The organism is Variovorax sp. YR266, from assembly GCF_900107295.1.
Lineage (GTDB): Bacteria > Pseudomonadota > Gammaproteobacteria > Burkholderiales > Burkholderiaceae_C > Variovorax.
Genome location: NZ_FNPM01000003.1, coordinates 220,789 through 275,251, shown reverse-complemented (window position 1 = coordinate 275,251; position 54,463 = coordinate 220,789). Strand labels below are relative to the sequence as shown.

At 66.4% G+C, this 54,463-nt stretch carries 53 protein-coding genes and 2 pseudogenes; 24 read left to right on the top strand and 31 right to left on the bottom strand.

The annotated features are described in order from the left end of the window. Nucleotides 1-62: 62 nt before the first annotated feature. The 3 genes from infA to BLW48_RS10450 all read right to left on the bottom strand — a co-directional run bounded on the left by infA (nt 63) and on the right by BLW48_RS10450 (nt 2,304). On the bottom strand, nt 63-335 hold the full coding sequence (gene infA / locus BLW48_RS10460) for a translation initiation factor IF-1 (protein WP_015867950.1): 273 nt from the start codon (nt 333-335) through the stop codon (nt 63-65). Nucleotides 336-393: 58 nt separating this feature from the next. Continuing rightward, nucleotides 394-654 (bottom strand): hypothetical protein, encoded by a 261-nt coding sequence (locus BLW48_RS10455; RefSeq protein ID WP_093055166.1) that lies wholly within the window; start codon nt 652-654, stop codon nt 394-396. A 390-nt stretch (nt 655-1,044) separates the two neighbouring features. Further along, on the bottom strand, nt 1,045-2,304 hold the full coding sequence (locus BLW48_RS10450) for an MFS transporter (protein WP_093174486.1): 1,260 nt from the start codon (nt 2,302-2,304) through the stop codon (nt 1,045-1,047). A gap of 84 nt (nt 2,305-2,388) precedes the next feature. Between BLW48_RS10450 and BLW48_RS10445 the strand changes: the two genes are divergently transcribed. Then, nucleotides 2,389-3,867, top strand: coding sequence for a MocR-like pyridoxine biosynthesis transcription factor PdxR (locus BLW48_RS10445; protein WP_093174484.1), 1,479 nt, complete (start codon nt 2,389-2,391; stop codon nt 3,865-3,867). A 7-nt stretch (nt 3,868-3,874) separates the two neighbouring features. Here BLW48_RS10445 and BLW48_RS10440 read toward each other — a convergent pair whose 3' ends face one another. Beyond that, complete coding sequence (locus tag BLW48_RS10440; protein WP_093055172.1) at nt 3,875-4,351, bottom strand: Lrp/AsnC family transcriptional regulator; 477 nt, start codon at nt 4,349-4,351, stop codon at nt 3,875-3,877. Between the two features lie 116 nt (nt 4,352-4,467). Here BLW48_RS10440 and BLW48_RS10435 point away from each other — a divergent pair, with 116 nt between their 5' ends. Next, complete coding sequence (locus BLW48_RS10435) at nt 4,468-5,766, top strand: aspartate aminotransferase family protein (RefSeq protein ID WP_093174482.1); 1,299 nt, start codon at nt 4,468-4,470, stop codon at nt 5,764-5,766. 9 nt (nt 5,767-5,775) lie between these two features. On the opposite strand, the gene BLW48_RS10430 is transcribed toward BLW48_RS10435, so the two are convergent. Then, nucleotides 5,776-6,831: a sugar phosphate isomerase/epimerase family protein gene (locus BLW48_RS10430; protein WP_093174480.1), complete on the bottom strand. Its 1,056-nt coding sequence runs from the start codon at nt 6,829-6,831 to the stop codon at nt 5,776-5,778. A gap of 140 nt (nt 6,832-6,971) precedes the next feature. Here BLW48_RS10430 and BLW48_RS10425 point away from each other — a divergent pair, with 140 nt between their 5' ends. Then, nucleotides 6,972-7,853: a gamma-glutamyl-gamma-aminobutyrate hydrolase family protein gene (locus BLW48_RS10425; protein ID WP_093055178.1), complete on the top strand. Its 882-nt coding sequence runs from the start codon at nt 6,972-6,974 to the stop codon at nt 7,851-7,853. Between the two features lie 14 nt (nt 7,854-7,867). Here BLW48_RS10425 and BLW48_RS10420 read toward each other — a convergent pair whose 3' ends face one another. After that, on the bottom strand, nt 7,868-8,056 hold the full coding sequence (locus BLW48_RS10420) for a hypothetical protein (RefSeq protein WP_093055180.1): 189 nt from the start codon (nt 8,054-8,056) through the stop codon (nt 7,868-7,870). Nucleotides 8,057-8,101: 45 nt separating this feature from the next. Next, a complete protein-coding gene (locus tag BLW48_RS10415) occupies nt 8,102-9,079 on the bottom strand; it encodes a LysR family transcriptional regulator (RefSeq protein WP_256330748.1) in 978 nt (325 codons plus the stop codon). A gap of 92 nt (nt 9,080-9,171) precedes the next feature. Here BLW48_RS10415 and BLW48_RS10410 point away from each other — a divergent pair, with 92 nt between their 5' ends. Continuing rightward, entirely contained in the window at nt 9,172-10,029 is an 858-nt protein-coding gene (locus tag BLW48_RS10410; RefSeq protein WP_093174908.1) for an oxidoreductase, read from the top strand. A gap of 15 nt (nt 10,030-10,044) precedes the next feature. Here the strand turns inward: BLW48_RS10410 and BLW48_RS10405 are convergent, their stop codons facing one another. Both BLW48_RS10405 and BLW48_RS10400 read right to left on the bottom strand, forming a co-directional pair. Beyond that, nucleotides 10,045-10,917 (bottom strand): N-formylglutamate amidohydrolase, encoded by an 873-nt coding sequence (locus BLW48_RS10405; protein WP_093076317.1) that lies wholly within the window; start codon nt 10,915-10,917, stop codon nt 10,045-10,047. 13 nt (nt 10,918-10,930) lie between these two features. Next, nucleotides 10,931-11,893: a tripartite tricarboxylate transporter substrate binding protein BugE gene (locus BLW48_RS10400; protein WP_093055184.1), complete on the bottom strand. Its 963-nt coding sequence runs from the start codon at nt 11,891-11,893 to the stop codon at nt 10,931-10,933. Between the two features lie 124 nt (nt 11,894-12,017). On the opposite strand from BLW48_RS10400, the gene BLW48_RS10395 reads away from it, so the two are divergent. Beyond that, nucleotides 12,018-12,938: a LysR substrate-binding domain-containing protein gene (locus tag BLW48_RS10395; RefSeq protein ID WP_093055186.1), complete on the top strand. Its 921-nt coding sequence runs from the start codon at nt 12,018-12,020 to the stop codon at nt 12,936-12,938. A gap of 18 nt (nt 12,939-12,956) precedes the next feature. Here the strand turns inward: BLW48_RS10395 and BLW48_RS10390 are convergent, their stop codons facing one another. Together BLW48_RS10390 and BLW48_RS10385 are read right to left on the bottom strand one after the other, a co-directional pair. Continuing rightward, nucleotides 12,957-13,943 carry a tripartite tricarboxylate transporter substrate binding protein gene (locus BLW48_RS10390; protein ID WP_093174478.1) on the bottom strand — a complete coding sequence of 329 codons (987 nt, stop codon included), beginning with the start codon at nt 13,941-13,943 and terminating at the stop codon, nt 12,957-12,959. 3 nt (nt 13,944-13,946) lie between these two features. Beyond that, complete coding sequence (locus tag BLW48_RS10385; RefSeq protein WP_093174476.1) at nt 13,947-16,910, bottom strand: DNA topoisomerase III; 2,964 nt, start codon at nt 16,908-16,910, stop codon at nt 13,947-13,949. Nucleotides 16,911-16,995: 85 nt separating this feature from the next. On the opposite strand from BLW48_RS10385, the gene BLW48_RS10380 reads away from it, so the two are divergent. From BLW48_RS10380 to BLW48_RS10370, 3 genes are read left to right on the top strand one after another with little or no spacing between them, the layout of a single operon-like run. Next, nucleotides 16,996-17,634 (top strand): SET domain-containing protein, encoded by a 639-nt coding sequence (locus BLW48_RS10380; RefSeq protein ID WP_093055192.1) that lies wholly within the window; start codon nt 16,996-16,998, stop codon nt 17,632-17,634. A gap of 2 nt (nt 17,635-17,636) precedes the next feature. Next, nucleotides 17,637-18,452: a biotin--[acetyl-CoA-carboxylase] ligase gene (locus BLW48_RS10375; RefSeq protein WP_093076309.1), complete on the top strand. Its 816-nt coding sequence runs from the start codon at nt 17,637-17,639 to the stop codon at nt 18,450-18,452. A 5-nt stretch (nt 18,453-18,457) separates the two neighbouring features. After that, nucleotides 18,458-18,655 (top strand): sporulation protein, encoded by a 198-nt coding sequence (locus tag BLW48_RS10370; RefSeq protein WP_093055196.1) that lies wholly within the window; start codon nt 18,458-18,460, stop codon nt 18,653-18,655. Between the two features lie 13 nt (nt 18,656-18,668). Here the strand turns inward: BLW48_RS10370 and BLW48_RS10365 are convergent, their stop codons facing one another. The 3 genes from BLW48_RS10365 to BLW48_RS10355 all read right to left on the bottom strand — a co-directional run bounded on the left by BLW48_RS10365 (nt 18,669) and on the right by BLW48_RS10355 (nt 21,387). Further along, a complete protein-coding gene (locus BLW48_RS10365; RefSeq protein ID WP_093055198.1) occupies nt 18,669-20,111 on the bottom strand; it encodes a sensor histidine kinase in 1,443 nt (480 codons plus the stop codon). Between the two features lie 55 nt (nt 20,112-20,166). Then, complete coding sequence (locus tag BLW48_RS10360) at nt 20,167-20,838, bottom strand: response regulator transcription factor (RefSeq protein ID WP_093055200.1); 672 nt, start codon at nt 20,836-20,838, stop codon at nt 20,167-20,169. A gap of 63 nt (nt 20,839-20,901) precedes the next feature. Continuing rightward, complete coding sequence (locus BLW48_RS10355; RefSeq protein ID WP_093055202.1) at nt 20,902-21,387, bottom strand: MarR family winged helix-turn-helix transcriptional regulator; 486 nt, start codon at nt 21,385-21,387, stop codon at nt 20,902-20,904. Between the two features lie 146 nt (nt 21,388-21,533). On the opposite strand from BLW48_RS10355, the gene recA reads away from it, so the two are divergent. Genes recA through BLW48_RS10340 form a run of 3 tightly spaced genes read left to right on the top strand, consistent with a single transcriptional unit; the run spans nt 21,534 to nt 23,553 of the window. Continuing rightward, a complete protein-coding gene (recA, locus tag BLW48_RS10350; RefSeq protein ID WP_093055204.1) occupies nt 21,534-22,640 on the top strand; it encodes a recombinase RecA in 1,107 nt (368 codons plus the stop codon). A 42-nt stretch (nt 22,641-22,682) separates the two neighbouring features. Next, a complete protein-coding gene (recX, locus tag BLW48_RS10345; protein ID WP_093055206.1) occupies nt 22,683-23,141 on the top strand; it encodes a recombination regulator RecX in 459 nt (152 codons plus the stop codon). Beyond that, nucleotides 23,125-23,553, top strand: coding sequence for a polyketide cyclase (locus BLW48_RS10340; protein ID WP_093055208.1), 429 nt, complete (start codon nt 23,125-23,127; stop codon nt 23,551-23,553). The genes recX and BLW48_RS10340 overlap by 17 nt, the downstream gene beginning before the upstream one ends. 9 nt (nt 23,554-23,562) lie before the next feature. Here BLW48_RS10340 and BLW48_RS10335 read toward each other — a convergent pair whose 3' ends face one another. Genes BLW48_RS10335 through BLW48_RS10300 form a run of 8 tightly spaced genes read right to left on the bottom strand, consistent with a single transcriptional unit; the run spans nt 23,563 to nt 29,905 of the window. Next, the gene (locus tag BLW48_RS10335; RefSeq protein ID WP_093174474.1) at nt 23,563-24,672 is read right to left on the bottom strand and encodes a mandelate racemase/muconate lactonizing enzyme family protein; all 1,110 of its coding nucleotides are present in this window, start codon (nt 24,670-24,672) and stop codon (nt 23,563-23,565) included. Between the two features lie 5 nt (nt 24,673-24,677). Beyond that, entirely contained in the window at nt 24,678-25,499 is an 822-nt protein-coding gene (locus BLW48_RS10330; RefSeq protein WP_093174472.1) for a transporter substrate-binding domain-containing protein, read from the bottom strand. 32 nt (nt 25,500-25,531) lie between these two features. Next, nucleotides 25,532-26,260, bottom strand: coding sequence for an amino acid ABC transporter ATP-binding protein (locus BLW48_RS10325; RefSeq protein ID WP_093076300.1), 729 nt, complete (start codon nt 26,258-26,260; stop codon nt 25,532-25,534). Next, nucleotides 26,244-26,900 (bottom strand): amino acid ABC transporter permease, encoded by a 657-nt coding sequence (locus BLW48_RS10320; protein ID WP_371127368.1) that lies wholly within the window; start codon nt 26,898-26,900, stop codon nt 26,244-26,246. The genes BLW48_RS10325 and BLW48_RS10320 overlap by 17 nt, the downstream gene beginning before the upstream one ends. Nucleotides 26,901-26,922: 22 nt before the next feature. Next, the gene (locus BLW48_RS10315) at nt 26,923-27,606 is read right to left on the bottom strand and encodes an amino acid ABC transporter permease (protein ID WP_093174470.1); all 684 of its coding nucleotides are present in this window, start codon (nt 27,604-27,606) and stop codon (nt 26,923-26,925) included. A gap of 49 nt (nt 27,607-27,655) precedes the next feature. Further along, a complete protein-coding gene (locus BLW48_RS10310; protein WP_093174468.1) occupies nt 27,656-28,897 on the bottom strand; it encodes a UxaA family hydrolase in 1,242 nt (413 codons plus the stop codon). A gap of 14 nt (nt 28,898-28,911) precedes the next feature. After that, nucleotides 28,912-29,238 carry a UxaA family hydrolase gene (locus tag BLW48_RS10305; protein ID WP_093055220.1) on the bottom strand — a complete coding sequence of 109 codons (327 nt, stop codon included), beginning with the start codon at nt 29,236-29,238 and terminating at the stop codon, nt 28,912-28,914. A gap of 7 nt (nt 29,239-29,245) precedes the next feature. Then, nucleotides 29,246-29,905, bottom strand: coding sequence for an RraA family protein (locus tag BLW48_RS10300; protein ID WP_093174466.1), 660 nt, complete (start codon nt 29,903-29,905; stop codon nt 29,246-29,248). A gap of 229 nt (nt 29,906-30,134) precedes the next feature. On the opposite strand from BLW48_RS10300, the gene BLW48_RS10295 reads away from it, so the two are divergent. Beyond that, entirely contained in the window at nt 30,135-30,905 is a 771-nt protein-coding gene (locus BLW48_RS10295; RefSeq protein ID WP_093055224.1) for an SDR family oxidoreductase, read from the top strand. A 10-nt stretch (nt 30,906-30,915) separates the two neighbouring features. Next, a complete protein-coding gene (locus BLW48_RS10290; RefSeq protein ID WP_093055225.1) occupies nt 30,916-31,758 on the top strand; it encodes an IclR family transcriptional regulator in 843 nt (280 codons plus the stop codon). Between the two features lie 22 nt (nt 31,759-31,780). On the opposite strand, the gene yiaA is transcribed toward BLW48_RS10290, so the two are convergent. Beyond that, entirely contained in the window at nt 31,781-32,218 is a 438-nt protein-coding gene (yiaA, locus tag BLW48_RS10285) for an inner membrane protein YiaA (RefSeq protein WP_093076293.1), read from the bottom strand. Nucleotides 32,219-32,347: 129 nt separating this feature from the next. Between yiaA and BLW48_RS10280 the strand changes: the two genes are divergently transcribed. Continuing rightward, entirely contained in the window at nt 32,348-33,076 is a 729-nt protein-coding gene (locus BLW48_RS10280; protein WP_093174464.1) for a hypothetical protein, read from the top strand. Between the two features lie 17 nt (nt 33,077-33,093). Here the strand turns inward: BLW48_RS10280 and argC are convergent, their stop codons facing one another. Then, nucleotides 33,094-34,017, bottom strand: a complete 924-nt coding sequence (gene argC, locus BLW48_RS10275; protein ID WP_093055231.1) for an N-acetyl-gamma-glutamyl-phosphate reductase — start codon at nt 34,015-34,017, stop codon at nt 33,094-33,096. A 203-nt stretch (nt 34,018-34,220) separates the two neighbouring features. Between argC and sucC the strand changes: the two genes are divergently transcribed. The 9 genes and pseudogenes from sucC to BLW48_RS10230 all read left to right on the top strand — a co-directional run. Further along, nucleotides 34,221-35,387, top strand: coding sequence for an ADP-forming succinate--CoA ligase subunit beta (sucC, locus tag BLW48_RS10270; RefSeq protein ID WP_042577345.1), 1,167 nt, complete (start codon nt 34,221-34,223; stop codon nt 35,385-35,387). Between the two features lie 10 nt (nt 35,388-35,397). Beyond that, nucleotides 35,398-36,291, top strand: a complete 894-nt coding sequence (sucD, locus tag BLW48_RS10265) for a succinate--CoA ligase subunit alpha (protein ID WP_007828710.1) — start codon at nt 35,398-35,400, stop codon at nt 36,289-36,291. A gap of 104 nt (nt 36,292-36,395) precedes the next feature. Then, on the top strand, nt 36,396-37,079 hold the full coding sequence (locus BLW48_RS10260) for a TerC family protein (protein WP_093055233.1): 684 nt from the start codon (nt 36,396-36,398) through the stop codon (nt 37,077-37,079). Between the two features lie 28 nt (nt 37,080-37,107). After that, a complete protein-coding gene (locus BLW48_RS10255; protein ID WP_093174462.1) occupies nt 37,108-37,917 on the top strand; it encodes a Stp1/IreP family PP2C-type Ser/Thr phosphatase in 810 nt (269 codons plus the stop codon). A 66-nt stretch (nt 37,918-37,983) separates the two neighbouring features. Further along, nucleotides 37,984-38,637 carry an FHA domain-containing protein gene (locus BLW48_RS10250; protein ID WP_093174460.1) on the top strand — a complete coding sequence of 218 codons (654 nt, stop codon included), beginning with the start codon at nt 37,984-37,986 and terminating at the stop codon, nt 38,635-38,637. Between the two features lie 51 nt (nt 38,638-38,688). Continuing rightward, the gene (locus tag BLW48_RS10245) at nt 38,689-40,944 is read left to right on the top strand and encodes a CHASE2 domain-containing protein (protein WP_093174458.1); all 2,256 of its coding nucleotides are present in this window, start codon (nt 38,689-38,691) and stop codon (nt 40,942-40,944) included. Between the two features lie 29 nt (nt 40,945-40,973). Continuing rightward, nucleotides 40,974-41,777 (top strand): 3',5'-cyclic-nucleotide phosphodiesterase, encoded by an 804-nt coding sequence (locus tag BLW48_RS10240; RefSeq protein WP_093174456.1) that lies wholly within the window; start codon nt 40,974-40,976, stop codon nt 41,775-41,777. Between the two features lie 208 nt (nt 41,778-41,985). Continuing rightward, nucleotides 41,986-42,483, top strand: coding sequence for a pilin (locus BLW48_RS36020; RefSeq protein WP_093174454.1), 498 nt, complete (start codon nt 41,986-41,988; stop codon nt 42,481-42,483). Nucleotides 42,484-42,599: 116 nt separating this feature from the next. Beyond that, a pseudogene (locus BLW48_RS10230) lies at nt 42,600-43,839 on the top strand (IS3 family transposase); the annotation flags it as partial. A 1,022-nt stretch (nt 43,840-44,861) separates the two neighbouring features. Here the strand turns inward: BLW48_RS10230 and BLW48_RS10225 are convergent. The 6 genes from BLW48_RS10225 to BLW48_RS10200 are packed head-to-tail and all read right to left on the bottom strand — an operon-like array spanning nt 44,862 to nt 52,434. Continuing rightward, nucleotides 44,862-49,058 carry a PilC/PilY family type IV pilus protein gene (locus tag BLW48_RS10225; protein WP_093174452.1) on the bottom strand — a complete coding sequence of 1,399 codons (4,197 nt, stop codon included), beginning with the start codon at nt 49,056-49,058 and terminating at the stop codon, nt 44,862-44,864. Nucleotides 49,059-49,072: 14 nt separating this feature from the next. Continuing rightward, entirely contained in the window at nt 49,073-49,717 is a 645-nt protein-coding gene (locus BLW48_RS10220; protein ID WP_143047739.1) for a pilus assembly PilX family protein, read from the bottom strand. Beyond that, nucleotides 49,714-50,946 carry a PilW family protein gene (locus BLW48_RS10215; RefSeq protein ID WP_093174905.1) on the bottom strand — a complete coding sequence of 411 codons (1,233 nt, stop codon included), beginning with the start codon at nt 50,944-50,946 and terminating at the stop codon, nt 49,714-49,716. The genes BLW48_RS10220 and BLW48_RS10215 overlap by 4 nt, the downstream gene beginning before the upstream one ends. Then, on the bottom strand, nt 50,943-51,377 hold the full coding sequence (pilV, locus tag BLW48_RS10210; RefSeq protein WP_256330747.1) for a type IV pilus modification protein PilV: 435 nt from the start codon (nt 51,375-51,377) through the stop codon (nt 50,943-50,945). The genes BLW48_RS10215 and pilV overlap by 4 nt, the downstream gene beginning before the upstream one ends. After that, the gene (locus BLW48_RS10205) at nt 51,374-51,973 is read right to left on the bottom strand and encodes a GspH/FimT family pseudopilin (RefSeq protein ID WP_093174446.1); all 600 of its coding nucleotides are present in this window, start codon (nt 51,971-51,973) and stop codon (nt 51,374-51,376) included. The genes pilV and BLW48_RS10205 overlap by 4 nt, the downstream gene beginning before the upstream one ends. Beyond that, nucleotides 51,973-52,434: a type IV pilin protein gene (locus BLW48_RS10200; protein ID WP_093174444.1), complete on the bottom strand. Its 462-nt coding sequence runs from the start codon at nt 52,432-52,434 to the stop codon at nt 51,973-51,975. Before BLW48_RS10200 ends, BLW48_RS10205 begins: the two co-directional genes overlap by 1 nt. 158 nt (nt 52,435-52,592) lie before the next feature. Between BLW48_RS10200 and BLW48_RS10195 the strand changes: the two genes are divergently transcribed. Next, complete coding sequence (locus tag BLW48_RS10195; RefSeq protein ID WP_093174442.1) at nt 52,593-54,281, top strand: PglL family O-oligosaccharyltransferase; 1,689 nt, start codon at nt 52,593-52,595, stop codon at nt 54,279-54,281. An 8-nt stretch (nt 54,282-54,289) separates the two neighbouring features. Here the strand turns inward: BLW48_RS10195 and BLW48_RS10190 are convergent. Then, nucleotides 54,290-54,415, bottom strand: a pseudogene (locus tag BLW48_RS10190) (cyclic pyranopterin monophosphate synthase MoaC); the annotation flags it as partial. Nucleotides 54,416-54,463 lie beyond the last annotated feature (48 nt).

The following is a 54,463-nucleotide window of genomic DNA, read 5'->3' as shown; positions in this document are numbered from 1 at the left end:
AATGACAAAGGCCTTGCCGGCGCCCGTCGCGGGGCGCCGCAAGGCCTTTCGTCAGTCGCGGATCAGCGGCGGGGTGCGTTGTTGTTGCCGGAGTTGGTCGGCGGCGGGCCGCGACGTTCCAGGTGACGGAAGGTGATACGGCCCTTGGTCAGGTCGTAGGGCGAGAGTTCGAGCGACACCTTGTCACCCGCCAGGATGCGGATGTGGTGCTTGCGCATCTTGCCGCCGCTGTAGGCGATCAGCTGATGGCCGTTGTCCAGCGTGACGCGGTAGCGCGAGTCGGGCAGGACTTCGGTCACTGCGCCGTTCATTTCGATCAGTTCTTCCTTGGGCATGTGTGGTTACCTCTGAATCGTTCGATGTGTGTTGGAGATGGAATTGGGCGTAATTGTTTCAGCCCGCGCACGGAAGCGCGAGAGGGGCATTGCGGGGAGCGCGTTCGCGCACCCAGCCGAGGCCCTGGTCGATGGCGTAGCCGACGGCGGCTGCGTGGCTGGCAAAGCGCGGCGTGAAGCGCATCACGCGGTCGTGCATGCCGCTGCCGTGGCCGGAGCGGATCGAGACGGAAGCGGCGTAATTGCCGTCGTCCTGGTGTCGAATGAGCGGGGAAACAAGGTACTTGCCCACCGCGATACTGTGTTGAATGATGTCCATGAAGCCTTGGCACGCCGCGCGGATACAAAGCGCGAAGTGCCTGAAAAATAATTGAAAACGGGCATGGGCCGGCCGGAATGGCGCGGCGGACGCGCTATTCGCTTCAACAGGAACGAAGGCAGTGGTGGCAATCATGGGCGCCCGGTCTGGCGCTCCAACACACTGTGAAAGCCGGCTTGGGAGTGAGAGGCCTGAATAATCCAAGGACAGTGCAGGTCAGCCGGCGGTATTGACGAAATTCTTCGTCGTGGTATCGAAACGAACTCGACATTATAGCTTGCGGGGCATGACAATTGCCGGTCTTAAAAACAACGATCCCATGAAAAAGGCCCCGAAGGGCCGTGACTGGAGAGTTGTTTGCTATCAAAAGTATAGTTATTCAGCGGCCGATCAAGCCGTAGCAGCCGCTGCCAGCGCCGAACCGGCCGTCCGCGCCTTGTGCGCCGCGCGTAACAGCAGCATCAATCCCGCGAACTGGAAGGCCGCCCCCACCCAGCCCACCGCGCTGACGCCGACCAGCTCGATCGCCGCGCCGCCGGACACCGAGCCCGCCGCAATGCCGAGGTAGATCGCCGAGGCATTGAGCGACAGCGTCATCGGTGCGCGCTCCGGTGCCAGCCGGATCAGCCGCACCGCCTGCGCCGGCCCGAAGCCCCAGCCCGCGAAGGCCCACAGCGCCGACAGCCCCACGATCAGCGGCAGCGCCAGGCCGCGCGGCAGCATCTGCGCCGAGAAAGACAGCCCGCCAAGGATCACCACCAGCATCAGCGCGAAGCCCTGCGCCGTGCGGTTGGCGCCGAGGCGGTCGGTGGCCCAGCCACCGGCGGCGGTGCCGATGGCCGCCGCCACGCCGATGGCGAAGAACATCGCGCCCACGGCCTCGGTGCCGAAGCCCAGCGTGGCCGAGAGGAATGGCGCGATGTAGGTATAGAAGCTGAAGCCGCCAGTGGTCCACAGCATGGTGGTCAGCAGCGCCGGCAGCACGCCTGGCACGCGGGCCACTGCAAAGGCCGGTGTGCCCTTCGTGGCGGCGGCTGCGACGACCGGCACCAGCCCCAGTTGGCGCGGCAGTCCGAGCGCGAGACCCCAGGTGGCGAGCGCCGCCACCGCCGCGATCAGCAGGTAGGCCGTGCGCCAGCCGCCCCAGCCCGCGATCCACGCACCCAGCGGCACGCCGAGCGCGACCGCCACCGTGCCGCCGCCGGTCACGATGGCCAGCGCCCGGCCGCGCAGCGCGGGCGACACCATCGCGGCCGCCACGGCGCTCGCGGTCGGCAGGAACACGCCGGCCACCAGCCCCAACGCGACCCGCGCCAGCGCCAGCTGCGCAAAGCCGTGCGCCATCGACGCCGCCAGCGTCAGCGCCGAGAAGGCCGCGAGGCTGGCAATCAGCAGCTGCCGGCGCCCGAAGCGCGCCAGCAGCGCCGCCATCACCGGCGAGCCGATGGCGTAGCTCAGCGCGAACAGCAGCACCAGTTGCCCGGCCCGCGCGGCGCTGATCTGCAGGTCGGCCGCCAGCACCGGCAGCAGCCCCACGACCATGAAGCTTTCGGTGCCGAGGGCGAAGGCGCCCAGCGCGAGCCAGCCCAGGCTCAGCGGCAGGCGTTCGGTTGCCGGTTGCTGTTGCGATGTCGAGAGATCCGTGTTCATGAAGGACTCCGTGGCAAGTGTGTTCAAGGCCTCCAGAATAGGTTTGCAATTGGCTCTTCAAAAGAACCACAATCGGCGAAGTTCATGGAGCCAATTTTCGAACTCGCCATCCGCCTGCCGGGAGCCGGCTCGCGTGATCTGCTGCGCGAGGTGCACCGCCAGCTGCGCAGCGCCATCCTCGACGGCCGGCTGCAGCCCGGCGCACGCCTGCCCGCCACGCGCGCGCTGGCGCTGCGGCTGGGCGTGTCGCGCAACACCATGCTCGCGGCCTACGACCTGCTGCTGAGCGAGGGCTACCTGCTGGCGCGCCCCGGCGCCGGCACCTACGTGGCGGACACGCTGCCGGCATCCCGGCGCGGCCGCAGCACGAAGGCCTCGACGGCCAAGCGCGACCCCCGGCTGGTGCCGCTGAACGTTCCTGGCGCCGACCTCGCCCCCACGCTGCAGCCGCAGCCCGCGCGCGACGACTTCCGCGTCGGCCTGCCCGACGTGAGCGTCTTTCCCTTCGACATCTGGCGCCGCCTGAGCGACCGCGCGCTGCGCCGCGTCGCGCGGCAGACGGCCGACTACGCCGACCCGCAAGGCCAGGGCGCGCTGCGCGAGGCCATCGCGAAGCACGTGTCCTTCACCCGCGCGGTCGGCTGCACCGCCGACGACATCGTGGTCACGGCCGGCGCACAACAGGCCTTCGGGCTGCTCGCGCGCATCCTCGTCGTGCCGGGGCGCACGGTGGTTGCGGTCGAGCAGCTGTTCTATCCCTCGCTGCGCGAAGCCATGCTGGCCGCGGGCGCGAGAGTGATGACGGTGCCGACCGATGGCGAGGGCCTGTGCGTGGACCGCATTCCGCCCGAGGCGCGCGTGGTCTGCGTGACGCCCTCGCACCAGTTCCCCACCGGCGTCGCGATGTCGCCGCAGCGCCGCGCCGCCCTGCTGGCCTTCGCGCGGGCGCGCAACGCTGTCGTCGTCGAGGACGACTACGACAGCGAATTCCGCTTCGCCGGCCGCCCGCTCGATGCACTGCAGACGCTGGACCGCGCCGAGTCGGTCTTCTACATCGGCACCTTTTCCAAGAGCCTGTTTCCCGCCTTGCGCCTTGGCTTCGTGGTGACGCCGCCGTGGGCGCGCGCGGCGCTGGTGCGGGCGCGCGAGCTGGCCGACTGGCACGGCCCGGTGCTCGGCCAGGAGGCGCTCGCCGCCTTCATCGCCGAAGGGCACCTGGCGCGCCACATCCGCAAGATGCGCAAGATCTACGGCGCGCGGCGCACCGTGCTGCTCGATGCGCTGGCACGCCACTGCGCGGGCAGGCTCGAAGCGATTCCTTCAGATGCGGGCCTGCACCTGTCGGCCTGGCTGCACGGCGATACGCGCGACCACACTGTGGTCGAACGCGCGGCCGCGGCCGGCATCACGCTGCCGCCGCTGTCGCGCTATGCGCTCGACCCGAACGCGCCCGGCGCGCCTGACGTACCTGAATTGCAAAAAAATGGCCTCGCCTTCGGCTACGGCCTGGTCGCCGAGCCGCAGATCGACGGCGCCATCCAGCGGCTGGCGCGCCTGCTGTAGCGCAGGCCTACGCCCTGTCCAGCGGCAGCTGCGTCGTGAACTTGGTGGTCGACAGCACGATGTCGCTCGAATAGTTCTCCAGGGCCAGCGCGTCGCCCAGCTGCTCCTGCGCGAAGGCCTGGTAGTCGGGCAGCGAGCGCGCGCAGATCACGAGCACGAAATCGGTCTCGCCGGCCACGCAGTGGCATTGCAGCACCTGCGGCAGCGCGTGCACCTTGCGCTCAAAGGCCCGGAACGCCTCGCGCGTGGTGCTGCGCAGCGAGACGCGCGAGATCACCAGCACCGGAAAGCCGACGCGCGCGGCATCGAGGATCGCGACCTCCTCGCGGATCACGCCCGCGCGCCGCAGCCGCTGCACCCGCTTGAGACAGGCCGAGGGCGAGAGGTTCACACGCTCTGCCAGCGTCTGGTTCTGCAGGCCCGCATCGGCCTGCAGTTCGGCCAGGATGCATTGGTCGATGCGGTCGAGGGTGCCGGTTTTCATGCCGCCAGTGTGGCGCAACCAGGATGCAATCGGCTTCGTTTCAAGGCCCCTACAACGACAGCCGATTTCCCGACCGATGGCTACGCTGGCCGCATCCCCACGACAAGGAGCATTCAATGGGCCAGGACACAGGCTACGACCCCACGGTCGCCCGGCATCTCATTCGCTACGGCATGGGCCTGAGCCCGCACGTCATCGTCAAGGCGCGGGGCGCCACGCTGTGGGACCAGCACGGCCGCGAGATCCTCGACTTCACCTCGGGCCAGATGTGCGCCACCATCGGCCACAACCACCCGCGCATCGTTGCCGCCATGCACAAGGCCTGCGAGGGCGCGCTGCACCTGTACAGCGGCTTCGTCGGGCCGGCCGTGCTCGGGTTGGCCGAGCGGCTGGCCTCGATGCTGCCGCCGCAGCTGTCGAAATCGATCTTCCTCTCGACCGGCGGCGAGGCCAACGAGGCGGCGGCGCGCATGGCGCGCGTGGCCACCGGGCGCTACGAGATCGTGGGCCTGAACGGCGGCTGGCACGGCGTGACCGGCGGCATGGCCGGGCTCACCTTCGCGGGCAGGCAGCACGTCGACTACGGGCCGCGCAAGCCCGGCACGATGTCGATCCCGCCGCCCAACTGCTTTCGCTGCCCCATCAGGCATTGCCGCGATGCCTGCGACAGCACCTGCCTGGACGTCGGCTTCGACATGGTCGATGCACAGTCCAGCGGCTCGCTGGCCGCCTTCATTGCCGAGCCGGTGCAAAGCTCGGGCGGCGTGATCGTGCCGCCAGATGGCTACCTGCCCAAGCTCAAGGCCAAGTGCCAGGAACGCGGCATGCTGCTGATCCTGGACGAGGCCCAGACCGCCTTCGGCCGCATGGGCAGCAACTTCGCTTTCGAGCAGTTCGGCGTGGTGCCCGACATCCTCACGGTATCGAAGACGCTGGGCGGCGGCGTGGCCATCGGCGCGGCGATCACCAGCGAGGCGATCGAGCAGGAGTGCCACGACAAGGGCTTCGTGCACGTCACCTCGCATGTGTCCGACCCGCTGCCGGCCGAGGTTGCGCTGGCCGTGCTCGACGTGCTGGAAGAAGAAAAGCTCAACGCCCGCGCCAACGAGATGGGCCTGCGGCTGCGCCACGGACTGGAGACGCTGCAGGCGCGCCACGAGCTGATCGGCGACGTGCGCGGCCACGGGCTGCTGCAGGGCGTCGAGCTCGTGAAAGACCGCGAAACCCGCGAGCCCGATGCCGAGCGCGGCCGGGCCATCACCGATGCGTGCATGGCGCGCGGCCTCAGCATGAACATCGTGTCGGTCGGCGGCATGGCCGCGGTGTGGCGCATTGCGCCGCCGCTGACCGTGATGCCCGCGGAGATCGATCGCGGCCTGGAGATCCTCGACGACGTGATCCGGTCGGTGAGCTAGCTAGCCGGCTCAGCCGATCCCGAGCATCCGCTTGTTTGCGGCCACGTCGACCCCGCCCGCGGCGAAGTCGTCGAAGGCCCGGTCGGCCACGCGGATGATGTGGTCGGCGATGAACTTCGCGCCTTCGCGCGCGCCGTCTTCGGGGTGCTTGATGCAGCACTCCCACTCCAGCACCGCCCAGCCCGGGAAGTCGTACTGCGCCATCTTCGAGAAGATGGCCTTGAAGTTCACCTGCCCGTCGCCCAGTGAACGGAAGCGCCCTGCCCGGTTGATCCAGCTCTGGAAGCCGCCGTACACGCCCTGCTTGCCGGTCGGGTTGAACTCGGCGTCCTTCACGTGAAAGATCTTGATGCGCTCGTGGTAGTGGTCGATGTAGGCCAGGTAGTCGAGCTGCTGCAGCATGAAGTGGCTCGGGTCGTACAGCAGGCAGGCGCGCGGGTGGTTGTTCACGCGCTCCAAAAACATCTCGTAGCTCACGCCGTCGTGCAGGTCTTCGCCGGGGTGGATCTCGTAGCCCACGTCCACGCCCACGGCGTCAAAGGCGTCGAGGATCGGCCGCCAGCGGCGTGCAAGTTCGTCGAAGGCTTCCTCGATCAGGCCCGGCGGACGCGGCGGCCACGAGTAGAGGTACGGCCAGGCCAGCGCGCCCGAGAAGGTCGCGTGCGCCTTGAGCCCGAGGTTGGCCGAGGCCTTTGCCGCAAAGTGCAGTTGCTCGACGGCCCACTGCTGGCGCCGTACCGGATCGCCGCGCACCTCGGGCGCCGCGAAACCGTCGAAGCCCGCGTCGTAGGCCGGATGCACCGCCACCAGCTGGCCCTGCAGGTGGGTCGAGAGCTCGGTGATCTCCAGGCCGTGCTTTGCCAGCGTGCCCTTCACCTCGTCGCAGTAGGTTTTGCTTTCGGCGGCGCGCTGAAGGTCGAACAGGCGGGCATCCCAGCTCGGGATCTGCACGCCCTTGTAGCCCAGCCCGGCGGCCCAGCCGGCGATGCCGTCGAGCGTGTTGAACGGCGCGGTGTCTCCCGCGAACTGGGCCAGAAAGATGGCGGGGCCCTTGATCGTTTTCATCGGCTTGTCTTCCTTATTCGTTGGGGCAGCGTTGAAAGCATACTTGGCGTGTCGTCCGACCCCGTGCGAGAGGCCAACGAGCCAAAATGGACTTTCCTTTTCGCATCAATCGCCCGGTTCCCACCGACGACAGTCCCGCGATGACACAACCTGTTTCCGCTCGGCTCAAGATCGGCCTGTCCGCCTGCTTCTCGCACGCCGACCCGGCCCGCTCGCTCTTCACCAACAAGACGCTGCAGTACGTCGAGCAATCGATCGCGCATTGGCTCATGTCCGCCGGCGCCATGGTGGTGATGGTGCCCTGCCCCACCGGCGAAACCGCGCGCGGCGACACCAAGCTGTCGCACTACGCCGAATGGCTCGATGGCGTGGTCATGCACGGCGGCGCCGACGTCTGGCCCGGCAGCTACGGCGAGGTGCCGCTGAAGGACGCGTGGATCGGCGACCAGATCCGCGACCTCTACGACCTCGCGCTGGTCGAAGCCTTCGAGCAGGCCGGCAAGCCTATCTTCGGCGTGTGCCGCGGGCTGCAGCTCATCAACGTGGCCTTTGGCGGCACGCTCTACCAGGACATCGAGGCCCAGCACGAGGGCGGCCTGCGCCACCGCGACCCGGTGACCTACGACCAGAACTTCCACGAGATCGAACTGGTTCAAGGTACGCGGCTGTCGAAGCTCTACCCGCAGGTGGAGAAGGCGCGCGTCAACAGCATCCACCACCAGGGCATCAAGGGCCTCGCGCCGGGTTTCGAGATCGAGGCCTGGAGCCTGCCCGACCGCGTGCCCGAGGCCATCCGCCGCCGCCCCGACAAGGGCCGCAGCTACATCGCCGCGACCCAGTGGCACCCCGAATTCCACAAGTACGGCAGCACCGAGACGGTCGACGACACGCCGATCCTGCATGACTTCCTGTGGGCCTGCGCCACCGCGAAGGTCGCGCCGAAGGTGCCGCCGCGCTCCAGCTCCGGCAAGATCCGCGACCGCGCTGCGCGCGTGCTGCGCCAGGCGCTGCTGCGCCGCTAGGCGGCGCGCACTGATCAGCGCGACGACTTGTTCGTCGTGCCGCTGACGCTGGCGTCGATGGTGCCGAACACTGTGACGCCGCTGCCGCCGGTCGCGCCCGATGTATTGGCGCCGCTGCTGGCCGGGGCCGAACCCGTGCCTGCGCAGCCCGACACCAGCGCGCCCATTGCGATCGCGAATACAGCAGCAATGATTGGCTTCACTGGAAACTCCAAGAGATGGTTTGGTTGACGGTTGTTGCCGGCTCACTATAGGCCGCCGGCCCGCTCGCCCTGTAACAACACACCCGGCGCCGACAAGGTTGTTTCGCGCAGCCAGTCGATCAGCGCGCGCAGCTTGGGCGGCACGCGCCTGCGGTCGGGGTAGTACAGCGTCAGGTCGGGCAGCGGCGTGGTCCAGTCGGCCAGCAGCTGCACCAGCCGGCCGTCGGCTACGTGGCGCTCGGTGTAGCTGCTGATCAGGTTGGCGATGCCGATGCCGTCGACCGCAGCGTCGAGCATCACGGCCACGTCGTTCATCACGAGGCGGCCGCTCACCGCGAGCGTCATGGCCTCCCCGTCTTTCTCGAACTCCCACCGCTCCAGCAGGCCCGAGCTCTCGAAGCGAAAGCCGATGCAGTCGTGCGCCAGCAGTTCGCGCGGGTGCACCGGCGTGCCGCGTTCGGCCAGGTAGCGCGGCGCGGCGACGATGCTGTTGGCCAGCGGCCCGCCGACCTTCACCGCCACCATGTCGCGCTCGACCATGCCGCCGAAGCGGATGCCGGCGTCGAAGCCCCGGCCCACGATATCGACCAGCGCGCTGTCGATCGACACCTCCACGTCGATCTGCGGATAGGCCCGCAGGAAGCCCCCGAGCGCCGGCTGCAGCACGAACAGGTAGGCCGCGCGAGGCACCGTGAGCCGCAGCAGGCCCGCGGGCCGCTCGGCGCTGTCGCTCAGCTCGTCGGAGGCCGAGGCCAGCTCCTGCACCGCCGGGCGGATGCGTTCCAGAAAGCGGGCACCGGCTTCGGTGAGATTCACGCTGCGCGTGGTGCGGTTGAACAGCGGCACGCCCATGCGCTTTTCGAGCAGCCGCACCGCCTGGCTCACGGCCGAGGGCGAGACGCCCAGCCGCACCGCCGCGGCCGAAAAGCCGCGTGTTTCGGCCACGGCTACGAAGGTGACGAGTCCGTCTAGCTGGTCCTGGCGCATGGGTGGAATCCGGTTGATCTTGAAGAAAACCTTCAAGGTGCTTCGTCGATTGGGTGGATTATCAAAGCGATGCGGCGCGCGCACAGTCAGGCCATCGGTTCTTCCATCCACCCTTCAAGGACATCGCCATGACGGTTTCTTCTTCTCCCAGGACCTGGTTCATCACCGGCGTCAGCAGCGGCTTCGGCCGCGCGCTGGCGCAGGAGGCGCTGGCCGCCGGCCACCGCGTGGTCGGCACGCTGCGCAACGAGGCCGCGCGCGCCGAGTTCGATGTGCTGCAGCCCGGCCGCTCCTTCGGCTGCCTGCTCGACGTGACGCACGACGCCGAAGTGGCCCGCGTGGTGGCCGAGGTCGAAGCCTCGGTCGGCCCGATCGACGTGCTGGTCAACAACGCCGGCTACGGCCACGAAGGCACTGTCGAGGAATCGTCGCTCGACGAGCTGCGCCAGCAGTTCGAGGTGAACGTGTTCGGCGCGGTGGCCGTCGCCAAGGCGGTGCTGCCCTTCATGCGGGCGCGCCGGCGCGGCCACATCCTCAACATCACGTCGATGGGCGGCATCGTGACCTTTCCGGGGCTGGGCTACTACCACGGCAGCAAGTTCGCGCTCGAGGGCATCTCGGAGACGCTGGGCAAGGAGGTGGCGAGCTTCGGCATCCACGTGACTGCCGTGGAGCCCGGCGGCTTCCGCACCGACTGGGCGGGCCGCTCGATGGTGCGCGCACCGCAGACCATTGCCGACTACGCGCCGGTGATGGGCCCGGTGCGCGAGCGGCGGCTGGCGCGCAGCGGCAAGCAGGACGGCGATCCGGTGAAGGCGGCGCGCGCGATGATCCAGGTCACCGAGGCTGTGAATCCGCCCGCACACTTGCTGCTCGGCCCCGACGCGGTGAAAGTGGTGCGCGAGAAGCTCGGCGCGCTGCAGGAGGAGATCAAGGCGTGGGAGGCGCTGTCGGTGTCGACCGACTTCACGCCCGCCGGCGCCTGATCGAGCTGCAAAGGATCAGCGCGGGTCCGTGGCCAGCAGCATTTCGACCATCGAGCGCAGATGGCCCTGCAGCCGCGCCGCGCCGGCCTCGTCGAGCGCCAGCGTGGCCTCGTCCATGTACAGCTTGCGGTTGATCTCGACCTGGATGCTGTGCCGGTGTTCGGCAGGCTTGCCGTGCCGGCGCACCAGTTCCACGCCCTTGTACGGGTGGTTGTAGTCCACGCTGTAGCCGAAGGCGCGCAGGTGCTCGCAGATCTTCTGCGACAGCGCCGGATCGGCCGTGCTGCCGTCGCGGTCGCCGATCACGAAGTCGGCATGCGCCAGGCCCGGAAAGTCCGTCGCGTGGCTGGCCGCGATGGCCGGCATCGAGTGGCAGTTGATGTGGATGCTGTAGCCGTGACGCGCATGCGCCTCGGCTACAGCCTGCGCCACCGCCGCGTGGTACGGCCGCCAGCAGGTGTCGATGCGCTGGCGCACCTCGTCCACCGGGAGCTGGCGGTCGTAGATAGGCAGGCCTTCGTCGGTGAGCTTCCAGATCAGGCCCTTGCCCAGGCGCACCTTCGACAGCACGCGCGGGTCGGTGGAAACCGGATCGGTCCAGGAGCCGTCGAGCATCGTGGTGTCGATCTCGGTCGTGTCGCGGTTGGCGTCGAGATAGCTGCGCGGAAAGTGCGCCTCGATCCAGGCCGCGCCCATGGCGGGCGCGAAGGCGTAGAGCTTCTCGACGTGCGTGTCCTCGGCGCGGCGCAGGGTGGCCAGGTCGCGCACCGTGCGGAAGTCTTCCGGGTAGACGGTGCCGCTGTGCGGGGAGTCAAGCACCAGCGGGGTATGCCCGGCGACGCTCGTCACCTGGGCGCGGGTTTGGATCAGTTTCAGAACAGGATGCATAGGCAGGTGTCGGTCAGTCCAATCGGATGCGGGCGAATTCGGCCACCTTCTTCATCTTCTCGATCTCACCCGCGATCTGCTTCGTGAACTCGGCAGGCGTGGTGCCCGAGGCATACAGCCCCTGCAGCGCAAGGCGCTCGCGCACCGCGTGGTCCTTCAGCGCAGTGGCCACGGCCTGCTGCATGCGCAGCGCAATCTCCGCCGGCGTGCCGGCGGGTGCGACCATGCCGAACCACGAAGGATCGTTGTTGACCGGATAGCCCAGCTCGCCATACGTCGGCACCTCGGGCAGCACGTCGAGCCGGCCGCTCCAGGACACGGCCAGCGCCTTCAGCTTGCCCGACTTCACATGCGGCAGCGACGAGGCCACCTGGTCGAAGTACACCGGCACCTGGCCCGCGAGCACGTCGTTGATGGCCGGGCCCGCACCGCGGTAGGGGATGTGCACCATCGAGGTTCCGGTGCTGCTCTTGAACAGCTCGCCCCACATGTGGCCGATGGTGCCGTTGCCCGGCGTGGCGTACGACACCTTGCCGGGGTTGGCCTTCAGGTACTTCACCAGCTCCGCGAAGCTGCCGACCGGCAGCACGGACGGGTTGATGACGATCACGCCCGGCGCCTTCACCAGCTCGGTCACGGCGACGAAACCCTTGATTGGGTCGTAGGGCAGCTTCTGGTACACGGCCGGGTTCACGCCGTGGGTGGACAGCGTGGCCACGCCGAAGGTCAGGCCGTCGGGCGTGGCGCGTGCCAGCTCGGCCATGCCGATGGAGCCGCCCGCGCCGGCGCGGTTGTCGATCACCACGGGCTGCTGGAGGATCTTGCCGAGGGGCTCGCCGAGCACGCGCGCCGTGATGTCGGTGGCGCCGCCGGGCGGGAACGGCACGACGAGGCGAATCGGCTTGCCCTGGGCGAAGGATATTCCTGGCACGACGGAAGCAGCGGCCAGGGTGGAAATGAAGTGACGACGTAGCATGGGTTTCTTCCAATGAAACAGAGAGTGATGGAGCGATTCGCTGCATTACCTGAAGCAAAGGATAGACCAGCTAACATTCCGATCTGGAATGTTTTAATGGGCATCCCGCCATGTCACTCCGCCCATGTCACTGCGCCGTCTCAACCCGCCCCTGAACCTGCTGCGCGCCTTCTCGACCGTCGTGCGCTTCGGCGGCGTCTCGCGCGCGGCCGAGGCGCTGCACCTCACGCAGGGCGCGGTCAGCAAGCAGGTGCAGGAGCTCGAACGCTGGATCGGCGCGCCGCTGTTCGAGCGCAGCCGCAAGCGCCTGGCGCTCACGCCGGCCGGCGAGCGCTACGAGAAGGCGGTGCGTGCCACGCTCGCGCAACTGGAGGCGGCCACGCTGGAGCTCATTACCAGCGGCGACGGCGGCGGCGCGCTGCATCTGTCCGCCCTGCCCACCTTCGGCGCCAAGTGGCTGATTCCGCGGCTGCCCGACTTTCAGCGCGCGCATCCGCAGATCACGCTGCATTTCGTGCCCTTCGTGCATGGCTATGACTTCGAGCGGCCCGAGCTCGACTGCGCCATTCTTTTCGGCGACGGCCACTGGCCCGGCGCCCGCTCGCACTACCTCGCCGGACAGGACGTGGCACTGATCGCCCCGCGCGCCGCGCAGGCCGAGGTGGCCATCCGCACGCCGCAGGACGTGGCGCGCTGCACGCTGCTTCGCCACGTGAGCGTGCCGCAGTCGTGGCTGCAGTGGAGCGAGGCGCATGGCGTGCGGGGGCTCGATCCGCTGGCGGGCCCGCAGTTCGACCAGTTCCAGACCATGATCCGTGCAGTGATGGTCGGCATGGGCGTGGCGCTGGTGCCGCGCTGCCTGGTGCAGGACGAAATCGCTTCCGGGCTTGTGGACGAGCCCTTGCCCGGCGGCGGCTACCGCGGCAACGAGGGCTACTGGTTCTGCTACCCGGAAGGGCGCGGCCAGTTGGCCACGCTCGATCATTTCCGCAGCTGGCTGCTCGCGGAGGTGGATCGCGGCAAAGAGGCGCAGGCGCCTGCTTGATGCCTGCTTAATGCCTGCTTACTCGGGCTTCGCGCCCGAGGCCTTCACCGCCGCGCCCCACACCCCGATCTCGCTCGCCACGAAGCGGTCGAACTCGGCCGGCGTCGTGGGTGCGGGCTCGGAGCCGCGCTCGCGGATGAAGCGCGCCATCTGCTCGCTCTTCAGGATGTCCGTCACTTCACGATTGAGCCGCTCGACGATGTCGGCCGGCGTGCCGCGCGGTGCCATCAGGCCGAGCCAGCCCACGGCCTCGAAGTTCTTGGTGCCTGCCACGCCGCTTTCGCGCACGGTGGGCACGTCGGGCAGTTGCGACGAGCGCGTGGCCGAGGTGACGGCCAGCGCCACCGCCCTGCCCGACTTGATGTGCGGCAGCGCGGCCGTCACCGAGTCGACCATCAGCGGCACCTGGTTGCCCAGGAAGTCCGACTGCGCCGGCCCGCTCCCCCGGTACGGAATGTGCGTGATGAACACATGCGCCGCCGACTTGTACATCTCGCCCGACAGATGCTGCGTGCCGCCGATGCCGGCGCTCGCGTAGCTCAGCCGGCCGGGCTCTGCCTTGGCGCGCGCCGTGAGTTCGGCCAGCGTGCGGATGCCGCTCTCGGGCGTTGCAAGAAACACCAGCGGCACCTTCGCGATCAGCGAGATGCCCGTCAGGTCCTTGCGCGGGTCGAAGCCCGGCTTGGCATAGAGCGTCTGGTTCACCGCCATCGCGCTGCCGGCCACCACCAGCGTGTAGCCGTCGGGCTGCGAGCGCACCACGAACTCGGTGCCGATGTTGCTGCCGGCACCGGCCTTGTTGTCGATGATCACCGGCTGGCCCAGCCGCTTGCCGAGCTGCTCGGCGAGCGCGCGGGCGAAGATGTCGGTGGCCTGCCCCGGCGGAAAGGGCACGACCAGCTTGACCGGCTTGTCGGGCCACGCGGCGGCGTGGGCCAGGCCCGCGCCGCCCAGCAGCGCGACGGCCATCGCAACAACGCTTGCGCCGAAGTGTCTGCGCCGCATGGCTCAGGGCGCCGAGAGGTGCTTGCCCACGATGCCCGCGAGTTCGAACATCGTCACCTGGTCCTTGCCGAACACCGGCTTGAGCTTGGCATCGGCATTGATCGCGCGCTTGTTGGCCGCGTCCTGCAGGCCGTTGGCCTTGATGTAGTCCCACAGCTTCTTGATGACCTCGGTGCGCGCCACCGGTTCGGCGCCGATCACCGCGGCCAGCGAATCGCTGGGCTTCAGGCCCGCGCCGGGCTTGCGCGGTGCCGCGGCCTTCTTCGCTGCCGGTGCCTTCTTGGCGGCGGGCGTCTTCTTCGCAGCAACCTTCTTGGCCGCAGCCGTCTTGCCCGCGGGCGCGGCCTTGCCGAAGGTCTTGCGCGGCGGGAACTTGCTGCCGCCCTCGCGCGGCGCGAACTCGAAGGTCACCTTGCCCTCTTCGGCGTTCCACGTCAGGAAGGCCTTGAAGGCGCGGCGCGTGCGCATGCTCACGAACTTGTCGAGCAGGTCGGTCTTGCCGGTGGCGAGCAGCTTTTCCATCTGCGCGCGTTCCACCGGCTGCTGCAGGATGATCTTGCCGGTCTTGAAGGTGCAGCTCGGCGTGGGCTGCGCATTGGTCGGCACCGACTTCTCGCAGACGTAGTTGCTGCCGTGCTCGAACACCGGCGCGCCGCACACCGGGCACGGGCCCACGGTGTCCTGCTCGCTGAAGTCGACGATCTCGCCGCTGTCTTCGTTCTTGTCGTCGCCGAAGTCGAACTCCAGCTTCCAGTTTTTCGCTTCTTCGTCGTACTTGATGACGATCTCGGAGGTGAAGGGCCAGCCGGCCTTGGAGCGGAAGCCTTCCAGCGGGCCGATGTGCTTGTCGCGCAGCAGCGCCTCGGCCTCGGCCACCTCGAAGGTCCGCCCGGCCGGCGACTTGCCGAACGAGAAGCCGCAGGCGTCCTCGCCGGTGCCGCTCTTGCCGGTGCAGGCGTAGCGGCGGTAGTTTTCGCGCACGATGCCGCCGCAATTGGGGCACGGCGTCTGCAGGGTCGCGTAGTCGCCCGGCACGGTGTCGCGGTCGTATTCCTTGGCCTTCTTGACGATGTGCTCGGTCATCGCCGCAATCTCGCGCATGAAGGCGTCGCGGCTGAGCGCGCCCTTCTCCATCTGCGCGAGCTTGTATTCCCACTCGCCGGTCAGCTCGGCCTTGGAGAGTTCTTCCACGCCGAGGCCGCGCAGCAGCGTCATGAGCTGGAAGGCCTTGGCCGTGGGAATCAGCTCGCGGCCTTCGCGCAGCATGTACTTCTCGGTGATCAGGCCTTCGATGGTGGCCGCGCGCGTGGCTGGCGTGCCGAGGCCCTTCTCCTGCATGGCCTCGCGCAGCTCGTCGTCGTCGATGGTCTTGCCCGCGCCTTCCATCGCGCCGAGCAGCGTGGCTTCGGAGTAGCGCGCCGGCGGGCGCGTCTTCAGGCCCTTGATGTCGGCCGACTCGGTGTTCACGATCTCGCCCGGCTTCACCGGCACGAGGCGCTTGCCGTCCTTGTCGTCTTCCTTTTCGTCGTCCTGTGCTTCCTTGCCGTAGATGGCGAGCCAGCCCGGCTTCACCAGCACCTTGCCGTCGGTGCGGAAGGGATACTTCTTGCCGCCCTGCTCCACCGTGCTGATGCGCGTGGTCACCTGGTGCTCGGCGCTCGGGAAGAACACAGACATGAAGCGGCGCACCACGAAGTCATAGAGCTTCTGCTCGGCATCGCTCAGGCCGCTGGGCGCCTGCAGCGTCGGGATGATGGCGAAGTGATCCGACACCTTGGCGTTGTCGAAGATGCGCTTGTTGGGCTTGACGTAGTTGCCGTCGACCGCCTGCTGCGCGAACGGCGCCAGGTGCTTCATGCCGCTCGTGGCGAGCATGCCCATGGTCTGCTTGACCACCGGCAGATAGTCTTCCGGCAGCGCGCGCGAATCGGTACGCGGGTAGGTCAGCGCCTTGTGGCGTTCGTACAGGCTCTGTGCCAGCGCGAGCGTGGTCTTGGCGCTGAAGCCGAAGCGGCCGTTGGCCTCGCGCTGCAGCGAGGTCAGGTCGAACAGCGCGGGCGAGGCCTGCGTGGTGGGCTTGCTCTCTTCCGTCACCGTGGCGGGCTTGCCGCGCGAGGCGTCGGCGATGGCGCGGGCTTCCTGCTCGTTCCACACGCGGTCGGCGCGCTGTTCGGAGTCGGGCTCGCCGTTGGCCAGGAGCGGCGCGTTGGCCTTCTTCCAGTCGGGGTTGAACCACTTGCCCGGGTACTCGCCGGCCTCGGCCGCGAAGCTGCCGTGGATTTCCCAGTAGTCGCGCGAGACGAACTTGCGGATCTGCTCCTCGCGCTCCACAACGACGGAGAGAGTCGGCGTCTGCACGCGGCCCACGGTCGTGAGGAAGAAGCCGCCGTCGCGCGAATTGAACGCGGTCATGGCGCGCGTGCCGTTGATGCCCACCAGCCAGTCGGCCTCCGAGCGCGAGCGCGCGGCGTCGGCCAGGCCCTGCATCTGCTTTTCGGTGCGCAGCGCGTCGAAGCCGTCGCGAATGGCCTGCGGCGTCATCGACTGCAGCCACAGGCGCTTGACCGGCTTGTGAAGGCCCGCCTTGCCGCCGGCGTATTGCTCGATCAGGCGGAAGATCAGTTCGCCCTCGCGGCCCGCGTCGCAGGCGTTGATGAGCTGCGTCACGTCCTTGCGCTTGGCCTGCTTGACCACGGCGTTCAGGCGCGTCTTCGTCTTGTCGACTGGCTTGAGGTCGAAATGAGGCGGGATCACCGGCAGGTTGGCAAAGCTCCATTTGCCTCGCTTGACGTCGAACTCCTCGGGCGCCTGGATTTCGACCAGGTGACCGACAGCGCTGGTCACGACATAGGTGTCGTTCTCGAAATGCTCGTCATGTTTGTCGAATTTCCCTGCAACCGGCGTGAGGGCACGGACGATGTCCTGTGCCACCGACGGCTTTTCTGCGATTACCAAAGTCTTTGTCATCTAAGGGCTCTCTATACTCTGCGGCTTCCCGCGTGCGCACGCGCACACGCGCATGTGTGCATATTCAAACTAACAGACTTCGGCGATGCCTTCCAAATCCCCACTTTCCGCCGGTCGCCGAATCCAGACGCGGCGCTCGAATGTCCATGGCAACGGCGTGTTCGCCGTGCAGGACCTGGCCGAGGGCGAAACGCTGATCGAATACAAGGGCGAAGTCATCAACTGGAAGGAGGCGCTGCGTCGCCATCCGCATGACCCGGCCCAGCCGAATCACACCTTCTACTTTCACATCGACGACGGGCGTGTGATCGACGGCAACGTCAAGGGCAACGCCGCCCGCTGGATCAACCACTCGTGCGAGCCGAACTGCGAAGCCGACGAGGTCGATGGGCGCGTTTATATCAAGGCGCTGCGCAACATCTCCGCCGGCGAAGAGCTCAACTACGACTACGGCCTGATCATCGATGAGCCGTACACGCCGAAGCTTCTGTCCGAATTTCCTTGCTGGTGCGGCTCGGAGCAGTGCCGCGGCACGCTGCTGACGCCCAAGGACGATGAGGACGAAAAGAAGAAAAAGAAGAAAAAGAAGAAGGCTGAAAAGAAAAAGGCCGAGAAGAAAGAAGCCAGGAAGGCGGAAAAGAAGGCCGACAAAAAAGCCGAGAAGAAATCCGAAAAGAAGGCGGAGAAAAAATCCGCCAAGAAGGAAAAGTCCGCCGAGGACTGACCATGAGCAGCAGCACCTCGGCCGCCTGGTTCGAAGACCGGATCGCCGCGTCGGTCGCTCCGCTGCTGCCCGGCTTCGCGGTCGAGGCCGTGGCCGAAATCGATTCCACCAACACCGAGCTGATGCGCCGCGCGCGCGCCGGCCGCATCGAGCCCGTGCTGCTCGTGGCCGAGCGCCAGACCGCGGGGCGCGGCCGTCTCGGGCGGCCCTGGCAGAGCGCGCCGCAGCAGGAAGAATCGGCCTCGTTGACCTTCTCGCTCGGCCTGCCTCTGGCGCCTGCCGACTGGTCGGGCCTGTCGCTCGCCGTTGGTGTCAGCGTGGCCGAAAGCCTCGATCCCTCGGGCGCACACAAGGTCGGCCTCAAGTGGCCCAACGACGTGTGGGTGAACGACTGCAAGCTGGTCGGCATCCTCATCGAAACCGCGCTGCCGTCCGCCGGCCGCGCCGATGCGCCGCGCTATCTCGTGATCGGCATCGGTATCAACATCGGCGCGCGTGAAGGCGACGGCATGCGTACGCCACCGGCTTGGCTGCGCCAGTGGCACCCTGAGGCCACTGCGCCCGAAGTGCTGCGCGAACTGGCCGAGCCGCTGGTGCGCAGCGTGCTCGAATTCGAGGCTAGGGGCTTTGCGTCCTTCGCCGAGCGCTTTGCCGCACGCGACGTGCTGCGGGGCCGCGAAGTGGTGCTCAGCGACGGCACCGCCGGCCTGTGCGAAGGCGTGGCCTGGGGTGGCGAGCTGCAGGTGCGCACCGACGCCGGCCTGCAGCTGATTTCCAGCGACGAAGTGAGCGTACGCCCTCGCGGCATGACCCTCTGACACGTATGAAGCTGCGCCTGCTCCTCATCGTCCTGCTGCTGGCCAACGCCGGCTATTTCTTGTGGGCGCGCGGCGATCTTGCCGGCTTCGGCCTGGCTCCGGCCGCGCTCAACGAGCGAGAGCCGCAGCGCATGTCGCGCCAGATCCACCCCGAGTGGCTGCAGATCCGCAAGGAAGCGAAGCCGGGCGCGCCTGCGCCCTGACTTCCCTGGTCAATCAAGGTGCCGCTTCGCCCTCGAAGCGCACCGTGAACAGCGCGCCCGGCGGCTGCTTGCCGGGATGCGCATCTTCCAGCTTCACCTGCGCGCGGTGCTGGTTCGCAATCTCCAGCACGATCGGCAGCCCCAGCCCCGAACCGTCGGCCTCGTTGCCGAGCACGCGGTAGAAGGGCTCGAACACCAGCTCGCGGTCGACCTCGGCGATGCCGGGGCCGTTGTCCTCCACCTGCAGCAGCAGCACGTGGCCGAAGGGGTCGGCCAGCACGCGCACGGTGATCAGGCCAGGGCGCTCCGGCGTCGAGGGCGTGTAGTTGATCGCGTTGTCGACCAGGTTGCGCACCAGCTCCTTCAGCAGCGTCGCGTTGCCGTCGAACATCACGCCCGGTGCGCCCGCTTCCGCGCCGTCGTAGCCCAGGTCGATACGCTTCTCGATTGCGCGCGGCACGGCCTCGCGCACCACCTCGATGGTGAGCTTCGCCAGATCGCAGGGCTGGTGGTGCGCATTGGCGCTGTTGCCTTCGGCGCGCGCCAGCGACAGCAGCTGGTTCACCGTGTGCGTGGCGCGCTTGCTCGCGCGGCCGATCTGCTTGAGCGATTGCTTGAGCTCGTCGGCATTGGCGCCTTCGCGCTGCGCCAGGTCGGCCTGCATGCGCAGGCCCGCGAGCGGCGTCTTCAGCTGGTGCGCCGCGTCGGCCAGAAAGCGCTTCTGCGTGCCGATCGAATCGTTGAGCTTGTCGAGCAGTTCATTCACCGACGACACCAGCGGCACCACTTCCAGCGGGACCGACGATTCGTCGAGCGGGCTCAGGTCGCCCGGGCGCCGCTCGCGGATGCGCGCCTCCACCACCGACAGCGGCTTGATGCCGCGCACCAGCGCCAGCCAGATCAGCAGCACTGCCAGCGGCAGGATGGCGAACTGCGGCAGCAGCACGCCCTTGATGATCTCGGCCGCCAGCACCGACTGCTTCTCACGCGTCTCGGCCAGCTGCAGCAGCGTGGGCGGCACGTCGTCGGTGCCGCTGGCGATCCACATCGAGGCCACGCGCACTTCCTTGCCATGCAGGGCGCTGTTGTGCAGGAACACCTGGCCGGCCGGCAGCGGCTCGTCGAGGCCGGGCATCGGAATGTCGCGCTCGCCGCTCAGCAGCGTGTCGTGGCCGTCGAGCAGCTGGTAGTACACGTGGCCGGCGTCGTCGGCCCGCAGGATCTCGCGCGCCGATTGCGACAGCACGAACTGCGTATGCCCTTCCTTCACCGTCACCAGTTCGGCCAGGGCCTTCACGTTGTGTTCGAGCGCGCGGTCGAAGGGCGCGTTGGCAATGCCCTGCGCCACCAGCCAGGTGACGCCGATGCTCACCGGCACCAGCAGCAGCAGCGGCGTGAGCATCCAGTCGAGGATCTCGCCGAAAAGCGAGCGCTGCGCACGCTGAAAGAGCTTCATCGCGCCGAGTCCTCCGGCGTGCCGCCGCCCGCGCGTGGCGGCTGCCGCGTCGTCGTCACTGGATCTTTTCGAGGCAGTAGCCCAGCCCGCGCACCGTCGCGATGCGCACCGGCCCCTTCTCGATCTTCTTGCGCAGGCGGTGGATGTAGACCTCGATGGCGTTGAGGCTCACCTCCTCGCCCCATTCGCACAGTCGGTCGACCAGCTGGTCCTTGCTCACCAGCCGGCCGGCGCGCTGCAGCAGCACTTCGAGCAGCCCCAGTTCGCGCGCCGACAGCTCGATCATCTTGCCGTCGATGGTGGCCACGCGGCCGGCCTGGTCGTACACCAGCGGGCCGTGGCGGATGGCGTTGCTGGTGGTGCCCATGCCGCGCCGCGTGAGAGCGCGCACGCGCGCTTCGAGCTCCTGCAGGCTGAAGGGCTTGGCCATGTAGTCGTCGGCGCCGTGGTCCAGGCCCTTGACGCGTTCCTCGACGCTGTCGGCCGCGGTGAGCACCAGCACCGGCAGCTGCGAGCCGCGCGCGCGCAGGCGCTTGAGAATCTCGATGCCGTGCAGGCTGGGCAGCCCGAGGTCGAGGATCAGCAGGTCGAACTCGTCGTGCGTCATGAGCGCGGTGTCGGCCTGCGAGCCGTTCGCCACGTGGTCGACCGCCGCGCCCGAGGTGCGCAGGCTGCGCAGCAGGGCATCGGCCAGCACCTGGTCGTCTTCGGCAATCAGAATCCGCATGCGTCACCTCCAGCCCGTTCGGGCGCCAAACCGGCGCCGTTCACATTTGTCTCTGGGGCGAGTCTAGCCCGCTGTGTAGGCTTCCAGTCCGATGGTTACCACGGTGGCGATCTCGTCGCCGACGCTGCTTCGGAACTCGCTCTCGGCCTGCGTCACCGCGCTGCGGAAGGCGTCTAGCCAGGCAAGCCCGTCGGCGGTGAAGAGCACGCGCCGCGCCCGCGCGTCGAGCGGATCGGGCCCGCGCGTGACCAGCCCCCAGGCCTCGCACTGGTCGACCAGCGCCCCCATTGCCTGCTTGGTCATGCCCGCGCGCTCGGCCAGTTCCGTGAGGCGCGAGCCCTCGCGCGCCAGGTGCCGCGTGATGTGGATGTGCGCCGCGCTCACCTGCGCGCGCGCCGCGAGGTTCGACAGCGCCAGCGGCACGTCGACGTCGTGCGCCATCAGCTCCAGCACGCGCTCGTCGAAGCGACGCATGGCGTGGCCGAGCAGGCGGCCCAGGTGGGTCTGGCGCCAGGCATCGGGGTCGGTCGGGAAAGCAGCTTCGGCCATGGCGGTAAATGGTAAAGCAAACTGACCAAAAAATGGGTTTGCGCCAACCCATCAGCCCCTACACTACTGTTCAAGCATCCAGCCTGTAGTTAAAAGCAGATCGGATGAAACCCAACACAAACCGTTGATTTTCAAGGAGTTTCCACATGGACGCAGTCGTCAAGGGCGCAAGCATCTCGGTCGCCAACAGTGAAAAAGCCAAGGCGCTGCAAGCCGCGCTGGCCCAGATCGAAAAGCAGTTCGGCAAGGGCACGATCATGCGGCTCGGCGAAGGCGAGGCGCTCGAAGACATCCAGGTGGTTTCCACCGGCTCGCTGGGCCTGGACATCGCGCTGGGCGTCGGCGGCCTGCCGCGCGGCCGCGTGATCGAAATCTACGGCCCGGAATCGTCGGGCAAGACCACGCTCACGCTGCAAGTCATTGCCGCCATGCAGAAGCAGGCCGGCACCTGCGCCTTCGTCGATGCCGAGCACGCGCTCGACGTGCAGTACGCCCAGAAGCTCGGCGTGAACCTGTCCGACCTGCTGATCAGCCAGCCCGACACCGGCGAGCAGGCCCTTGAAATCGTCGACTCGCTGGTGCGCTCCGGCGCCGTCGACCTGATCGTCATCGACTCGGTCGCCGCGCTCACGCCCAAGGCTGAAATCGAAGGCGAAATGGGCGACTCGCTGCCCGGCCTGCAGGCCCGCCTGATGAGCCAGGCGCTGCGCAAGCTCACGGCCACGATCAAGAAGACCAACTGCATGGTCATCTTCATCAACCAGATCCGCATGAAGATCGGCGTGATGTTCGGCTCGCCCGAAACCACCACCGGCGGCAACGCGCTTAAGTTCTACGCCTCGGTGCGCCTGGACATCCGCCGCATCGGCACCATCAAGAAGGGCGACGAGGCCATCGGCAACGAAACCAAGGTGAAGGTGGTGAAGAACAAGGTCTCGCCCCCGTTCAAGACGGCGGAGTTCGACATCCTGTTCGGCGAAGGCATCAGCCGCGAAGGCGAGATCATCGACATGGGCGTGACCGCCAAGATCGTCGACAAGTCGGGCGCCTGGTACGCCTACAACGGCGAGAAGATCGGCCAGGGCCGCGACAACGCCCGCGAGTTCCTGCGCGAGAACCCCGAGCTGTCGCGCGAGATCGAGAACAAGGTGCGCGAGTCGCTGGGCATCCCGCTGCTGGCCGCCGATGCCGGCGCCACGCCCGAGAAGCCGCAGAAGGCTGCCAAGGCCGAGAAGGCCGACAAGGGCGAATAAGCCAGAGCGCGGCTCCCCGGGGGCCGCGCGAGCGACCCCCGAATGGCATTCAACGCCCCGTCCCTCAAAGGCCGCGCACTGCGCCTGCTGAGCCAGCGCGAACATTCGCGCGCGGAGCTGGAGCGCAAGCTGGCAAAGCATGAAGAAGAGCCCGGCACGCTGGCAAAGGCGCTCGACGAGCTGGCAGCGAAAGACTTCATCAGCGAGCCGCGCGTGGTGGCCTCTGTACTCAACCAGCGCGCTGCCCGCTCGGGCGCGCTGCGGGTAAAGCAGGAGCTGCAGGCCAAGGGCATCGCGCCCGAGGCCATCGCCGAAGCGATAGCTGGGCTGCAGGAAACAGAAGTCGAACGCGCCACGGCCCTGTGGCGCCACCGCTTCGACGCGCCGCCCGCTGACGCGAAGGAGCGGGCCAAGCAGATGCGATTCCTGATGGCGCGCGGTTTTTCGGGCGCCGTCGTGTCCAAGGTACTCAGGAGCGATTTCGATGAAACCGACGAATGAAGACCACGCCGCGCAGTCCCGCGTCATCACTCAGCGCGTGCAGTGCGAATGGCGCCGCGCCTATGTGCTGGCGGCAGATCCGAAGCGCTTGCCCGACTGGGCCAGCGGCCTCGCCAAGAGCGCGCTGGTGCCGCATGGCGACCACTGGATCGTGCGCACACCCGAGAGCGGCGAGGCCCGCATGCGCTTCGCGCCGCGCAACGATCTCGGTGTGCTCGACCACTGGGTCGCGCCCGAAGGCGTGCCCGAGGTCTATCTGCCGTTTCGCGTGATCGGCGTTGCGCCGGACGCCTGCGAGCTGCAGTTCACGCTGCTGCGCCAGCCGCACATGGACGATGCGGCCTTCGAGCGCGATGCGCAGTGGATCGCCCGCGACCTGCAGGCGCTGCGCAACCTGCTCGAAGCGGACTGACTGATCGACTCAGCCGCGCACCACGATCGGCGCGAACTTGCGCCGCGCCTTCAGCTGCTCGGCATCCCACTCGATGCCCAGCCCCGGCGTCTCCGGCGCCACCGCATGGCCGCCTTCGATGCGCAGCCGGCTCGTCGTGAGGTCGTCGAGCTGCGGGATGTATTCCACCCAGCGCGCGTTCGGCACGGCCGCGCACAGACTCACGTGCAGCTCCATCAGGAAGTGCGGGCACATCGCGATGTTGTGCGCCTCCGCGAGGTGCGCAATCTTCAGCCACGGCGTGATGCCGCCCACGCGCGCCACGTCGGCCTGCACGATGGAGCAGGCGCCCTGCTGGATGTATTCCGCGAACTGCGACGGGTGGTACATCGATTCGCCCACTGCGATCGGCACGCTGGTGCTCGCCAGCAGCTGCGCGTGCCCGCGCACGTGCTCGGCCGGCATCGGCTCCTCGAACCATGCCAGGTCGAGCGGCGCGTACTGGCGCGCACGACGAATGGCCTCTGCCGCGGTGAAGCTCTGGTTGGCATCGACCATCAGCTCGAAGTCCGCCCCCACGGCCTCGCGCACGGCCGAGAGGCGCGCGATGTCCTGCGCCACATGCGGCTTGCCGACCTTGATCTTCGCGCCGAGAAAGCCGTCGGCCTTCGCAGCGAGCGTCTGCTCGACGAGTTGCGCGGGCTCGATGTGCAGCCAGCCGCCCTCGGTCGTGTAGACCGGCACGCGCGCCTGCGCACCACCGGCCAGCCGCCACAGCGGCAGTCCCGCCGCGCGCGCGTTGCGGTCCCACAGCGCGGTGTCGATGGCCGCCAGCGCCAGGCTGGTGATGGCGCCCACGGCGGTCGCGTGCGTGTGGAAGAACAGGTCGCGCCAGATGGCTTCGTACTGCTGCGGGTCGCGCCCGATCAGGCGCGGCACCAGGTGGTCGTTCAGCAGCGCCACGATGGACGAGCCGCCCGTGCCGATGGTGTACGTGTAGCCCGTGCCCGCCGAGCCGTCGTCGCAGCGCACGGTGACCATCACGGTCTCCTGCGTCACGAAGGACTGGATGGCGTCGGTGCGCTTGACCTTGGGCGCAATGTCGATCTGCGCGATTTCTACCTGGTCGATCTTCGCCATCGTGCTCAGGCTCCGTTGCGCATCACGTCCGCGGGCAGGTCGGCGCCGTGGTATTTCTTGTAGATGGTGTTGAGCTCGCCGCTCTTGAGCTGCGCCTTCACGAACTCGTCGAGCTTGGCCTTCAGGCGCGGCTCGTTCTTGCGCATGCCGATGGCCAGCATGTTGACCTTCATCGTGAACTTCGGCTCCATCTGCTTGGCAGGGTTCTTTTCGTTGATGGTCTTCAAGAGCGGCGGCGCGGTCGCGAAGATGTCGGCCTGTCCGCTCACCACGGCGGTGATGGAGGTGGCGTCGTCGTCGAAGCGCACGATCTGCGCGCCGGCCGGCAGGATCTTCGTCACTTCCTGGTCGTTGGTGGTGCCGCGCGTGGCAATCACTTTCTTGCCCGCCAGGTCGGCCGGGCCGGTGATGCTCATGCTCTTGGGCGCGCCCACCACGGCCAGGATGGCGGCATAGGGCACAGAGAAGTCGACGACCTTCTCGCGCTCCGGCGTGACCGACATGCTGGAGATCACGATGTCTGCCTTGTCGGTCTGCAGGAAGGGAATGCGGTTGGCGCCGGTGGTGGGCACGATCTCCAGCTCGAGGCCCAGGGTCCTGGCCAGCAAGCGCGCGGTCTCGACGTCGGAGCCGGTGGCGTTGAGCTTCTCGTCCTTCAGGCCGTAGGGCGGCACTGCGAGGTCGATGGCCACGCGGATCTTCTTGGCGGCGGTGATGGTGTCGAGCTGGTCGGCGTGCGCCGATGCGCTTGCGAAGGCCAGCGGCAGTGCCAGCACGAGCGCGGACAGCAGCGCGCCGCGGCGCTTGAACGAGAGGGAAGAAGTCATCGAAGGTCTCCTGGAGTTGTCTGAAAAGAAAATCAAAGCCCGGTGCCGATGAACTGGCGCAGCTCGGGCGTCTGCGGGTCGCTGAGGATGCCGGCGTCGCCTTCCTCCCACACCAGCCCCTGGTGCATGTAGATGACCTTGTCGGCCACGCCGCGCGCGAACGCCATCTCGTGCGTGACGAGGATCATGGTCATGCCCTCGGCAGCGAGCTTTTCCATCACCTTGAGCACTTCGCCGGTGAGCTGCGGGTCGAGCGCGGAAGTCACTTCGTCGAACAGCATCAGCTGCGGCTTCATCGCGAGCGATCGCGCGATGGCCACGCGCTGCTGCTGGCCACCCGAGAGCTGTTCGGGGTAGGCGTCGGCCTTCTCGGCCAGGCCCACGCGTTCGAGCACTTCCATGGCGATGGCGCCGGCTTCCGATGCGCTCATCTTCTTCACCGATTGCGGCGCGAGCGTGATGTTCTGCTTCACCGTGAGGTGCGGGAACAGGTTGTAGCTCTGGAACACGATGCCCACGTCCTTGCGCAGGTCGCGCAGGTTCAGCGCCGGGTCGTGCACCGCGTGGCCGCAGCACTGGATGGTGCCGCTGTCGATGGTCTCCAGCCGGTCGATGCAACGCAGCGCGGTGCTCTTGCCCGAGCCGCTCTGGCCGATGATGGCAACCACCTGCCCGCGCGTCACCGAGAACGACACGCCCTTGAGCACATGCAGCTTGCCGAAGTGCTTGTGGACGTCGTTGAGTTCAACCACGGGCTGCATTGAGCTTCCTTTCAAGGGCGCGACTCCATCGCGACAGCGGGTAACAAAGAATGAAATACAGGACCACCGCGCACCCGAAATACAGGAAGGGCTGGAACGTCGAGTTGTTCAGCACCTTGGCGTTGTAGGAAAGCTCGGCATAGCCGACCACCAGCGACGCGATCGACGTGTTCTTGATGATCTGCACCAGGAAGCCCACTGTGGGCGGCGTCGCGATGCGCAGCGCCTGCGGCAGGATCACGCGGCGCATGCGCTCCCAGCGCGTGAGCGCCAGGCACTCGGCGGCTTCCCACTGGCTGCGCGGCACGGACTGGATGCAGCCGCGCCAGATCTCGCCCAGGAAGGCGCTCGCATAGATGGTGATGGCCAGCGCTGCCGCGACGATCGCCGGCACCGAGCCGATGCCCGCGATGTTGGGTCCGAAGAAGCACACGCCCATGAGCACCAGCAGCGGCGTGCCCTGGATGACCTGGATGTAGCCCGCCGCAATGCGCCGCACCGCCTTCACCGGCGACACGCGCGCCAGCGCCACCGCCAGCCCGATGAGCCCGCCGCCCACGAACGCAAGCGCCGAGAGCTGTACCGTGCCCCACGCGCCCATCAACAAAAAGCCGAAGTGATCGATTGGCATGAAGGTCATGTCGAAACCTCTTTCGCCCGCTTCACAGCGGCGTGCCCAGCTTGCGCCGGCGCGGGAAGATCAGCATGCCCAGCAGCCAGAAGCCCAGGCGCATGGCGTACGACAGCGCCAGGTACACCACCCACAGCACGATGAAGATCTCGAAGTTGCGGAAGGTGTCCGACTGGATGCGGTTGGCCACGCCGAAGAGCTCTTCCGCGCCGATCGACGACATGATGCTGGAGGCCAGCATCAGCAGCACGAACTGGCTGGCGAGCGCCGGGTACACGCGCTCCACCGCGGGCCGCAGGATCACGTGCCAGAACACCTGCAGCTTCGACAGGCCCAGGCATTGCGCCGCCTCGAGCTGGCCCTTGTGGATCGACTCGATGCCCGCGCGGATGATCTCGCAGCTGTACGCGCCGATGTTCACCACCAGCGCCAGCACCGCGCCCACCATGATCGGCATCGTCACGCCGGCACTGGAGAGGCCGAAGATGAGGAAGTAGCTCTGGATCAGCAGCGGTGTGTTGCGGATGGCTTCCACGTAGCCGCCCGTCAGGCGCCGCAGCCAGCCTTGGCGGCTGTTGCGCCCCAGTGCGCAGACCGTGCCCAGCGCAAAGCCCAGCACCGTCGCGATGAAGGACAGCTGCACGGTGGTCCACGCGCCTTCGAGCAGCAGCGGCCACTGCTCGAGCACGGGCATGAAGTCGAACTGGTAGTTCAATGCGTTGGGCTCCGGAAGTCCAATGGAAGAAAGCAGGGGAGGGTGCCGCTCACGCAGCGCGAGCAATACTGGCGAGCGGCAGGCACGAAGGGCCGAGCGGTTCGAAGGCCTTGTAGGTCAGGATGAATTCGCGATGTCCCAGCGCCTCGGACTTGGTGGCTGCGCCGTCGGCAACGCTGCGCACAGCGTCGAAGATCTCCTGGCCCACCTCCTGCAGCGTGCCGCGCCCTTCGAGGATGCGGCCGGCATCGACGTCCATGTCCTCGCCGAGCTGGCGGTAGGTGTCGGGGTTGGCGCAGACCTTGATGACGGGCGACACGGCAGAGCCCACCACAGAGCCGCGGCCCGTGGTGAACAGGATGAGGTGCGCGCCGCAGGCGATGAGTTCGACGATCTCTGCGTTGTCGCTGATGTTCGGAAAGCCGAAGCGCGGCTCGCCGTCGGGCACCACGTCGAGCAGGTAGAGGCCGCCCTGCGGCGGAACGTCGCCCGGCTTCACGATGCCGTTGATGGGCGAGGCGCCGCTTTTCGCATATGCGCCCAGCGATTTTTCCTCGATGGTCGAGAGCCCGCCGTCGGCATTGCCCGGCGCGAAGCTGCCGTGGCCCATGGTGCTGTAGTAGCGCGCGGCCTTGTTCACGCATTCGACGATGGCCTCGCCGAGCTCCGGCGTGGCGGCGCGGCGCTGCATGTGGAACTCGCAGCCGATCAGCTCGCCGGTTTCCTCGAAGATGCAGCGCGCGTCCTGTTCGATCAGCAGGTCGAAGGCGCGGCCCACGGCCGGGTTGGCGGTGATGCCGCTGGTGCCGTCGGAGCCGCCGCAGATCGTGCCCACCACGAGCTCGCTCAGGTCCATGGGCACGCGCTGCTGCTGCGCGATTTCGGCCAGCGCCCACTGCACCCACTGCGTGCCTTCGCGGATGGTGGTGCGCGTGCCGCCCTTCTGCTGGATGGTGAGCGTGTGCACCGGCCGGCCCGATGCGGCAACGGCCTCTTCGAGCTTGCGCTTGTTCATGCTCTCGCAGCCCAGCGAGATCAGCAGCGCCGCGCCCACGTTGGGGTGCGTGGCAATGGCTTGCATCATGCGTTCGGCGTACTCGTTCGGGTAGCAGCCGGGGAAGCCGACGAGATGCACTTCCGATTCACCGTCCTGCTGGCGGAAGTTGAGCGTGATCTCGCGGGCGACGTGATGCGCGCATTCGACCAGGTAGGCCACGACCACGACGTTGCGGATGCCCTTGCGGCCGTCGGCGCGCGGGAATCCGTTGATCTTGAAATTGGGAGCGTTCATGCGGGGAGGGCGTCTCAGGCGTGGCCGACGAAGGTCTTGCCCTCGTCCAGCGTGTAGGTGGGCGTGTAGTCGCTGTCGAGGTTGTGCGTGTGGATGTGCTCGCCGGCCTCTACGGCCAGGCGCAGGCTGCCGATGACGGCGCCGTACTTCAGCACCTTCTCGCCGGCCGCGATGGCATGGCGCGCGAGCTTGTGGCCCAGGCCGATTTCTTTCGGCAGGGTCACTGCACCGTCTTCGAGCTGCACGGACGTGCCGGCGGCAAGGCGGGTGCAGGCGATCAGGCAGTTGTCGCCGGGCGAGAGCAGCACCAGCCGGGCGTCGATGGATTGCGGGTTCGACATCCGGCGCTCAGAACTTGCGGTACTTCAGGTAGGCCTCTTGCGGGTCGGTGCCCGCGAGGATGGCGGTGCGCACGAGGTTCTCGCGGCCCATCATGTGTTCGGCCTCGGTAACGATGGCTTCGGCCTGCGCGAGCGGCAGGCAGATCACGCCATCGGTGTCGGCCAGCAGCAGGTCGCCGGGGTTCACCGTGACGTCGCCGATGCGCACCGGCACGTCCATCGCATCTGGCAGCCAGTAGCCGACGATGTCGCGCGGCGTGAAGTAGCGGTGCCATACCTGGAAGCCCTGCTGCAGGATGAATTCGGCATCGCGTACGCCGCCGTCGGCGATCACGCCCAGCACGCCCTTGCGGCCCAGCGTCTCGGCCGAGAGCTCGCCCATGTGCGACACCGTCGAGTCGTTCGGCTGGATCACGGCGATGTGGCCGGGCTTGGCACGCGAGAGAAAGCCGGTCCACGCCATCAGCGTCTCGTGCGGATCGGCCGCCGGGTCGACGCGGCCGTTCACCGTGAAGGCCGGCCCGCACATCTTCTGGCCGGCGATCAGCGGGCGCAGCGTGGGCGGCAGCGTGAAGTCGCGCAGGCCCGCGGCGCGCATCACGTCGTGGAGGATGCCCGTGTAGCAGGCTTGCAGGCGGGTGAGCAGCGAGGAGGGTGCTTGGGCCATGGGTGAATCTCGTTTTCTTAGGTAAAACTACTTTTCACAGATGAGGTTAGCAGCAGGCCTTCGAATAGAAGCTGGGGTTTGCGCCAATTCAAGGGTATTCACCAATGATTGAGCGACCGATCCCGGGTTTTTGAGGGGATGCAAAGGCTTGCTGGTCGCGTATATTTGATTTCATCAGTGAAATTGATATTTCACATATGCGCCGGCACTCACTCAAAGGACATCGCCAATGACTTCTCGCGTTCAGGGAAAGAACATCCTCGTCACTGCTGCCGGCAAGGGCATCGGCCGCGCCAGCGCACTGGCGCTGGCGCGCGAAGGCGCCGCCGTATGGGCCACCGACGTGGACGAAGCCGCGCTGGCCGAACTCGCAGCGCTGGCCCGCGAAGAAGGCCTGTCGGGCCTGAAGACCGCCACGCTCAACGTGCGCGACAGCGCCGCGCTGCAGGCCTTCGCGCAGACCGCGGGGCGGCTCGACGTGCTCTTCAACTGCGCCGGCTTCGTGCACAGCGGCAACATCCTGGCCTGCGAGGAAGCCGACTGGGACTTCAGCATGGACCTCAATGTGAAGTCGATGTATCGCACCATCCGCACCTTCCTTCCGGCGATGCTGGAGCGCGGCGGCTCGATCATCAACATGGCCTCGGCCGCGTCGAGCGTGAAGGGCGTGCCGAACCGCTTCGTCTATGGCGCCTCGAAGGCCGCGGTCATCGGGCTGACCAAGGCGGTGGCCGCCGACTTCATCCAGCAGGGCGTGCGCTGCAATGCCATCTGCCCGGGCACGGTCGAATCGCCCTCGCTGCGCGACCGGATCGCGGCCCAGGCCGAGCAGGCCGGCGCCGACGAAGCCGCGGTGCGCGCCGCCTTCGTGGCGCGCCAGCCGCTCGGGCGCGTCGGCAAACCGGAAGAAATTGCTGCGCTGGTGGTGTACCTGGCTTCCGACGAGTCGGCCTTCACCACCGGCGCGATCCATATGATCGACGGTGGATGGTCGAACTGAGCAGGGAACAATGAAGCAAGCACCAGCGCCGGAAGAACTACAGAGTCAGGAAGAGGCCGCGCCCGAAGGGGAGGGCGCGCTGCGCTATGCCGCGCCGGCGCTCGAGAAGGGGCTGGACATCCTGGAGGCGCTGGCCGACAGCGCCACCGGCTACACGCTGAACGAGCTGGCGCAGAAGGTCGGGCGCAAGGTCAGCGAGATCTTCCGCATGGCGGTGACGCTGCAGCGGCGCGGCTATGTGCAGGTCGACGAGAACGACCGCTACACGCTCACGCTGCGCATGTTCGAGCTGGCGCACCGCCAGCAGCCGCTCAAGAGCCTGGTGAGCGCGGCGCTGCCATTGCTGCGCGAGCTGGCCAACCGGGCGCGCCAGTCGTGCCACCTCACCATGTACCAGGGCGGGCGCGTGGTGGTCATCGCGCAGGTCGAGAGCCCCGAGCGCTGGTCGTTCGGGCTCAAGGTGGGGGTGGTGATGGGGCTGACGGATACGTCGTCAGGCCACGTGCTGCTGGCCTTCCGCGACGAGATCGACCGCGCCCGCATGCTGCGCGCCCACATCGGTGTGGAAGGCGAGCTCGACATGGACCCGGGCGAGCTCTTCGCCATCCTGCAGGAGGTGCGCGAGCGCGGCTATTCGGCCATGCCGAGCAAGCAGACGCGCGGCATCACCAACATCGCGTTCCCGGTGATGGGGGCGGCCGACCACGTGATCGCGTCGATCAACGTGCCGTACATCGAGCGCATCGACCAGAAGTCGGCGCCGGACGTGGTGCAGGTGCGCGGCATCGTCGGCAACATCTCCGCGCGCCTGTCGGCGCTGATGGGGGCCAGCGGCTACAACGACAACGAGTAGCGCCCGGCCCCGGGGTCGCCGCTCAGTTGGCTTCGGGCGAGTCGTCGAGCGACGGCATCTCGCTCTTGTGCGCGGCGATGTCGCGCACGTTCTTCTGCACGGCCACAGCGCCGAACAGGCTCAACAGGAAGGCCATGGCGTAGAAGCCCTTTTCGCTCGCGGCCAGCGTGGCGTTGAAGAGGCCGACGGCGAGCAGCGCCACCGACAGCAGCAGCGAGATCCAGCACAGGCCGTAGTAGATGCCGGTGACGGCGGTGCCTTCGAGGCGGTCGCGCACGGTCTTCTGCAGCGAGACGGCGGCGAACAGGCCGTACATCAGGATGGTGAAGTAGTAGCCCTTCTCGTTGAGCTGCATGGAGGCGTTCCACAGCCCGATCAGGTAGACGATGGCGCCGATGAGCAGCGCGGCCCAGGATGCGGCGACGAATGCCGCGGTCGGTTTCTGGAATTTGACGGCCATGAAGTCCTCCTTGTGTGGTTGGTGCGCGATTATGGTGTGGGGCGCCGATGGCATGATCCGCGGCAGGCCGCCGGATTGCACGGCAAGCAGTCGAGCAGAGCGGCCGTCAATCAACGGAGGAGTTTTTCCATGTCATCCGACCCCGTCGGCCAGCCGTCTCTCGTTCGCACCGGCGCCAAGGCCGGCTTGTCTTTCGCCGGTTCCGTGATCAAGGGCGGCCTGCTTGGCGTCATCCTGGGCGGCGGCGTTTTCTTCTTCTATCTGAGCCAGTTGCAGGGGCCGGGCAATACGGCCGCGCGCGCCGGTGGAGCCGGCGCCATCGTCGCGCTCATCACCTCGCCGCCGCTGCTGGTGGCGGTTCTGCTGCTGCTGTTCGTGGTCGTCTACGTGATGCTGGGCGTGCAGCAAGGGCGCGCGCGTGCGATGCAGCATCTGGTCGCGGCGCGTGGCGAGGCCGTGTCGCAGCGGCTCGGCGGTGCGATTGCCGGGCGCATCGAAGCGATGCCGCGCGCCCACGGCACTTTGCAACGCGCGGCCGACTGGCTGTCGGTCGATGCCTTGAGCAAGCAGCTCGCGCCGGTGCTGGGTGAAGGCAAGGCGGTGCGTTCGGTGGTGGGCTTCGTGCTCAACAGGCTGCCGCTGAGCGAGATGCTGGCCGAATGGCAGCAAAGTCGCGTGGAGCATGGCGAGCCGGTGGCAGGCGAGGGCGCTGTGCAAGACCCGGCGCTGCGCGCGCTGCTCACGCGCCGGATCCACGAGACGCTGCAGGATATGGCGACGCCTTCGCGCAAGCCGCTGTACGTCGCGCTGGGCGTGCACGCGGCCCTGCTGGGCGTCGGGCTCTGGCTGGTGAACTGACTGAAGAGGCGCGGCGCTCAGAGCGCCAGCATCAGCTTCAGGTTCTGCACCGCGGCGCCGCTGGCGCCCTTGCCAAGGTTGTCGAGGCGGGCAATCACCACGGCATGGCGATGGTCCTCGTTGGGGAACACGCGGATCTCGAGCTCGTTGGTGTCGTTGAGCGCCAGCGCTTCGAGCTTGCCGTCCTCGGTGGGCGGCAGCACCTTCACGAATTTCTCGGGGGTGTTGCTGCGCGCGTAGTGCGCGGCCAGCGCATCTTGCAGGTCGCCGGCCTTCGGCTTGCCGGGCAGCAGGTCGAGATGCAGCGGCAGCTGCACCAGCATGCCCTGCTTGAAATTGCCCACCGACGGAATGAAGACCGGCCGGCGGGTGAGGCCGGTGTAGGTCATGATTTCGGGAATGTGCTTGTGCTTCAGGCCCAGGGCGTAGATCTCGTACGGCGGCGCTTCGCCTTTTTCGTAGGCCTCGATCATGGTCCGGCCGCCGCCCGAATAGCCGCTCACGGAGGGCAGCGAAACGGGGAAGTCGACCGGCAGGATGCCCGCGTCGACCAGCGGGCGCACCATGGCGATGGCGCCGGTGGCGTAGCAGCCGGGGTTGCCGACGCGCTCGGCCTTGGCCACGGCCTGCCAGTGGCCTTCGGTGAGTTCGGGGAAGCCGAACACCCAGCCGGGAGCGATGCGGTGCGCCGTGGAGGCGTCGATGATCTTGGGCTTCTTGCCGGGCAACTGGTCGATCAGCGCGACCGATTCGCGCGCCGCGTCGTCGTGCAGGCACAGCACCACCAGGTCGACGCCGGCCATCAGTTCGCGCTTGGCGTTCACGTCTTTTCGCAGCTCGGGCGCGATGCTCACGAGTTCGATCTGCGGCATCGCCTGGAGCCGTTCGCGAATCTGCAGGCCGGTGGTGCCGGCTTCGCCGTCGATGAAAACCTTGGCCATGATGGAGGGTGCCCCGGGTAACTAGAAGAAAGTACGTATTGCCCGCAACCCCACGTACAGTATTGGTGCGGCGCACCATGATACAGTCCGCGGTTGTTCGCCGCCCCCGGCCGTCAGGCCGCCGTCGCCCGCGAGCAACAGAGCAGAAACACTCTCACCCAGATCTCCCGTTCTCAACCTCCTCCTTCCGAGAGACATCCCTCATGAAGATTCACGAGTACCAAGGCAAGGAAATCCTTGCCAAGTTCGGCGTGCCGGTGCCGCGCGGCATCCCGGCCTATACGGTTCAGGAGGCGGTGGAAGCCGCCCAGAAACTTGGAGGCCCGGTCTGGGTCGTCAAGGCCCAGATCCACGCGGGTGGCCGCGGCAAGGGCGGTGGCGTCAAGGTCGCCAAGTCGATCGAAGACGTCAAGAAGCTCGCCGGCGAAATCCTCGGCATGCAGCTCAAGACGCACCAGACCGGCCCCGAAGGCCAGAAGGTCCGCCGCCTCTACATCGAAGACGGCGCCGACATCAACAAGGAATACTACGTCTCGGCCGTGACCGACCGCGCCACCCAGAAGGTGGCCTTCATCGCTTCGAGCGAAGGCGGCATGGACATCGAGGAAGTGGCTCACTCCTCGCCCGAGAAGATCATCACCGTGTTCGCAGACCCCGAAAAGGGCCTGACCGACGAACAGGCCAAGCAGATCGCCGACGGCATCGGCATGCCGGCCGATTCGACCGCCCAGACGGTCGACATCCTCAAGAAGCTCTACACCTGCTACATGGAGACGGACGCCTCGCTGGTCGAGATCAACCCGCTCAACCGTGACAGCAAGGGCAACGTCATGGCGCTGGACGCCAAGTTCAACTTCGACAGCAACGCGCTGTTCCGCCACCCCGAAATCGTGGCCCTGCGCGACCTCGACGAAGAAGACGCTGCCGAAGTCGAAGCCTCGAAGTTCGACCTCGCCTACATCTCGCTGGACGGCAACATCGGCTGCCTGGTGAACGGTGCCGGCCTGGCCATGGCCACCATGGACACCATCAAGCTGTTCGGCGGCGAGCCGGCCAACTTCCTGGACGTAGGCGGCGGCGCCACCCCCGAGAAGGTCACGGAAGCCTTCAAGATCATGCTGAAGAACAAGAACGTCGAGGCCATCCTCGTCAACATCTTCGGCGGCATCATGAAGTGCGACACCATCGCCACCGGCGTGATCGCAGCCTGCAAGGCCGTGAACCTGCAAGTGCCGCTGGTCGTTCGCATGAAGGGCACCAACGAAGTCGAAGGCAAGAAGCTGCTGGCCGATTCGGGCCTGCCGATCATCAGCGCCGACACCATGGCGGAAGCGGCCCAGAAGGTCGTGGCAGCAGTCAAGAAGGCCTAAGGAACAAGTCATGTCGATCTACATCAACAAAGACACCAAAGTCATCACGCAAGGCATCACCGGCAAGACCGGCCAGTTCCACACCGAGAAGTGCCAGGAATACGCGAACGGCAAGAACGCCTTCGTGGCGGGCGTGAACCCGAAGAAGGCCGGCGAGTCGATCTTCAACATCCCGATCTTCGGCTCGGTGAAGGAAGCTGCTTCGCAGACCGGCGCCACGGTGTCGGTGATCTACGTGCCGCCGGCAGGCGCCGCGGCCGCCATCTGGGAAGCCGTCGAAGCCGACCTGGACCTGGCGATCTGCATCACCGAAGGCATCCCGGTTCGCGACATGCTCGAAGTGCGCAACAAGATGAAGGCCAAGGAAGCGGCCGGCGGCAAGAAGACCCTGCTGCTGGGCCCGAACTGCCCCGGCCTGATCACGCCCGACGAAATCAAGATCGGCATCATGCCCGGCCACATCCACCGCAAGGGCCGCATCGGCGTGGTCTCGCGCTCGGGCACGCTGACGTATGAAGCCGTGGCTCAACTGACCGAAATCGGCCTGGGCCAATCGTCGGCAGTCGGCATTGGCGGCGACCCGATCAACGGCCTGAAGCACATCGACGTGATGAAGGCCTTCAACGACGACCCGGACACCGACGCCGTCATCATGATCGGCGAAATCGGCGGCCCGGACGAGGCTGACGCAGCCCGCTGGTGCAAGGAACACATGAAGAAGCCGGTCGTCGGCTTCATCGCCGGTGTCACTGCCCCTCCCGGCAAGCGCATGGGCCACGCCGGCGCGCTGATCTCGGGCGGCGCCGACACGGCTGATGCCAAGCTTGCCATCATGGAAGAATGCGGCTTCACCGTGACGCGCAACTTCTCGGAACTGGCCAAGCTGCTCAAGGCGCAGCTCTAAAACGGAAAACGGCAGCAACATGCCGTAGGACCACGCAGAAACAAAGAAGCGCCCGCACTGGATTGCGGGCGCTTTTTTCAATAAAACACAGTGGGATCAGAGACATGGAAATTCTTCAAAGCACAGACTTCTGGTTAGGTCTGCTCAAGATCGTCTGGATCAACATCATCCTGTCGGGAGACAACGCGGTGGTGATTGCCATGGCGGCGCGTTCGTTGCCGCCCGCGCAGCAGAAAAAGGCCGTGCTCTTCGGCTCGGGCGCGGCCGTGGTGCTGCGTATCGTGCTCACGGTGGTGGCGGCCAAGCTGCTCGCCCTGCCTTACCTGCAGATCATCGGCGGCCTGCTGCTGTTGTGGATCGGCCTGCAGCTGCTGAGCGAGGACGACGAGGGCGAGGGCGAATCCAAGGAATACGGCAGCATGATGGCCGCCGTGCGCACCATCCTGCTGGCTGACCTGGTGATGAGCCTGGACAACGTGATTGCCGTCGCGGCCGCCGCGCAGGGCAGCATGGTCCTGCTGGTCCTCGGCTTGGCAATCAGCATCCCCTTGGTGATTTTCGGCAGCACGCTCATGATCAAGCTCATGGAACGTTTCCCGATCATCGTCATGCTGGGCGCCGCGCTGATCGGCTGGGTCGGTGGCGAAACCATCGTGCAGGACGCGGTGCTGCGCGACACGCTGGCGGCCAACCCCTGGTTGCACTACGCGGCGGCTGCTGCTGGTGCGTTGCTCGTCGTGGCCGGTGGCCGCTTGCTGCAACGGCGCGCACGCGCCGCTGCGCACTGAGTTTTCGAGAAGTCGGCACTGACAAACCATGGCGAGTGTCGGCGTTTCCCTGTTCTCCACCCGCCCTCCGCTGACCTGGGAATTCGCCGCCCTGACTGACGTCGGGCGGACGCGGGCCCATAACGAGGACGCCGTGCACGTGGACTCCGCCCTGGGGTTGGCCTTGCTGGCCGACGGCATGGGCGGCTACAAGGGCGGCGAAGTGGCGAGCGCGATGGCTGTCTCGCTGATGCACGCCAGCTTCGGCCGGTGGTTCGCCCAGGCCGGAATGCAGGCGCCGACCCGCGTGATCCGGCGGGCGCTGCAGGCGGCTACGGACGAGGCCAACAGCTCGATCCTGCACGCAGGCATGACCAATCACGAACTGCAGGGCATGGGAACGACGCTGGTGCTAGCGGCGTTCCGGCCGCAGCGCGTGCTGGTCGGCCACATCGGCGATTCGCGGTGCTACCGGGTGCGCAACAACAAGCTGGAGCTGCTCACCCGCGACCACTCGCTGCGCCAGCAGCAGCTCGACGCCGGCGCCATCACCGCCGAGGAAGCCCTGAATTCGCCCACCCGCAACCTTGTGACGCGCGCCGTGGGCGTGGAGGCCCAAGTCTTGCTGGAAATGCACGAACACAGCGCAAGACCGGGCGATCTCTATATGCTTTGCTCCGACGGGCTCAGCGAGATGGTTTCGGATGAGCAGCTTTTCACGCTTCTAGGACACGATGTCGGGCTTCAGAAAAAAGCATCACTTTTGGTTTCAATTGCCAATGACAATGGTGGACGGGACAACATATCGGTTGTCCTTGCCAGCGCGAGCGTTGCAGAAGCGTCTCGCACGGCCAAGTAGCAGGCCCTGGCGGCAATCCGCCAATGTGCTTGCCGTCATTCAAGCTCTGGATTCGGGGAGTCGGCAATGCCGAAGATGATCATCTCGGTCGATGGCGTTGTCATCGGGCAAGTGGCGCTTGCCAAGGAACGCACGACGCTGGGACGCCGTGCCTACAACGACATCGTGATCGACAATCTGGCGGTCAGCGGCGAGCATGCCGTGCTGCACATGAGCGGTGGCGAAGTCGAAATTGAAGATCTCAACAGCACCAACGGCACCTACGTCAATGCGCTCGCCATCCAGAAGCAGGCGCTCAAGGACAACGATGTCATCGAGGTCGGGGGCTGCCGCATCCATTTCCGCGCGCGCAGCAATCTGCCCATCGGCACCGGCTCGGTCCGCTCCCCGTCGGCCGAGTACCCCTCGGGGTCCATGCCGCTGTCGTCGGCGCCAACGGAATCCGGCGCCTTGGTCGAGCTCGGCATTCCGGTGCTGCGCGTGCTATCCGGCGCCAACGAGGGGCAGGACGTGGCCCTGCAGAAGGTCGTCACCACCATCGGCAAGCCCGGTGTCGCGGTGGCTGTGGTCACGCGCCGCCGACAGGGCTATGTGGCTGCGGGCGTCGAAGGCAACGTCACGCTCAACGGCCTGCAGCTCGGCGCCGAGGCGGTTGCGCTGCAGGAGCGCGACGTGCTCGAGCTGGGTGGCGCCACGCGCATGCAGTTCGTGCGCATCTGAGCCGCCTTCTCCTTCGGCCTACCGCGGTAACGTCCGCACGGGCGCTGTGCCGTGAGGGAACTGCGGCGGCACTGGCCGCGCATCGCCATCACCTTGCTGCCCGTGCTGCTGGCACTGGCGCATGCCACCGGCGCCTGGCCGCTGACCGCGATCGAACGCCTTGACCGGCTGATCTACGACATTCGCCTGCGCGCCACCATGCCGGGCACACCCGATGCGCGGGTCGTGATCGTCGACGTCGACGACGCCAGCCTGGCGCGCCAGGGCCAATGGCCCTGGGCGCGCGACAAGATCGCCCGCCTCACCACGGAGCTGATGACCCGCCAGCAGGCGGCCGTGCTCGGCTTCGACGTCATGTTTCTGGAACCGGACCGCAGCTCGGGCCTCGACAGGCTGCGGGAGATGGCAAGCGGGCCGTTGAGCAACGTGCCGGGCCTGTCCGCCGAGGTCGAGCGACTGGCGCCTGGCCTCGACCATGACGCCACCTTCGCCGCGGCGCTGAGCGGCCGGCGCGTGGCGCTGGGCTATTACTTCACGCGGACCGAGGCGCCGAGTGCCAAGGGGCAGCTGCCTGCTGCCCCCTTGCTGCCAGCCGGGGCCTTCCCCTCGGGCGGGATCTACGCAACGACCTGGAACGGCTTTGGTGCAAGTCTGCCGGCACTGGCGCAGGCCGCGCCAATGGCGGGTTTCCTGAATACGCTGGTCGGTGCCAACGGCGACGGCGTCATTCGCAGCGTGCCGCTCATCGCCCGCTACGAAGGCGACAAGGCGCAGCCGGGTTACTACGAGTCGCTGGGGCTCGCCGTCTACCGCCTCGCGAACGGATCGCCGCCCGTGCAGCCGGCCTTTGCGCCCGGAGGAGCCGCCACGCCGCAGCTCGAATCGCTGAGAGTGGGCCGCCTGCGAATTCCGGTCGACGGCACGGGCAGCATGCAGGTGCCGTTTCGCGGCCCAGGCGGCTCGGACGGAGGATCGTTCCGCTACGTGCCTGCAGCGGACGTGCTCGAAGGTCGACTCGGACCGGGCGAGCTGAAGGACAAGATCGTGCTCCTGGGCGCCACGGCCCCCGGGCTGCAGGATCTGCGCGCCACGCCTGTCGAGGCTGCGTTTCCGGGTGTGGAAGTGCACGCCAACGTCGTCTCCGCCCTGCTCGACCATCGGCTGCTCAGCGTGCCCGATTACGCGGTGGGCTATGAGGTGCTGCTTGTCGCCGTGACGGGGCTCGTGCTGGCCTTTGGGCTGTCGTTGCTGTCGGCGCCTCGCGCCCTGCTGCTGGCCGCGGGGACGATCGCCGCGCTGATCGGTCTCAACACCTGGTTGTACGTGAGCCACAGCCTCGTGCTGCCGCTGGCGTCGGCGCTGGCGATGACGGCGCTGGCCTTCGTGCTCAACATGAGCTGGGGCTACTTCGTCGAATCGCGTGCGCGGCGCGGCCTGGTGCGGCTCTTCGGCACCTACGTGCCGCCACAGCTCGTCAACGAAATGATGGAGCACCCCGGCCGCTACAGCATGCGCGCCGAGAGCAAGCCCATGACCGTGATGTTCTGCGACATGCGCGACTTCACCCGCCTGTCGGAGCAGATGGCGCCGGCCGAGCTGCAGGCCTTTCTCAACACCGTCTTCAGCCGGCTCACCAACGTCATCAGCGCGCACCGCGGCACCATCGACAAGTACATGGGCGACTGCGTAATGGCCTTCTGGGGCGCCCCCATCGACACGCCCGACCACGCCACGCTCGCCGTACGGGCCGCGCTCGATATGGCCGATGCCGTGCACGACATCAACCGCATCCACCGCGCCAGCGGCCGGCCCGAGATCAGCGTGGGCATCGGCATCAACAGCGGCCTGATGAGCGTGGGCGACATGGGCTCCGCCGCGCGCCGCAGCTATACCGTGGTCGGCGACGCGGTCAACCTCGCATCCCGCCTCGAGGGCCTGAGCGGACACTACGGCGTGCAAGTCGTGGCCAGCGGCGCGACATGCGAGCTGGCGCCCGGCTACATCTGGCAGGAACTCGACAGCGTTCGCGTCAAGGGAAAGGCACAGGCCGTTGCCGTTTTTACGCCGCTGGCCGTGCGCACGCCCGAGGCGGTGGCGCAGACCCGGCAACTGCTCGGCCGCTGGAGCGAAGTGCTCGCGGCCTACCGACGGCAGGACTGGGCGATGGGCCGAAACTTGCTGGCCCCCCTGCTCGCCGCGGATGCCAAAAAAGTCCTTTACCAGCTCTATGCCCAGCGTTTAGCCTCGATGGCGTTGCGACCACAAGACCCTGATTGGGATGGCGCGACCCGGTTCGAAACCAAATGACGACAGACACACACAAGGGGTCTCTCACAATGCAGGTTCGTGTGCTGGGTTGCTCGGGCGCCATCGCCAAAGACTGCCGCACCACCTCTTTCCTGGTCGACACGGACCTGCTCGTCGATGCGGGCACGGGCGTCGGAGATCTCACGCTCGAAGAAATGGTCCGCATCGACGATGTCGTGCTCACGCACAGCCACCTCGACCACATCGCAGCGCTCCCCCTGATGCTCGACGCCGTAGGCAGCCGCCGCAAGCGGCCGCTGCGCGTGCATGCGCTGAGGGCCACCATCGATGCGCTGCGGGCGCATGTGTTCAACAACGTCATCTGGCCGGATTTCGAGAGTATTCCCAGCGTCGAGGCGCCGTTCGTGAGCTTTCACGTCATCGCGGTCGGTCAGATGCTGCCGCTGGGCAGCCGTGAGCCCAAGCTGGTCGAGGTGCTGCCTGCGGTTCATACCGTGCCGGCGTGCGGCTTTGCCGTGAGACGGGCCGAAGGCGGCGCCCACTGGGTGTTCAGCGGGGATACCGAGCGCAACGCGCCTTTCTGGGAGCGTGTGAATGCGATCGATGTGGCGATGCTGGTGATTGAAACGGCCTTCAGCAGCCGCGAGCAGGCCCTGGCCGAGAGGAGCCTGCATCTGTCGCCCGCGGTGCTGGCCGACGAGTTGGCGCACATCGGGCCGGGGAAGCAGTACCCGATCTACATCACCCACACCAAGCCCACCGAAACCGACGAGATCATGAGCCAGATCGAGGCGCTGATGGACGAACAGGTAGCGGGGTTGGCGCAGCGGGACATACGCTGGCTGAAGGCGGATGGGATCCTGACTTGCTGATGCGGGGCGATGCGTTGGCATGACAAATTTGTCACCAAGCTTGGCATCTTGAAGCAACTTGTGTCACATGTCGTAACGACAATGTGATCAAAGTTGACGTGTTCGGTCAGCAGGAGGCTCTGGGGGTGGGTGGCACAGATGCTGCGGAAGGTACCTCGCTCCGGGCAGGTTCCCGGGCGTAACAACCAACCAACCTGGAGTTAGTTAAATGAACGTTCGCAAGATTGCCCGCCGCGCACAGGCCGGCTTTACCCTTATCGAATTGATGATCGTTGTGGCGATCATTGGTATTTTGGCTGCTGTGGCTCTGCCTGCATATCAAGACTACATGGTCAAGAGCAAGTGGGCTTCCAACATCGCTGAAGTAGAGGGTGTCAAAAGCGCAATTAAAGCGTGTCTGAGTGATCAAGCGGGTGATGGCACGCAATGCGACACCCTTGCTGAGTTGCAACAGTTTGGTTTCGCAGGCACCGCCCTGTCCCAGCCCAGGTATGCAACAGCTGCTGTGACCTTGACGGGCGCCGCAGCTTCGGGGTCTGGTGCAACGGCTGTCCCCGGCAAAGTTACTATCGCATTCACTGGTACTTCGGAAGTCAAGAGCTTGGTCTACACCGCTGACTGCACCATCAATGCGGGTGGCAATATCGCTTGCGAGAAGACGGCTGCCGACACCTTGGGTAACTACGTGAAGACCACTGGTCGATAAATACAAATTGCGCCCGACGGCGTATTTGGGTAAGCCGCCTCTTTGGCGGCTTTTTTCTTTGGTTTGACCCGTCCTGACCTGGGTTGACACCTTTTCCCTCAAGAAAAGGCAAGTCAATGGAATCAAGCGTCAAACGCACGCAGCGGGACTACACGCTGGCTTTTAAGCTGTCGGTGGTCGAGCAGGTAGAAAAGGCGAACTCATGTACAAACAGGCCCAGGAGCGCTACGGCATCCAGGGCCGCTCGACCGTGCTGGTGTGGCTGCACAAGCATGGCCGCCAGAACTGGAGTTCGGCATCATCATCTGGGCTTGCCATGCCAGTACCGATCAAGAAGCTCTCATCTGCACCTGCTGCACCTGCTGCACCGCTGACTCCCGAACAGAAGATCAAGGCCCTGGAAGTCCAACTTCGCGAAGCCAACGAGAAGGCCCAACTGTTCGAGGCGGTGATCGATGTCCTGAAGAAGGACTACGGGGTGCGCATCGTAAAAAAGCCTTCGGGCAAGTCCTCTCGCAAAAGCTCCTCCCGGGGCTGAGCGTGGCGAGGGCTTGCCGCCATTGGGGCGTCAGCCGCCAGGCCTACTACCAGCAGTTGCAGCATCAGCAGCAACGCTGTGCGCGTGCCGACACCGTGATCGAGCTCGTTCGCGGCGTTCGCCTGCGCCAGCCCCGGTTGGGCGCGCGCAAGCTGCACCATCTGCTCAAGCAGCCGCTGCAGCACGCCGGCGCGAGCCTGGGGCGCGATGCGCTACTGGACGTGCTGCGCGAGGCTCGCATGCTGGTGGCGCCCAAGCGGGCGTATCACAAGACCACCGACAGCCATCATCGATTCCGACGCCATCCCAACTTGCTCAAGGAGGGGCCGCATCAGGTTCGAGCGACTGCCAGCGAACAGGTATGGGTGGCAGACATCACGTACTTGCCCACCGACCAAGGGTTCGTCTATCTCAGCCTGGTCACGGATGCGTGGTCGCGCAAGATCGTGGGCCATCACGTGCACCACAGCCTGCACACCGAGCAGGTCAGCCGGGCGCTGAAGGTAGCGCTCAAGGGCCGGCAGACGCGGCAAATGCTTGTGCATCACTCAGACAGGGGCATCCAGTACTGCTCCAACGACTATCAGGAGATTCATCGGCGCCACGGCATCGCCTGCTCGATGACCGATGGCTACGACTGCTACCAGAACGCGCTGGCCGAGCGAGTCAACGGGATCTTGAAGATGGAGTTCCTGCTGCACCGGCCTGCCGATCTGGCCCAGGCCAGCCGGATGGTCCAGCAGGCCGTGCAGATCTACAACCAGGAGAGACCGCACCAGTCCCTAAAATTGAAAACGCCCGATGAGGTTCATCGGGCGTCTCTGGCCGGCTGGATCACGCCGGTTGTGAGTCCTTCATCGGTGCCAACCTATGGCAGGACGGGTCAGTTGCGACGTTGCACACGCCAAGATCGGGCAGTTGACGCTGCACTTGGCAAGCAAAATCAGGTTGCGGAGCGCAAGAGATGATCGAGCACGGGTATGACCGATCAAGCGCCAAGCGGAGTTGCTGGGAATCAGCCGGGCACAGCGTACTACCACCCCAAGCCGATTGCGAGGCTGAACTGGGGCGCCGACGCATCGCATCGACGAAGTACATATGGAACTACTCGTTCGCCAGCGACCGCACGATGCGTAATCTGCTGCAACTACAGGCATAGAGGTCGGGCGGCGGGACGTAGCGCACCGCAGGCCCGCTTCAACGGTCGTCTTCCGGCAGCATGACGAACGCGCAATCTAGTTTTCTGAGCGGCCGTACCCGCCGCCTCTCGGAGAATCTCGTTCTCCATCGCTTTCTTGCCCAGGAGAAAAGTGGGGTCAGATTTCAATATCGTGAGCTTGTTGAAATCCTGCGATACCCCAACCCATGGCTGAAAAAACGGGAGTCAGATTCATTTCGTGAGCCAAGGGCCGTGAGCGGGTGAACACCGCAGCATATGACGAACAATTACTGATGGATGGGGGCGGCACTCACGCCTCGCCCCCGCGACACAGCTATCCGGCCAGCCCTGCAATATTCATCTTTGGTCACTGGTTACACGGTCAGCGAGCCTTCCGCAGCGCCGCGCTGTTGATTGGAGCGTCATCACGAGCATTGTCAGTAGCCCGAGCTGCAAAATAAAAAGGCCTTGAACCGCATGCGCAGGAGCTATCGAAGGCTGTCGCCGGCTGCGCTGAGCACCGCATGCAGCGCATCGCCAGCTGTTGCCCTCGGCCAGCTGCCGTCAATCCTGTTGCCATGTTTCAAAGTGCCCAACGACAGGCTCTATTGCTCGTCTTCGCCTAAGCCGGCGTCGTGCCAATCGATCCAGGCTTCAGCCGAAGCGACTCGGCTGTGGCCCTCAATCCGCCGTCGGCACTTCCCGCCAGTTCAGCAACCGCAGCGTGGTACCGGCAGGTGGCGTGAAGCCGACGTTGCGCAGGTCGCCGCGCACGTCGCCGGAGATCAGGCGCACCCTGCCGTCGACGCCCACAAATTTGAGGTCGGTGATCGCGGTGCCGTACTGAGCGAACGCGGTGCCGTCGGCCAGCGCCGTGCGCCCAGTGTTGAAGTCAATGGCGTAGACCCGGCTCTGGCCCGAGGGGCTGCAGGCGTCGCCGCTGGTGAGCAGCGACGAGAACCCCACGATGCCGTTGAAGGCGGTCGGGCTCGCCACCATGCGTAGGCCGATGCCGCCTTCGGTGCCCAGGTCGAGGTACCAGCCGAGCGAGTCGGTGGGAACGACGGTGCCGCTCACGAGATTGGTGACGGCTGTGAGCGTACTGCGCGTCACAGGCATGGTGTTGTCGGCGGGCTTGAAGGTGGTGGCGGTTCCGTCGATGACTGCATAGAAGCTTTGCGCCGCACCGGAATTGATGTCGCTCGAATCGAGTAACTGGCCGGTGCCAACCATCACGTAGCGCTTGCGGGTCGAGGGCTGAATCTGCACCAGGGGGCGCGAGGTGATGGGTTGGGCTTTCGGGGTCGTGGCGCCATCCGTGAAGCGGGCGATCTTGGTAGGTGCCGGATAGGCCGTAGTCGTGCCTGCAGGTGCGGTCACGTCGAAGCGCCAGAGCTGGCCGTTGAGGTCGCCGACGTAAATCGCGTCGGCCGTACCGTCGGTCAAGTCGGAGATGAAGGCCGTGGCATGGGTCATGCCGTTGGCCACCGCGCCGGTGCTTACCTTCTGCAGCAGCGCACCGGTTTCCGGATTCAGGAAGTAGAGGTAACCGTTGTGGTTGCTGGTGTCGTTGTGATAGCCCGAAGTCAGCACCACCACCCAGCCGTAGCGCTTGGTCTTCAGGATCAGGGGCGCGCCGTAGCTGAAGCCCATGTCAGCATCGGTGAACTCCCACAGCACTTTGCTTGCCACGATGGTTTCATCGGTCATTGCAGCCGGATCGGTCACGTCGATGGCGTAGAAGCTCTTGCCGCCCTTGCCGAGGCCGCCGACCAGCAGCGAGCGCCAGTCCGAGCCAGTGGTCGCGAAGGTTCCGCCTGCCTGGTCGAAGTCGACGTCGACCACCTCGGGAGTTGCATCGACGTAGTACTTGTGCAGGTAGTTCGGGTTGCCCAACTGGGCCAAGCCGTCCGTGGCCGGCGTGACCGGGTTGCTGGGCCCGTTGAAGAGCGCGCTCGGCACATAGGCGAACTGTTCGAGGCCGGCGTTGGCGCCGGTGAGTTCGCCGCGGAACGCATGCAGCATGCCGTCGTTCGCAGCGGCGTAGACCATCGTGGGGCGCGTGGCCTTGGCCGTCTTGAAGGCAGCGTAGCCTCGGTTGACGGCGTCTGAGTAGCTCGATGCGGGCGGGCCGACAGGCTTCACCTTCGAGTTGACGATGTCGCCCAGCAGCTTGCTGCGAAGCCGGTAGGGCTTGGTCCCGTCGGTTGCGGTCTTTTCCTGGCTGCGGTCGCCGCGCAGGTAGTTCAGGTAGTTGGCGCTGTCGTCGCCGGTGACGTAGAGCGTGTCGAGCGCGGCTGCCTGGCTGCCTGTTCCGGTGGTGAGGCTTCCGATGCGGAAGGGCACGCCTGCCGTGCCGCTCCAGGTGGCGATGCGCCGGTTGGTGTTCCAGCCCGTACCGGCGAACTGCGTCGCGAGCTTGTCAGTGCTGTTCCATGCCGCCGTGAGCGAGGGCGTGCCGTCAGCGGCAAAGCTGATGCTGCTCGCGCTCACGACGCCGGTCCAGTCCTGGGCGTCGTATTGCGAGGCATACGAAGCCGACCCCGTGGCCGCGACCTGCAGGGCCGAGAGCGAGAACGAGGTGGTGTATGCCTGGATGGCGTTCACGATGCGCTCGAAGGCTTGCGTCAGGCCCCTGACCAGCGTGTCGGGCTGGCCCGCGGCAAAGTAGTTGTCGGGACGCGGCTGCGTCAGGTTCGCGGCACGTGTATCGGTCAGCGTGTCGCCGCTGGTCGACCACCAGTCCAGCGGAATGGTGCCAGCGAAGGTGTAAGGGTCGAAGTTGGCCGGCAGCTTCTTCTGGTCCAGTCCGCCGAACTTGGCAGCGAGGTAGAACTGGTTGTTGTATTGGAAGGGCTGCTCCAGCACGTCCACCCAGTAGGTGCTGACGGTCTGCTTGCCGATGGTGTTGGCCTGCCCCGCCACGTCGGGACGGATGTCCTTGGTGTTGGCGTCGAAGGCAAGGCCAGCGATGAAGGCGGAGTTGTTGCGGCCGCTGTAGTCGTTGGTGTTGCCGAGGTTGCCCAGGCCCTGCAGCGCGCCGACGCGGTTGGTGGCCGTGATCGCGTTGACGGTGTTGTCGTTCGCGACCTCGGGAGGCATGGTGGGCTCGCGGGTGCGGTAGGTGGTGTTGCCGGCCACGTTCTTGTCGACGTGGGTGTAGATGTCGCCAATACCCAGCACGAAGTTGCGTTGACACGAGTACTGGATCGGATCGTTCCAGGCGGTGATGACGGGGAAACCGTCGACCCAACTGGTCTTCGTTGGGGCGTCGGCAGTGCCCATCGAGCTCCAGGCCGCAACGTTGCCAAGATTCCGGTAGTACCGCATGACCGCGTAGTACAGCTCGCTGACCGGGTCATAGTCCTTGTAGTTGCCCGGAAGGATCTGGCCGAACTTGTTCAGGTAGTTCATCACGCCGCTGTCCGCGATGGACACGCCGGTCGCCGCCGTGGTCGCGGTCGCATCGGCGGCATCGGGATTGCGGATGAAGGTGCCATCCGTCTCGCTCCACTCCTTGCTGGCATTGGCTGCGGGCGCCTGGCCGGGAGTCGGTGCGGTCGGTCCGACGAATTTCTGGTTGGCGCGCAGCACGCCGCCGTCGCGCTGGTCACTGCTGTCGTTCAGGTAGCCGAAGGCGCTGAAGCGCATCTTGTCGGAGTACTTCTGGATCAGGCCTTCGGGCTTGTAGTTGGCGCCATAAGCCTTGCAGTTGGCTTCGAGTCCGCCGGCCGCGGCCGAAGGGTCGCACACCTTCACGCGCATCGTGAAGTCCTGGTCGGTCGGCCCGGTATCGGCGAATGGCCTGAAGGTGTTGTTCGACGAGGGGGTGCGCCACAGGAACTGCATTACCGCGCCGCCGCCCTTTTCGTAGTACTCGATCTGCACGCTGAACTGTTGGCCTGCCGTGAGCGAGATGACTGCGGAGTCGTCGGTGGTAGAGCCGTGGTCGGTCCAGTTGTTGATTCGGCGGTTGCCGTTGTTGAAGTTGGTGCCGCCGTTGGTGTTGACCCAGAGCCGCACGCCGTCGTCGCTGATGGTGCGGAAGACGTAATCGCCAGTCTCGGGTGCCGTGTAGGTGCCCATGAATCGCGCCGAGAAGTTGTCGGCATTCATCCCGGTCACCGGGGCGCCGTTGCCCCAGTCGTGGTTGGCGTTGTCCGTGGTGACGGTAGCGAACACCGGGTTGGTGAGGTTGACGTTGTTGAAGTAATCCGCCGTCATCGTGCGGGTGCCGATGCCCGTCACGGTCATGCGCATCTTGAAGCCGCGATTGGTGATGCTCGTTGTCAGCGCGGTGGCGCTATTGAACGGCGTGGCGCCCGCAATGGCGCCGGCCGGAAGCGCGCGGTCGGGGAACAGGCTGCGGTTGCCGTGCCAGGCTTTCTCGAGGATGGTGGTGGTGGCCGTGTCGACCACGCGCCGCCCGCCAGTCATGGCCCAGCGGAAGGGATCGATCGTGGCGGTGGAGGCCCAGTTCAGGAAGTTACCGCTCCACTTGTCATCGTTGGAGCCCGTGCAGGTGCGGTTGGTGGCGGCTCCGGCCGGGTAAAAGTAGCTGGAGTCGCCCTTGTCGGTGGTACTGACGCCGTTGGCGGTGGTATCGACCTGGTACAGGTAGCACTTGCCCGGATCGAAGTAGCCCAGGTAGTTGGTGTCACTGGAGTAGTCGCCGACGTGGGCTGTGCGGGATGCGGTGGGCCATTCCACCGACAGCGCCAGCGCCAGGTTGCCCGGGACCTCCGAGGTCGAGAACACGGGCTGGTTGGCCAGATTGGCCGCCGAAGCGACCAGGGCGCTGCCGAGCAGCAGGCCGAGGCCGGTGGCGATGCCCGCGCGGCGCACCGCGCGAACGGACGAACGAATTCTTGTTTTCATGATTCGCCTGTGCCCTATTCGGGCTTGGTGAAGGAGGCTTGCAGGAACACCTGCGTGTCGCGCGGACCGTCGGCGCGAACAGAGATCCGGTAGATGGGCGGGCTGGGAACGGACGGGCCGGGCGTGCTCAGCTGGCTCTGGTCGCCGCCCTGCGTTTCGGTGCTCGACGGGACATAGACGCAGCTGCTCTTGCCAATGGTCGAGAAGGCGCCGGTGGCGTTGCACATGCGGTCGATCACGTAGCGCACGGTGACGCCGCCGTTGCCCGTGATGGCGCTGCCGGACGGCGTGAAGGTGTTGCCCGCCACGTCGGGCCCGGTCAGCGTCGTCTTCTTCAGCAGCACCTGCGGAATGCCGTGTTCGTTGGCTTGGAGCTGGATCGCGCTGTAGTTCGCCGCCGGCAGGTTGGCAGCGGTGACGGTCGCATCGACAAGCGCGCCGCCGGTCTGGAACTCCTTCATCGCCTTCGCAATGGCGAGTTCGCCCTGGTTGACCAGATCGCGCTTGAAGGCAAGGTTGCCGGCACCGAAGAGCGAGTTGCCTGTTGACCGCATGACGGCTACGCCACCGGCGAGCAACACGACGAGGATGATAAGGCAGAACAGCAATACCACGCCGCGCTCGCGCGAGGGGCCGTGCATTTTGGGCAATGTCTTCATGGCAGAGGCAGCAACAGCATGTTGCGCAGTGGGATGGTGGTGTCAATGACCCGATAGCGGAAGTTCCGGTCGGCAACGGGGATGGTCAGGGTGCGCCGGCTCGCAGCGGCGAGATCGCCGAAGACGGTCAGGCTGGCCCCGGTGACGGGTTCCTTTTCGAACAGACTGCTTCGCATAACCAGTGCGACGCGCGCCGCCACGATGTGGCGCATGGTGTCGGGAGCGAGCATGAGGGTGCTGATGGAGTAGCCCGCAGCGGCGGGATCGATCCATGCATCGACGGTGCCGTTGCTGTCCGTGTCGACGCCGTACACCGCGTACAGCGCGACCACGCCATCGGCCAGCGCCTGCATGGCCGCGGCGTCGGTGCCCTCGTTGCTGCCGGTGCCGGCCGCCCGCAGCAGGTCGTAGGCGACGAGCGTGCGATTGGCGTCCACGCCGAGCAGTTGGAACTGCAGGTTGTTGGCGCCCACATTGCCGAGCGGCGTGAAGAGCGAAGTGCCGTCGGCTGCGAGCGCGGCCAGCGACTTGGTAGCGCCGGTCGAGGTGAAGTAACGCCCGCCCATGGGCAGGACCTCGTTGCCCACTGCGGCGAATGCCGTCGCGTCCGTCACGTTCACCTGCTCGATCAGGCAGTCGGTCGTGCCTTCCTGGCTCACCAGTCCGATGTCGCCATTGGCGAGGCCGATGGTGTTGTCCAGCCGCAGGTCGTTGTTGCCCGGGAAACCGGAGCGAATGCGGCGCGGCACGTCGCCCGCCGCTGCGTTGCCGCCCATGATCACGAGGGTGTCCGAGGCGCCGGCAGTGGCGCCCTTGGCAATCAGGAACGGCGCCAGCCGCAGATTGCCCGCCGCGGCGGCGCCTGAACCACCGAGCAGCGTGTCGAACGGCGCCGGAAACGCGGATGCGGTTCGCGGCAGGATGGTGGTGGCGGTGGCGCCGATGCGGCGCGCGGCGCTCAGACGGCAACCGAACAGCCCGCGCGTCCCGGTCTGCGCGAAGCCGGAGCCGGCGCTTCGCAGCAAGCGGTCGATCATGTAAGTGGCGTAGGAGCCGCTCTGGTTCATGTCGTTGGTCGAGGTGGTGCTGCGCTTGTGCGTTTCGCCGACCGTGACGACGCTGGTCACGGCGAGCACCACGATCAGGCCGATGACCATAGCCACCAGCAGTTCGATCAGTGTCAGGCCACGCTGCGCGGCGCGGGCAAAGGGCTTGGAGCGGGCGTTCATGGTGTGAGCGGCAGCGTGACGCGCGTGATGAGGCGGCTGTCCTGTTCGCTGGCTGCGCGCTGGGGGGGGCGCCAGGTGATGAGGATGTCAACGGTATTGGCCGCGCCGGTCGGGGTGATCGTGACGCTGCCGCCGGGCAGGCCACCGGCTTGCGGGTTGCTCGCGCGAGCGTTCCACGAAGGGCTTCCGGCTGCGGGGTCGATCGCAACCGTGCGCGTAATCCACATGGTGGTCGCGATGTCATTGGCAATCAGGGCGGCGCGGTTGCGGTCTTCCGCATCGACCGACAGACTGATCGCGCGCGTCTGCAGGCCGATCAGGCCCAGGATGCCCAGCGAGAACAGCAGGATCGAGACCAGGACTTCGATCAGTGCGACACCGGACTGCGAAGCGCGCGCGGAGGAGGGCGTGGGGTGATGGTGTTTCGTCACGCGGGGCATCCGTCGGGCTGGGTGTTGGAAAGCGTCTTTGCCGGGTCGCACAGGCGCACTTGCCCGCCGAGGGCGACCAGCACGCGCATGGGGCGATCGGCATTGGGGATCGTGATGTCGTAGGCCGCAGCCGCGGCGCTGCATGCCACGCCGGTGCCCGGCGTGGGGTTGTCGACGACGCGTCCCATGGAGTTGAAGCACAGCGTCGCGGGGCCGGTGATCTGGACGTTAGGGGCCAGGCCGGTCAGGCCGCCGCCCTCGATGAACGTGGCATCGGTTTCCTCGCCCGTGAGGAGCGGCACGAAGTTGACCGACCAGTTGGCGCCATTGGCCACGGCAGTGAGGCCGTCCGCGGGGTTTGTGTCGGCCGTCAGCGAGAAGACGGTCTGGCGGCTGCGCCGCAGGGCCTCGGTCTGCGCAAGGCGAATGCCGTTCTGCAACGCGTCGGCGACGGTGCGTATGCGGCTGTTGCGTATCCATTCATTCATTGCCGGAAACGCCAGCGCCATGAGGATGCTCAGCAGCACCACCGTCACCATCATCTCGATCAGCGTGAAGCCGCGCGCGCCATGCGGCGGATAGATTGGCGTCTTCATCAGCAACCCGACTTCTTCGTCGTCCAGCCGGTGGTGCATCGCGTCCAGCCCGAACCCGCTGCAGTTGTGGCGCGGGTGTTCTGCTGGTCCACGGTGAACGTGAAACCATTGGTGGAGCCGCTGCCCACGGCCTGTGCCGTGAACGCCGTGGCCGTCAGCGTCGGGCAGGAGATGGTGAAACTGCCTGCCACGGGCGGCGCCGCACACGGCGAGATGAACGTGGTGCCGATGGAGCGGTAGTCCCGATTGTCCTGGAAGTACCGCTCCATGTTGGCGCGCAGCGCTGAGAGGGCGTTCTGGGCGTCCACGAGCTGCCCGCGCAGCACGTAGTCTCGATAGCTGGGAATCGCAATGGCAGCCAGGATCCCGATGATCGCCACGGTGACCATCACTTCGATCAGCGTGAAGCCGCTCGCAGGGGAGCGACGCACGGCAACTTGATAGCGGGGTTTTTTGTTCATCGAGGGACACCTTCCGGGGCCAGAATGGCCGGGCGCGCACTAGGCGCAACAATTAAAGACAAGTGTTAGAGAATGTCTCCTGCCGTCCTTTTTCGCAAAGCCGCTCGTCTCCCATCCACGGCCATTCATCGGCTCGCCTGGTTGGCACAATCGGCGGAATGACTTCCCGCGCAGCGTCCGCCGAGGCCGCGGCTCTCTCACCGAAAGCTGTCGGCGCCGTGCGTGTCGGGCTGGTCGCGTTTCCGTTTCTCTGCCCCCTGGCTGCCGGTCCGTCTGCCAACGTATGGCAGTTGCTGGTTTCCTGGGCTTGCCTCGCGGGGCTGCTGTTGACGGGACCCACTGGCTCGCCTGCCCTCGGGGTTTGGGGATGGTTGGGGGTCGGGGGCTTTCTTGTCGCACTTTCCGGCGCGCTGTCGGCATGGGGCCCGGCCTGTCTCGCAATCGCAGGAATCGCGGCGGCGGCGAGCGTCGGCAGCGGACTGGCGCGCGACGGTCAGGCAGCTTCCTCGCTATTGGCCAAGGGCGTGCTTGTTGCCGGTCTTGTCAGCGCCGCCTTGGGCTTGCTGCAGTACTACGGCCTCGCCGAATGGCTTGTTCCCTGGACGACCTCCCCCGCGCTGGGCCAGGCCTACGGCAACCTTCGCCAGCGCAACCAGTTCGCCACATTGATCAGCATGGCCTGGATTGCCGCGCTATGGCTCTATGCCATGCGCTCGTCGACGCGCACCCGGCGCGGATTGATGGCTGCGGCGCTGCTGTTGCTGATTGCCGCAGCGGCTTCGACATCGCGCACGGGGCTGTTGCAACTGTTGGCCATTGTTGGCGTGGCGAGCTTCATCGCCAGGCGGGAGCGTCGGGGCTGGCGCGCCGAAAAAACCGGGGCGCGATTGCGGCTGCCCTCGCCGCTGCTCTTGTTGGCGACGATCCCGCTCTACTTCACCATCGCCTGGGCATTGCCTCAGCTGGTGGGCGGTGGCAGTGGCGGTGTCGAGAGCATGCTCCAGCGCCTGCATACCGGCGCCCCCGACGATCACAGTCGGCTGATCCTGTGGCACAACGTGCTCACGCTGATCGCAGAGCGTCCCTGGACCGGCTGGGGCTGGGGCGAACTCAGCTTTGCGCACTACAGCACCCGGTACGACGGTGCCCGGTTCGTCGAGATCCTGGACAACGCGCACAACCTCCCGCTGCATCTGGCAGTGGAGCTGGGCATTCCCGCAGCCGTGCTGATCTGCGGCGGCTTTCTCTGGATGGTGCTCGCGGCGCGGCCTTGGCGAGAGCGCGATCCCACTCGCCTGATGGCGTGGGGCATGCTCGGTGCGATCGTGTTGCACAGCCTGCTCGAGTACCCGCTCTGGTATGGACCGTTTCAGCTGGTTTTCGGCGTTTGCCTCGGCATGCTCTGGCCGGCCAGGCGCGGTCTTGCGATCCGGCCAGCGTTTTCATTCATCGCGGCTGGCGTCCTGCTGCTGATCGTCGGATGCGCGAGCTGGGACTACGTCCGTGTCAGCCAGATCTATCTCCCGCGCGACGAACGGCTTCCGGCTTACGAGGAAGACACGCTCGCCAAGGTGAGAGGAACGTGGCTGTTTGCGCGCCAGGCGGAGTTTGCGGAGCTGACGCTGACCACCGTGACGCCTGCCAACGCCGCAGCGATGCATGCGCTCGCGCAGCGCGTGATTCATTTTTCACCTGAGCCACGCGTCATCGTCAAATTGATCGAAAGCGCTGAATTGCTCGGCTTCGAAGACGAGGCCAGGGCGCAGGCGGAACGCTTCAGGGACGCGTTCCCGTCGGATTTCGCCCGCTGGATGAGAGAGGATGCCGGCGAAGGCACCGCTCCCTAGCCGTGCGATTACGGCGCCACCCAACTCCCCGACTTCCCCCCATGCTTCTCCAACACATACACATCGTTGATCCGCATCCCCCGGTCCACCGCCTTGCACATGTCGTAGATCGTCAATAGCGCCACCTGTGTTCCTTGATAAATCAAGGACTTAGCTTCGCCACGGCGGTCAACGCTACGTCG

What these genes read in the sequence shown, in the direction of transcription:
- argC (WP_093055231.1), bottom strand. Translation starts at nt 34,017, where the DNA reads ATGGCCAAGGTTTTCATCGACGGCGAAGCCGGCACCACCGGCCTGCAG.
- BLW48_RS10290 (WP_093055225.1), top strand. Translation starts at nt 30,916, where the DNA reads ATGAAGCAAGCACCAGCGCCGGAAGAACTACAGAGTCAGGAAGAGGCC.
- sucC (WP_042577345.1), top strand. Translation starts at nt 34,221, where the DNA reads ATGAAGATTCACGAGTACCAAGGCAAGGAAATCCTTGCCAAGTTCGGC.
- BLW48_RS10375 (WP_093076309.1), top strand. Translation starts at nt 17,637, where the DNA reads ATGAGCAGCAGCACCTCGGCCGCCTGGTTCGAAGACCGGATCGCCGCG.
- BLW48_RS10225 (WP_093174452.1), bottom strand. Translation starts at nt 49,058, where the DNA reads ATGAAAACAAGAATTCGTTCGTCCGTTCGCGCGGTGCGCCGCGCGGGC.
- BLW48_RS10320 (WP_371127368.1), bottom strand. Translation starts at nt 26,900, where the DNA reads ATGACCTTCATGCCAATCGATCACTTCGGCTTTTTGTTGATGGGCGCG.
- BLW48_RS10205 (WP_093174446.1), bottom strand. Translation starts at nt 51,973, where the DNA reads ATGAAGACGCCAATCTATCCGCCGCATGGCGCGCGCGGCTTCACGCTG.
- recA (WP_093055204.1), top strand. Translation starts at nt 21,534, where the DNA reads ATGGACGCAGTCGTCAAGGGCGCAAGCATCTCGGTCGCCAACAGTGAA.
- BLW48_RS10360 (WP_093055200.1), bottom strand. Translation starts at nt 20,838, where the DNA reads ATGCGGATTCTGATTGCCGAAGACGACCAGGTGCTGGCCGATGCCCTG.
- BLW48_RS10425 (WP_093055178.1), top strand. Translation starts at nt 6,972, where the DNA reads ATGACACAACCTGTTTCCGCTCGGCTCAAGATCGGCCTGTCCGCCTGC.
- BLW48_RS10355 (WP_093055202.1), bottom strand. Translation starts at nt 21,387, where the DNA reads ATGGCCGAAGCTGCTTTCCCGACCGACCCCGATGCCTGGCGCCAGACC.
- BLW48_RS10310 (WP_093174468.1), bottom strand. Translation starts at nt 28,897, where the DNA reads ATGAACGCTCCCAATTTCAAGATCAACGGATTCCCGCGCGCCGACGGC.
- BLW48_RS10215 (WP_093174905.1), bottom strand. Translation starts at nt 50,946, where the DNA reads ATGAACGCCCGCTCCAAGCCCTTTGCCCGCGCCGCGCAGCGTGGCCTG.
- infA (WP_015867950.1), bottom strand. Translation starts at nt 335, where the DNA reads ATGCCCAAGGAAGAACTGATCGAAATGAACGGCGCAGTGACCGAAGTC.
- BLW48_RS10295 (WP_093055224.1), top strand. Translation starts at nt 30,135, where the DNA reads ATGACTTCTCGCGTTCAGGGAAAGAACATCCTCGTCACTGCTGCCGGC.
- BLW48_RS10405 (WP_093076317.1), bottom strand. Translation starts at nt 10,917, where the DNA reads ATGCATCCTGTTCTGAAACTGATCCAAACCCGCGCCCAGGTGACGAGC.
- BLW48_RS10280 (WP_093174464.1), top strand. Translation starts at nt 32,348, where the DNA reads ATGTCATCCGACCCCGTCGGCCAGCCGTCTCTCGTTCGCACCGGCGCC.
- BLW48_RS10240 (WP_093174456.1), top strand. Translation starts at nt 40,974, where the DNA reads ATGCAGGTTCGTGTGCTGGGTTGCTCGGGCGCCATCGCCAAAGACTGC.
- BLW48_RS10430 (WP_093174480.1), bottom strand. Translation starts at nt 6,831, where the DNA reads ATGAAAACGATCAAGGGCCCCGCCATCTTTCTGGCCCAGTTCGCGGGA.
- BLW48_RS10220 (WP_143047739.1), bottom strand. Translation starts at nt 49,717, where the DNA reads ATGAAGACATTGCCCAAAATGCACGGCCCCTCGCGCGAGCGCGGCGTG.
- BLW48_RS10340 (WP_093055208.1), top strand. Translation starts at nt 23,125, where the DNA reads ATGAAACCGACGAATGAAGACCACGCCGCGCAGTCCCGCGTCATCACT.
- BLW48_RS10300 (WP_093174466.1), bottom strand. Translation starts at nt 29,905, where the DNA reads ATGGCCCAAGCACCCTCCTCGCTGCTCACCCGCCTGCAAGCCTGCTAC.
- BLW48_RS10305 (WP_093055220.1), bottom strand. Translation starts at nt 29,238, where the DNA reads ATGTCGAACCCGCAATCCATCGACGCCCGGCTGGTGCTGCTCTCGCCC.
- BLW48_RS10410 (WP_093174908.1), top strand. Translation starts at nt 9,172, where the DNA reads ATGACGGTTTCTTCTTCTCCCAGGACCTGGTTCATCACCGGCGTCAGC.
- BLW48_RS10400 (WP_093055184.1), bottom strand. Translation starts at nt 11,893, where the DNA reads ATGCTACGTCGTCACTTCATTTCCACCCTGGCCGCTGCTTCCGTCGTG.
- BLW48_RS10335 (WP_093174474.1), bottom strand. Translation starts at nt 24,672, where the DNA reads ATGGCGAAGATCGACCAGGTAGAAATCGCGCAGATCGACATTGCGCCC.
- BLW48_RS10370 (WP_093055196.1), top strand. Translation starts at nt 18,458, where the DNA reads ATGAAGCTGCGCCTGCTCCTCATCGTCCTGCTGCTGGCCAACGCCGGC.
- BLW48_RS10440 (WP_093055172.1), bottom strand. Translation starts at nt 4,351, where the DNA reads ATGAAAACCGGCACCCTCGACCGCATCGACCAATGCATCCTGGCCGAA.
- BLW48_RS10455 (WP_093055166.1), bottom strand. Translation starts at nt 654, where the DNA reads ATGGACATCATTCAACACAGTATCGCGGTGGGCAAGTACCTTGTTTCC.
- BLW48_RS10250 (WP_093174460.1), top strand. Translation starts at nt 37,984, where the DNA reads ATGCCGAAGATGATCATCTCGGTCGATGGCGTTGTCATCGGGCAAGTG.
- BLW48_RS10255 (WP_093174462.1), top strand. Translation starts at nt 37,108, where the DNA reads ATGGCGAGTGTCGGCGTTTCCCTGTTCTCCACCCGCCCTCCGCTGACC.
- BLW48_RS10260 (WP_093055233.1), top strand. Translation starts at nt 36,396, where the DNA reads ATGGAAATTCTTCAAAGCACAGACTTCTGGTTAGGTCTGCTCAAGATC.
- BLW48_RS10450 (WP_093174486.1), bottom strand. Translation starts at nt 2,304, where the DNA reads ATGAACACGGATCTCTCGACATCGCAACAGCAACCGGCAACCGAACGC.
- BLW48_RS10390 (WP_093174478.1), bottom strand. Translation starts at nt 13,943, where the DNA reads ATGCGGCGCAGACACTTCGGCGCAAGCGTTGTTGCGATGGCCGTCGCG.
- BLW48_RS10380 (WP_093055192.1), top strand. Translation starts at nt 16,996, where the DNA reads ATGCCTTCCAAATCCCCACTTTCCGCCGGTCGCCGAATCCAGACGCGG.
- yiaA (WP_093076293.1), bottom strand. Translation starts at nt 32,218, where the DNA reads ATGGCCGTCAAATTCCAGAAACCGACCGCGGCATTCGTCGCCGCATCC.
- BLW48_RS10195 (WP_093174442.1), top strand. Translation starts at nt 52,593, where the DNA reads ATGACTTCCCGCGCAGCGTCCGCCGAGGCCGCGGCTCTCTCACCGAAA.
- BLW48_RS10395 (WP_093055186.1), top strand. Translation starts at nt 12,018, where the DNA reads ATGTCACTGCGCCGTCTCAACCCGCCCCTGAACCTGCTGCGCGCCTTC.
- sucD (WP_007828710.1), top strand. Translation starts at nt 35,398, where the DNA reads ATGTCGATCTACATCAACAAAGACACCAAAGTCATCACGCAAGGCATC.
- BLW48_RS10365 (WP_093055198.1), bottom strand. Translation starts at nt 20,111, where the DNA reads ATGAAGCTCTTTCAGCGTGCGCAGCGCTCGCTTTTCGGCGAGATCCTC.
- BLW48_RS10330 (WP_093174472.1), bottom strand. Translation starts at nt 25,499, where the DNA reads ATGACTTCTTCCCTCTCGTTCAAGCGCCGCGGCGCGCTGCTGTCCGCG.
- BLW48_RS10385 (WP_093174476.1), bottom strand. Translation starts at nt 16,910, where the DNA reads ATGACAAAGACTTTGGTAATCGCAGAAAAGCCGTCGGTGGCACAGGAC.
- BLW48_RS10200 (WP_093174444.1), bottom strand. Translation starts at nt 52,434, where the DNA reads ATGAACAAAAAACCCCGCTATCAAGTTGCCGTGCGTCGCTCCCCTGCG.
- BLW48_RS36020 (WP_093174454.1), top strand. Translation starts at nt 41,986, where the DNA reads ATGAACGTTCGCAAGATTGCCCGCCGCGCACAGGCCGGCTTTACCCTT.
- BLW48_RS10325 (WP_093076300.1), bottom strand. Translation starts at nt 26,260, where the DNA reads ATGCAGCCCGTGGTTGAACTCAACGACGTCCACAAGCACTTCGGCAAG.
- BLW48_RS10445 (WP_093174484.1), top strand. Translation starts at nt 2,389, where the DNA reads ATGGAGCCAATTTTCGAACTCGCCATCCGCCTGCCGGGAGCCGGCTCG.
- recX (WP_093055206.1), top strand. Translation starts at nt 22,683, where the DNA reads ATGGCATTCAACGCCCCGTCCCTCAAAGGCCGCGCACTGCGCCTGCTG.
- BLW48_RS10435 (WP_093174482.1), top strand. Translation starts at nt 4,468, where the DNA reads ATGGGCCAGGACACAGGCTACGACCCCACGGTCGCCCGGCATCTCATT.